Source organism: Bifidobacterium simiiventris (assembly GCF_019331715.1).
Lineage (GTDB): Bacteria > Actinomycetota > Actinomycetes > Actinomycetales > Bifidobacteriaceae > Bifidobacterium > Bifidobacterium simiiventris.
The window spans coordinates 286,952-337,506 of sequence record NZ_JAHBBG010000003.1; the positions used below are offsets into that span (position 1 = coordinate 286,952).

At 57.6% G+C, this 50,555-nt stretch carries 39 protein-coding genes and 2 tRNA genes; 33 read left to right on the forward strand and 8 right to left on the reverse strand.

What is annotated here, in order from left to right; all coding sequences use genetic code 11:
- The first annotated feature begins 319 nt into the window (after positions 1-319).
- Genes KIH76_RS05405 through ptsP form a run of 4 tightly spaced genes read left to right on the forward strand, consistent with a single transcriptional unit; the run spans position 320 to position 5,354 of the window.
- The gene (locus KIH76_RS05405; protein WP_219069692.1) at positions 320-2,419 is read left to right on the forward strand and encodes a glucose PTS transporter subunit IIA; all 2,100 of its coding nucleotides are present in this window, start codon (positions 320-322) and stop codon (positions 2,417-2,419) included.
- Between the two features lie 27 nt (positions 2,420-2,446).
- Positions 2,447-3,289 (forward strand): PRD domain-containing protein, encoded by an 843-nt coding sequence (locus tag KIH76_RS05410; protein WP_214372464.1) that lies wholly within the window; start codon positions 2,447-2,449, stop codon positions 3,287-3,289.
- Positions 3,290-3,333: 44 nt separating this feature from the next.
- The gene (locus KIH76_RS05415) at positions 3,334-3,606 is read left to right on the forward strand and encodes an HPr family phosphocarrier protein (protein WP_214372461.1); all 273 of its coding nucleotides are present in this window, start codon (positions 3,334-3,336) and stop codon (positions 3,604-3,606) included.
- Positions 3,607-3,662: 56 nt separating this feature from the next.
- Positions 3,663-5,354, forward strand: coding sequence for a phosphoenolpyruvate--protein phosphotransferase (gene ptsP / locus KIH76_RS05420; protein ID WP_214372459.1), 1,692 nt, complete (start codon positions 3,663-3,665; stop codon positions 5,352-5,354).
- Between the two features lie 673 nt (positions 5,355-6,027).
- Here the strand turns inward: ptsP and KIH76_RS05425 are convergent.
- On the reverse strand, positions 6,028-7,155 hold the full coding sequence (locus KIH76_RS05425; protein ID WP_214372456.1) for a diacylglycerol/lipid kinase family protein: 1,128 nt from the start codon (positions 7,153-7,155) through the stop codon (positions 6,028-6,030).
- A gap of 138 nt (positions 7,156-7,293) precedes the next feature.
- Here KIH76_RS05425 and serS point away from each other — a divergent pair, with 138 nt between their 5' ends.
- From serS to KIH76_RS05440, 3 genes are all read left to right on the forward strand, one after another.
- Positions 7,294-8,580 (forward strand): serine--tRNA ligase, encoded by a 1,287-nt coding sequence (gene serS / locus KIH76_RS05430; protein ID WP_219069693.1) that lies wholly within the window; start codon positions 7,294-7,296, stop codon positions 8,578-8,580.
- Between the two features lie 307 nt (positions 8,581-8,887).
- A tRNA-Ser gene (locus KIH76_RS05435) sits at positions 8,888-8,972 on the forward strand.
- A 52-nt stretch (positions 8,973-9,024) separates the two neighbouring features.
- Complete coding sequence (locus KIH76_RS05440) at positions 9,025-9,687, forward strand: HAD family hydrolase (RefSeq protein ID WP_219069695.1); 663 nt, start codon at positions 9,025-9,027, stop codon at positions 9,685-9,687.
- A 78-nt stretch (positions 9,688-9,765) separates the two neighbouring features.
- On the opposite strand, the gene KIH76_RS05445 is transcribed toward KIH76_RS05440, so the two are convergent.
- Entirely contained in the window at positions 9,766-10,470 is a 705-nt protein-coding gene (locus KIH76_RS05445; protein ID WP_219069697.1) for a LuxR C-terminal-related transcriptional regulator, read from the reverse strand.
- A gap of 105 nt (positions 10,471-10,575) precedes the next feature.
- The gene (locus KIH76_RS05450) at positions 10,576-12,003 is read right to left on the reverse strand and encodes an ATP-binding protein (protein ID WP_219069700.1); all 1,428 of its coding nucleotides are present in this window, start codon (positions 12,001-12,003) and stop codon (positions 10,576-10,578) included.
- A 302-nt stretch (positions 12,004-12,305) separates the two neighbouring features.
- On the opposite strand from KIH76_RS05450, the gene KIH76_RS05455 reads away from it, so the two are divergent.
- Both KIH76_RS05455 and KIH76_RS05460 read left to right on the forward strand, forming a co-directional pair.
- Entirely contained in the window at positions 12,306-14,381 is a 2,076-nt protein-coding gene (locus tag KIH76_RS05455; RefSeq protein WP_219069701.1) for a PspC domain-containing protein, read from the forward strand.
- Positions 14,382-14,408: 27 nt separating this feature from the next.
- On the forward strand, positions 14,409-15,194 hold the full coding sequence (locus tag KIH76_RS05460) for a hypothetical protein (RefSeq protein WP_219069704.1): 786 nt from the start codon (positions 14,409-14,411) through the stop codon (positions 15,192-15,194).
- Positions 15,195-15,263: 69 nt separating this feature from the next.
- On the opposite strand, the gene KIH76_RS05465 is transcribed toward KIH76_RS05460, so the two are convergent.
- The 4 genes from KIH76_RS05465 to KIH76_RS05480 all read right to left on the reverse strand — a co-directional run bounded on the left by KIH76_RS05465 (position 15,264) and on the right by KIH76_RS05480 (position 19,732).
- Positions 15,264-15,881, reverse strand: coding sequence for a DUF4125 family protein (locus KIH76_RS05465; protein ID WP_219069706.1), 618 nt, complete (start codon positions 15,879-15,881; stop codon positions 15,264-15,266).
- Between the two features lie 188 nt (positions 15,882-16,069).
- Positions 16,070-18,154 (reverse strand): DUF4037 domain-containing protein, encoded by a 2,085-nt coding sequence (locus KIH76_RS05470; protein ID WP_219069708.1) that lies wholly within the window; start codon positions 18,152-18,154, stop codon positions 16,070-16,072.
- A 160-nt stretch (positions 18,155-18,314) separates the two neighbouring features.
- Positions 18,315-19,502: an MFS transporter gene (locus KIH76_RS05475; protein ID WP_219069710.1), complete on the reverse strand. Its 1,188-nt coding sequence runs from the start codon at positions 19,500-19,502 to the stop codon at positions 18,315-18,317.
- Between the two features lie 156 nt (positions 19,503-19,658).
- A tRNA-Pro gene (locus KIH76_RS05480) sits at positions 19,659-19,732 on the reverse strand.
- A 114-nt stretch (positions 19,733-19,846) separates the two neighbouring features.
- Between KIH76_RS05480 and lysS the strand changes: the two genes are divergently transcribed.
- From lysS to KIH76_RS11550, 18 genes are all read left to right on the forward strand, one after another.
- Positions 19,847-21,526, forward strand: a complete 1,680-nt coding sequence (gene lysS, locus KIH76_RS05485) for a lysine--tRNA ligase (protein WP_219069712.1) — start codon at positions 19,847-19,849, stop codon at positions 21,524-21,526.
- 175 nt (positions 21,527-21,701) lie between these two features.
- A complete protein-coding gene (locus KIH76_RS05490) occupies positions 21,702-23,660 on the forward strand; it encodes a DUF4012 domain-containing protein (RefSeq protein ID WP_219069714.1) in 1,959 nt (652 codons plus the stop codon).
- A 150-nt stretch (positions 23,661-23,810) separates the two neighbouring features.
- Entirely contained in the window at positions 23,811-25,346 is a 1,536-nt protein-coding gene (locus KIH76_RS05495) for a tyrosine-protein kinase domain-containing protein (RefSeq protein WP_236036836.1), read from the forward strand.
- 142 nt (positions 25,347-25,488) lie between these two features.
- Complete coding sequence (locus tag KIH76_RS05500) at positions 25,489-27,204, forward strand: phospho-sugar mutase (protein WP_219069716.1); 1,716 nt, start codon at positions 25,489-25,491, stop codon at positions 27,202-27,204.
- Positions 27,205-27,311: 107 nt separating this feature from the next.
- Positions 27,312-28,667, forward strand: a complete 1,356-nt coding sequence (locus KIH76_RS05505; protein ID WP_219069718.1) for a sugar phosphate nucleotidyltransferase — start codon at positions 27,312-27,314, stop codon at positions 28,665-28,667.
- Between the two features lie 5 nt (positions 28,668-28,672).
- On the forward strand, positions 28,673-29,683 hold the full coding sequence (locus tag KIH76_RS05510) for a type I phosphomannose isomerase catalytic subunit (protein WP_236036852.1): 1,011 nt from the start codon (positions 28,673-28,675) through the stop codon (positions 29,681-29,683).
- A gap of 55 nt (positions 29,684-29,738) precedes the next feature.
- A complete protein-coding gene (locus KIH76_RS05515; protein WP_219069722.1) occupies positions 29,739-30,509 on the forward strand; it encodes a WecB/TagA/CpsF family glycosyltransferase in 771 nt (256 codons plus the stop codon).
- Between the two features lie 3 nt (positions 30,510-30,512).
- Entirely contained in the window at positions 30,513-31,385 is an 873-nt protein-coding gene (locus tag KIH76_RS05520) for a polysaccharide pyruvyl transferase family protein (protein ID WP_219069724.1), read from the forward strand.
- 85 nt (positions 31,386-31,470) lie between these two features.
- The gene (locus tag KIH76_RS05525) at positions 31,471-32,700 is read left to right on the forward strand and encodes a glycosyltransferase (RefSeq protein WP_219069726.1); all 1,230 of its coding nucleotides are present in this window, start codon (positions 31,471-31,473) and stop codon (positions 32,698-32,700) included.
- An 8-nt stretch (positions 32,701-32,708) separates the two neighbouring features.
- The gene (locus KIH76_RS05530) at positions 32,709-33,740 is read left to right on the forward strand and encodes a glycosyltransferase family 2 protein (RefSeq protein WP_219069728.1); all 1,032 of its coding nucleotides are present in this window, start codon (positions 32,709-32,711) and stop codon (positions 33,738-33,740) included.
- 1 nt (position 33,741) lies between these two features.
- Positions 33,742-34,731 carry a DUF6625 family protein gene (locus tag KIH76_RS05535; protein WP_338023581.1) on the forward strand — a complete coding sequence of 330 codons (990 nt, stop codon included), beginning with the start codon at positions 33,742-33,744 and terminating at the stop codon, positions 34,729-34,731.
- Between the two features lie 112 nt (positions 34,732-34,843).
- Positions 34,844-35,914, forward strand: coding sequence for an O-antigen ligase family protein (locus KIH76_RS05540; protein WP_219069732.1), 1,071 nt, complete (start codon positions 34,844-34,846; stop codon positions 35,912-35,914).
- Positions 35,911-37,350: a flippase gene (locus KIH76_RS05545; protein ID WP_219069734.1), complete on the forward strand. Its 1,440-nt coding sequence runs from the start codon at positions 35,911-35,913 to the stop codon at positions 37,348-37,350. The genes KIH76_RS05540 and KIH76_RS05545 overlap by 4 nt, the downstream gene beginning before the upstream one ends.
- A 14-nt stretch (positions 37,351-37,364) precedes the next feature.
- Positions 37,365-38,537, forward strand: coding sequence for a glycosyltransferase family 4 protein (locus KIH76_RS05550; RefSeq protein ID WP_219069736.1), 1,173 nt, complete (start codon positions 37,365-37,367; stop codon positions 38,535-38,537).
- A 51-nt stretch (positions 38,538-38,588) separates the two neighbouring features.
- Positions 38,589-39,698 (forward strand): glycosyltransferase family 4 protein, encoded by a 1,110-nt coding sequence (locus KIH76_RS05555; protein WP_219069738.1) that lies wholly within the window; start codon positions 38,589-38,591, stop codon positions 39,696-39,698.
- Between the two features lie 43 nt (positions 39,699-39,741).
- The gene (locus tag KIH76_RS05560) at positions 39,742-40,404 is read left to right on the forward strand and encodes an acyltransferase (RefSeq protein WP_219069740.1); all 663 of its coding nucleotides are present in this window, start codon (positions 39,742-39,744) and stop codon (positions 40,402-40,404) included.
- An 88-nt stretch (positions 40,405-40,492) separates the two neighbouring features.
- A complete protein-coding gene (locus tag KIH76_RS11750) occupies positions 40,493-40,687 on the forward strand; it encodes a MerR family transcriptional regulator (protein ID WP_219069742.1) in 195 nt (64 codons plus the stop codon).
- Positions 40,596-41,114 carry a DUF433 domain-containing protein gene (locus KIH76_RS11550; protein ID WP_236036837.1) on the forward strand — a complete coding sequence of 173 codons (519 nt, stop codon included), beginning with the start codon at positions 40,596-40,598 and terminating at the stop codon, positions 41,112-41,114. Before KIH76_RS11750 ends, KIH76_RS11550 begins: the two co-directional genes overlap by 92 nt.
- Positions 41,115-41,338: 224 nt before the next feature.
- On the opposite strand, the gene KIH76_RS05575 is transcribed toward KIH76_RS11550, so the two are convergent.
- Entirely contained in the window at positions 41,339-42,523 is a 1,185-nt protein-coding gene (locus KIH76_RS05575; RefSeq protein ID WP_219069746.1) for an IS256 family transposase, read from the reverse strand.
- A gap of 586 nt (positions 42,524-43,109) precedes the next feature.
- Between KIH76_RS05575 and KIH76_RS05580 the strand changes: the two genes are divergently transcribed.
- The 6 genes from KIH76_RS05580 to KIH76_RS05605 all read left to right on the forward strand — a co-directional run bounded on the left by KIH76_RS05580 (position 43,110) and on the right by KIH76_RS05605 (position 50,276).
- Positions 43,110-44,288 (forward strand): ATP-binding protein, encoded by a 1,179-nt coding sequence (locus tag KIH76_RS05580; protein ID WP_236036838.1) that lies wholly within the window; start codon positions 43,110-43,112, stop codon positions 44,286-44,288.
- Between the two features lie 292 nt (positions 44,289-44,580).
- Positions 44,581-45,843, forward strand: coding sequence for a Fic family protein (locus tag KIH76_RS05585; RefSeq protein ID WP_219069749.1), 1,263 nt, complete (start codon positions 44,581-44,583; stop codon positions 45,841-45,843).
- 158 nt (positions 45,844-46,001) lie between these two features.
- Positions 46,002-47,249 (forward strand): nucleotide sugar dehydrogenase, encoded by a 1,248-nt coding sequence (locus KIH76_RS05590; protein WP_219069751.1) that lies wholly within the window; start codon positions 46,002-46,004, stop codon positions 47,247-47,249.
- A gap of 14 nt (positions 47,250-47,263) precedes the next feature.
- Positions 47,264-48,097: an AraC family transcriptional regulator gene (locus tag KIH76_RS05595; protein ID WP_219069753.1), complete on the forward strand. Its 834-nt coding sequence runs from the start codon at positions 47,264-47,266 to the stop codon at positions 48,095-48,097.
- A 181-nt stretch (positions 48,098-48,278) separates the two neighbouring features.
- Positions 48,279-49,325 (forward strand): GDP-mannose 4,6-dehydratase, encoded by a 1,047-nt coding sequence (gene gmd / locus KIH76_RS05600; protein ID WP_219069755.1) that lies wholly within the window; start codon positions 48,279-48,281, stop codon positions 49,323-49,325.
- A gap of 6 nt (positions 49,326-49,331) precedes the next feature.
- On the forward strand, positions 49,332-50,276 hold the full coding sequence (locus tag KIH76_RS05605) for a GDP-L-fucose synthase family protein (protein WP_274608026.1): 945 nt from the start codon (positions 49,332-49,334) through the stop codon (positions 50,274-50,276).
- The last annotated feature ends 279 nt before the right edge of the window (positions 50,277-50,555 follow it).

Sequence of the window (50,555 nt, forward strand, 5' to 3'; positions counted from 1 at the left end):
CTGCAACCATGACGAGCCTATACGGGACTGCGAAACCGGATATTGCGGAGGATTATGACGGTGTGATATTGCCACCGTGCGGCGGATCGTCAACGACACTCCGAAGTTTGCTTCCGGGTTAACCTCGGATATATATTGACTCATGAACTTCTACTTTTGCAGGGTTGCAAGTCACACAAGACGCAAGACCTGAGGCATTTGCCATACGCATATCTATGCGTGCGGCACGTGTCTCGGGTCTTTTTTTGTTGCTGGCGGCTCTGCGAGGGCGGAGAGCATACCAGGAAAACTAAAAGAAGAATCCAAGGAAGGAAAGAAGATGGCCGAATCCACTGCATCGCAGATCATCGATGCCATCGGTGGCGCGGGCAACGTCAAGAGCCTGACCCACTGCGCGACTCGACTTCGCTTCGAGCTTGTCGACGCGGGCAAAGTTGACCAGAATCGACTCCAGAACATGAAGGGCGTGCTCGGCGCGGTCCCGCAGTCCGGCGATCGCTTCCAGGTCGTCATCGGCGGCGCGGTCGCCTCCATGTACGAGGAGATCATGCACCTGCCCGAGATGGCCAACGTCGGCACAGCCAAGAAGATGACCGACGCCGAGGTCAAGGCCGCCGAACGCGCGAAGGCGCGCGGCAAGGTCGCCTGGCTCGACTCGTTCTTCGAATACCTGGCCGACTCGTTCCGCCCGATCCTGGGCGTCCTGCTCGGCGCGTCCATCATCATCGCGCTCGTCAACCTGTTCATCTCGCTCGGCGTCATCGCCAACGACGAGGCGAACACCTCGCTCATGTTCATCAAGGCCATCTGGAAGGGCGTGTTCTACTTCCTTCCGATCATGGTCGCCTACAACGCCGCGAAGAAGCTCAAGGTCGACCCGTGGCTCGGCGGCTCCATCATGGCCATGCTCATGACCCCGCAGTTCACCGCGCTGTCCGACACCAAGACGTGGGGCGACGCCGTCCAGTGCGTCGAGAACGCCACGCTGGGCACCACCGACTGCACCGCCACCGTCTTCGGTCTGCCGATGCAGCTGTCTGATTACTCCGGCAACGTGTTCGTGCCGCTCATGATGGCCGCCGTGCTCGGTCTCGTCTACCACGGTTTGAAGAAGATCATTCCGGACAGCGTCCAGCTCGTCTTCGTGCCGTTCTTCTCCATGATCATCGTCGGCGTGCTCACCGCGTTCCTCATCGGCCCGCTGGGCGTGTGGGTCGGCAACGGCCTCGGCGTCATCCTCGCCTGGATGAACGGCCACGCACCGTTCATCTTCGCCATCGCGATCCCGCTGCTCTACCCGTTCCTCGTCCCGCTCGGCCTGCACTGGCCACTCAACGCCCTCATGCTCATGAACATCCAGTCGATGGGCTACGACTTCATCCAGGGCCCGATGGGTGTGTGGAACTTCGCCTGCTTCGGCGCGACCGCCGGCGTGCTGTTCCTCTCCATCCGCGACCACGACAAGGAAATGCGCCAGACCTCCATCGGCGCCCTCGCCGCTGGTCTGCTCGGTGGCGTCTCCGAGCCGTCCCTCTACGGCATCCACCTGCGCTACAAGCTGGTCTACAAGCGCATGCTCATCGGCTGCGGCGTCGGCGGTGTCGTGATCGCCGTCCTCGGCTGGCTGTTCCCGTCCGTCGTCGCCTCCGGTCAGACCGTGCGCGGCGTGACCACCACCGCGTTCGCGTTCACCTCGCTGCTGACCGTCCCGGTCTTCGACCAAATGTGGGTCTACGGCGTGTCCATCGCTGTCGCGTTCGCCGTCTCCATGTTCCTGATCGTCACCCTCGACTACCGCACCCCGGAGCAGAAGGCCGAAGTGCTGGCCCGCGTGGCCCAGGAAGAGGCCGATCGCAAGCTCGAGGCCGAGGCTGCCGCCGCTCCGGCCGTCGAGTCCGCCCCGGCTGCCCCGGTTCCGGCTGCCTCCGCGTCCGCCGCTGAGGCCCCGGCCGAACCGGCCGAGCCGACCAAGGAAGTCGTCTCCCCGTGCAACGGCCACGTCATCACCCTCGAGGAGACCGGCGACGCGGTGTTCGCGTCCAAGGCCCTCGGCGAAGGCGTCGCGGTCGTGCCGTCCGAATCCCAGATCAAGGCCCCGGTGTCGGGTACACTGAAGACCGTGGCCAAGACCGGCCATGCGTACGGCATCAAGACCGATGACGGCGTCGAGGTCCTGGTCCACATCGGTATTGACACCGTGCAGATGAACGGCGACGGATTCGACGTGGCCGTTGCCAAGGGTCAGCGCGTGAAGGCTGGCGACCTGCTGGCCACCGTCGATTTCGACAAGGTCAAGGAAGCCGGATACTCCACCGCCACCATCATCGCCGTGACCAATACCAAGAAGATGACTTCGGTCACCCCGCTCGCGGGCAAGGATGTCACGACTGGCGATCCGGTGATCGAGGTCGAGCACTGACCTGCCGGTTGCAAGTGATGGGATGCCATGGAGATACTTCGCGTATTCAACAACAACGTCGTTCTCGCCAAGGATGACGATGGGGGAGAAGTGATCCTCACCGGCCGCGGCCTGGGATTCCAGGCCCGGCCGGGGCGTCCCGTCGACGCGGCCAAAGTCGTACGCAAGTTCGTGCCGGCCGACGGCCGCGACCCCGACCACCTCGCGCAGATGCTGTCGGACATCCCGCCCGAGATCATCCGCATCGTGGTCGAATCCATGCGCGAGGCCGGCCTCGGCGAACAGGAGATCGCCTCGACCACGCTGGTCATGGCGCTGTCCGACCACGTGGCCAACGCGATCATCCGCGTCAACCAAGGCATCAAGGTCGTCTACCCGCTGCTCGGCGAGGTGCGCAACCTGTACCCGCAGGAATACGCGCAGGGCTGCACGCTGCTCGCCGCGATCAACAAGCGGATCGACAAGCCGCTGCCCGACGGCGAGGAGACGGCGCTCGCGCTGCATCTCGTCAACGCGGGCTTCCTGACCGGTGACCTGTCGTACACGTACACGATGACCGGCGTGATCCAGCAGATGCTCGACATCATCGAGCAGAGCTACGGGATCACGCTCGACCAGGGATCGGTCAGCGTGGGCCGGTTCATCACCCACCTGCGCTACCTGTTCGTCCGCATCCACCAGCACAAGCAGCTCGAGCGCGAACCCGAGCCGATCGTCAACGCGATCCGCGAATCCTATCCGGACGCGCTGCACTGCGCGATGACAATCGCATCCGTGCTCGAACTGCGACTCGGCGCCGACATCAGCGACGACGAGATCGCGTACCTCACGCTGCACGTCGCGCGCGTCGCGAACCAGCTCAAACACTGAGCATCAAACTGTCCACATAACCAAACAACTGAAAGGAAACCATCATGATCACCCGTACCGCAGTCATCGGAGCCTCCGTCGGTCTTCATGCCCGTCCTGCCGCCCTGTTCGCGCAGGCCGTCGACGACAAGGGCATCGACGTCACCCTGTCCTTCGACGGCGAAGAGGCGGATGCCGCCAGCGCCCTCGAAATTATGACCCTCGGCGTCAAGGGCGGCGACACCGTCACCCTGACCTGCGAAGAGGACGGCGCGGAAGCCGAAGCCGCGATGGACGAGCTCGCCGAGATGCTGACTCGCGATCTCGACGCCGAGTGAGCCGTCCGATTTCGATTCGATAGGCTGACGTTTCTTCTTATCTAGGAGCATCACATATGGCAAGTGAACACAAGATTCTGCACGGCATCGGCGTGTGCGCCGGCACCGCATCCGGCCCGCTGGCGCTCGTGCGCGAGGCGCCGGGCGTGGACGAGCACGAGCCCGCCTGCACCGATCCGGCCGCCGACGCCGAGCGCGTCAAGGCCGCCATGGAGGCGGTCGTTGCCAGTCTCAAGGCCCGCGCCGAGAAGGCCACGTCCGACAAGTCCCGCGCCGTGCTCGAAGCCACCGCGCAGCTCGCCGGCGACCGCGGCCTCGCCAAGGCCATCACCAAGCGCCTCAAGGCCGGCGACGGCGTGACTCACGCCGTGTACAACGCGGTCGAAGGCTACGCCGAAATGCTCAAGAAGCTCGGCGGCTACATGGCCGAGCGCGTCACCGACCTGCACGACGTGCGCAACCGCACGATCTGCGAGCTGCGTGGCCTGCCCGCGCCGGGCGTTCCGGACATCACCATCCCGGTCGTGCTCGTCGCCCGTGACCTTGCCCCGGCCGAAACCGCCACGCTCGACCCGGCCACTGTGCTCGGCGTCATCACCGAAGAGGGCGGCCCGACCAGCCACACCGCCATCCTCGCCGCACAGCTCGGCATTCCGGCGGCCGTCAAGGTCTCCGGCGTGACCGCTGCCGTGGCCGAAGGCGACACGATCGCCCTCGACGGCGGCGTCGGCGAGGTCATCGTCTCCCCGACCGAGGAGGAGGCCGACCAGCTGGCCGAACGCTCCCGCCGTCGCGCCGCCGCGCTCGCCGGCTCCAGCGGCGAAGGCAGCACCCGTGACGGTTTCAAGGTCAAGCTGCTCGCCAACATCGGCACGGTGGCTGACGCCGAAGCCGCCGCGAAGTTCGACCTCGAAGGCTCCGGCCTGTTCCGCACTGAGTTCCTGTTCCTCGGCCGCGAAACCGCTCCGACCCTCGAAGAGCAGACCGACACCTACACCAAGGTGCTCCAGGCGTTCGGCGACCGCCGTGTCGTCGTGCGTACGCTCGACGCCGGCGCCGACAAGCCGCTCGCCTTCGCCAATCTCGGCGAGGAGGAGAATCCGGCCCTCGGCGTGCGCGGCCTGCGCCTGAGCCAGCGCCGCGAAGACCTGCTCGACACGCAGCTGCAGGCCCTCGCCAACGCCTACGAGGCCACCCACGGCGATCTGTGGGTCATGGCCCCGATGGTCGCCACCGTGGAGGAAGCCGAATGGTTCGCCAACAAGGTGCGTGCGCTCGGCCTGCCGAAGGTCGGCGTGATGATCGAGGTGCCCGCCGCCGCGATCCGCTCCGCGCAGGTGCTGTCCGTCGTGGACTTCGCCTCGCTCGGCACCAACGACCTCGCGCAGTACACGATGGCCGCCGACCGACTCAAGGGCGAACTGGCCAACCTGCTCACCCCGTGGCAGCCGGCCGTGCTCAACATGATCAAGGCCGCGTGCGATGGTGGCAAGGCCACCGGCAAGTACGTGGGCGTGTGCGGCGAGGCCGGCGGCGATCCGCTGCTGGCGCTTGTGCTCGCCGGCCTCGGCGTGCAGTCGCTGTCGATGGCCCCGAAGAAGGTCAACGCCGTGCGTGCCGCCCTGCGCCTGCACGACATGTCGACCTGCCAGCAGATGGCCGCCTACGCGGTCGATGCGCGTACCGCCGCCGACGCCCGCGCCGCGGTGATCGCCCTGGCCGACCCGATGCTGCTCGATCTGCTCTGATCGATCGAGTACGTCTCGTCTGAACGGGTGAATCCCGTTCGATTTGTCCGCGCGGCTTTGCCTATCTTGTGCCGCGCGGACGAATATACGTGAGGCTCTGCTTCCGGATTCTCGGAAGCAGAGCCTCATTGTCGTTATGTGGGTAATCCTGCGGGTCTTGTCTCCGTGTGTGACTTGTCGGCGTGCCGTTCCGTACACGTCGTGGGCCTGCGCCGATGAGTTAGCGGATCACGGGCCATATCTCCCGGGCATACGGCCGGTATGGCCCGCCGAAATGGCCGTAGGCCCGGGAAGGTTGAGCAAAGGTGGACGTGTTCCCGGGCATACGGCCGGTTTTGACCTTCGAAACGGCCGTAAGCCCGGGAGAGAATGAGCGAGTAATCGGACGCAGACTTTGTTCCCGGGCATACGGCCGGTGTGGACTGTTGAAAGGGCCGTAAGCCCGGGAAGGTTGAGCAAAGGTGGACGTGTTTCCGGGCATACGGCCGGTTTTGACCTTTGAAAGGGCCGTAAGCCCGGGAATGGAGGAACGCCCGGATACCGGTCCGGTTACTCCCGGGCATACGGCGTCCAGGCGTTTGCCGGGGGTACGGCGTCCGGTCGTTTGTCAGGGATGCGGAAGGGCCGGCATCGTACAAAACACGATGCCGGCCCTGTCCCCAGTCGCCAACAGCTAGTCGCGAATCGGCGGGATGATACCGGTGGCGGAGAAGTCGGGGTCGACCTCCGGCACACGCACGCACAGCGCCTTGCGTTCCACATCGAAGCGGATGTGCTGCGTCTCGGGCAGCATGTCACCATCCACCTGCGCCGGAACCGGCTTCTCGAGCCGAATCTCCGCGCTCACGCCCTGAATGTTGTCGATCGTGGAGTTGACCGACAGCGGACTCGAACCGGACTTGCCGGTGATTGTCTGATGCACCACGTCGCCGAACAGATTCGCCCAGCCCAAGATACCGCCCGATGTGTCGATGATCTCGAAATCGAGGATGCCGTCGTCGTACAACGCCTCCGGCATCAGCGAGAACATCGGGATCTGGCCGCAGTTGCCGGCCATGAACGTGCGGAACTGCAGTCCCTGAATCGTATGCGAATTGCCGTCCGCGCTGCGGATCGTCACCGTGCCGCGGAACTTCGGGATGAACAGGTTCTTGACCCCGGACACGAAGTACGCAAGCCAGCTGATGTTCTTCTTGAGTTCGGGATCGGTGTCGTCGATCATCACCGCATCGAAACCGATGCCCGCGATGATCAGGAACGCGTGGCCGTGATCGGTGGTCGGGTCGTCGAGCAGCGTCAAACGGCCCACGTCGACGTGCCGCGACCCGTGCGAGGTCGCCACCGACAGCGCCGCATCGATATCGTCCACCGGAATGCCCATATTGCGGGCGAACAGGTTGCCTGTGCCGATCGGGATGATGCCCATCGCGTGCCCGGTGCCGGCCATCGCGCTCGCCACGGTACGCACCGTGCCGTCGCCGCCGACCGCGACGACCACGTCAGCGCCGTTCGCCAGCGCCTCCTTCGCGCACGCTCGGCCGTCTTTGTCGAGCTGTGTCTCGATGAACTCGACTTCCTTCAGACCCTTGGCCTTGCAGAACTGCTTGATGTGCTTCTTGCGTTCCTTCGCCTGCGGCTTCGACGGGTTGACGATGAACGCGTAATGTACTTGGTCGTCGTCGCGCTGGTCGATGCGTTCGGCGAGCCGGCGTTTGCGGTAGGCGCGAACCGCGAACAACGCGGCCGCGGCGATGGCGGCGATGCCGATGATGACTGCGATGACGATGACGACTGTAGGCATACCTTACATTGTGTCTGCAACCCGCGAACAATTCCGCTGCGACACGGCGAAATTCAACGATTCCTGCACGTTCGCCGCATAGTGCGGGCGGATCGGCCTCCGGCCACGCGTGTCGGCTTACGGCGGTAGGCTGAGCCTATGCTTGATATTCAATTCATTCGTGAACATGCCGACGTCGTCAAGGAATCGCAGCGCAAGCGCGGCGAGTCCGTCGAACTCGTCGATGAAGTGCTCAAGTCCGATGAGACGCGCCGCACCGCGCTCAAGGAATTCGAGGAAGCCCGCGCCCAGCAGAAGGAGATCGGCAAGAAGGTCGCCGCCGCTCCCGCCGACGAGAAGGCCGCGCTCATCGCTCAGACCAAGGACCTCGCCGCCAAGGTCGCCGAATACAAGGCCACCGCGGACGCCGCCGCCGAGGAATACACCACCGCCATGTGGAAGCTCTCCAACATCGTCGAGCCGGAGGCTCCGGAAGGCGGCGAGGACGATTACGTCGTCGTCAAGAAGGTCGGGACTATCCGCGACTTCGCGGCCGAAGGCTTCGAGCCGAAGGACCACCTGACCCTCGGCACCGGCGTGGCCGGCATCGACATGCGCCGCGGCGTCAAGGTCGGCGGCTCCCGATTCTACTTCCTGCGCGGCGCGGTCGCCCGCATGCAGATCGCCATGCTCACCATGGCCGTCGATCAGGCCGAGCAGCACGGTTTCGTGCTCGCCATCACTCCGACGCTCGTGCGTCCCGAGGTCATGGCCGGCACCGGCTTCCTCAACTCGCACGCCGACGAGATCTACCGTCTGCGCGAACCCGACGACCAGTACCTCGTCGGCACGTCCGAAGTGGCGCTCGCCGGCATGCACGAGAACGAGATCCTCGATCTGAACAACGGCCCGCTGCGCTACTGCGGCTGGTCGTCCTGCTATCGCCGTGAGGCCGGTGCCGCGGGTAAGGACACTTCCGGCATCATCCGCGTGCACCAGTTCGACAAGGTCGAGATGTTCGTCTACGCGAAGCAGGAGGACTCCTACGCCGAGCACCGGCACTTGCTCGAGATGGAGCAGGAGATGCTCGCCAAGGTCGAGGTGCCGTACCGCATCATCGACACCGCCGCCGGCGACCTCGGTTCCTCCGCCGCCCGCAAGTTCGACTGCGAGGCGTGGGTGCCGACCCAGGGCCGCTATCGCGAGCTGACCTCCACCTCGAACTGCACCGAATACCAGGCCCGCCGCCTCAACATCCGCGAGCGCACCGAGGACGGTTCGACCCGTCCGGTGTCCACGCTCAACGGCACGCTGGCCACCACCCGCTGGCTCGTCGCGATCCTCGAGAACCACCAGCAGAAGGACGGTTCCATCGAGATCCCGCAGGCCATGCGTCCGTACATGGGCGGCAAGGAAGTCATCGAGCCCACCAAGTGGGAGGCGTGATTTCATCACGCCTGCTGTGTCCTGCGTCGCGCACGGCCGCTGTCGCTGTGCGCGGCTACGAACAGTCCACTGGACTGTTCGTCAAGTGGGAAGCCTGATTCCGTGTATTCTCGGCCCCCTCGGCTGAGGGGGCTGTCAGCGAAGCTGACTGGGGGAGTGTCAAAGCTAAAGCGATCTCATCTTCCAACGGCTGAAAGAGCCAAGTGCCGATAAACCGATGATGTGTTAGCAAGCAATTCCACTGACCACCCCCGCTGTATAATTGAACATCGTGCGCATTTCGCGGCTTCGCCGTGCGGCGCACAAGGGACAGGTGTCTGAGCGGCCTAAAGAGACGGTCTTGAAAACCGTTGTGGGGCAACCCACCGCGAGTTCGAATCTCGCTCTGTCCGCTTTGCGAAGGGTTTCGGCGTTGCCGGAACCCTTTTTGCATACTCTGGTCGTATGAGTGATCTGACTGGGGCGGATGCCGAAACCGCGGGGAACCGGCCGTCGTACACCGATGTGATCTTCGACTACTGCGACGTGCTGCTGGACTGGCGTCCGCGGCTCGCGTTGGACGGGTTGTATCCGGCGGCTGAATTGGATACGTTCTTCGACCGCGCGACTGAGTACGGTTTCTGGCATTACGACGTGCTGTCCGACCTTGGCTGGAGCGAGGAACAGATCATCGACGACTATGCGGCCCATCACCATAGCGACACGATGGACGCCGGCTATCCGGTGCAGCTGTTCCGCGACTATTTCGACCGTCAGCGGCTTGCCCTGTACGACATGATCGACGGCATGCCCCTGCTGCTGCGCGATCTCGACGCGGCGGGCGTGCGGCTGTGGGGTCTGACGAATTTCACCGCGAAATTCGTGCACGCCGCGCATCTCAAGTTTCCATGGCTGGCGCTGTTGTGCGACACGGTCGTCTCGTCCGAGGAGCATATTCACAAGCCCGATCCGGAGATCTACCGCCGTGCGATTACGCGGTTCGGCGTGGATCCGGCGACGACCGCGTTCGTGGACGACAAGGCGCGCAACGCCGACGCCGCCAGCGCCGTCGGACTCGCCGGTATCCAGTTCCTCAACGCGGCTCAGGTGCGGAACCGCCTGTTGTGAATGACTGAAACCGAATTATGATCGGTCGGTTGGGGCTCGATCGCGGCCTATGAAGACCGACCGCGGAATCGGAACCGTTCACACGATGCGACGGTCGGCGGCCCAGCGGGTGAGCTCGGTGCGGTTGGACAGCTGGAGCTTGCGCAGCACCGAACTGACGTGCGTCTCGACGGTTTTGATCGAGATGAACAGCTCGGCCGCGACCTCCTTGTACGTGTAGCCGCGGGCGATGAGCCGCATCACCTCCTGCTCGCGGGCGGATAGTCGGTCGAGTTCCTCATCGTGCCCGCCGCCCGCGACACCGCCTGCCGCTCCGGAGGAACCGTCGACCGGCACGCCCTGAAACGCGGACAGCACGAATCCCGCCAGTTTCGGGGAGAACACGGCGTACCCCTCATGCACCTGACGGATCGAATTGATGAGATCCTCGCCGGTGATCGTCTTGGTCACATACCCGCGCGCCCCCGCGCGGATCACCGAACCGACATCCTGCGGCGAATCGGACACCGACAACGCCAGGAACGCCGAATGAGGCGAATAGGCGAGCGACTTGGCGAGAATCTCCGCCCCGCCGCCGCCCTCGCCGCCCGGCACATGCACGTCGAGCAGCACCACATCCGGCTTGGTCGCCGCGATCATCGCCACCGAGCCCTCCACGTCCGGCGCCTGCCCGACGATCGTGAAATACGGCTGCAGCGTCGCGATCACGCCTGCGCGGAACATCTCGTGATCGTCGACCACGGCCACGCGAATCGGCGAGGCATCCTGCTTCAGATCCTCCATCACACTCTCCTTATCTCACGTCGCTCTGCATCGTGCGGTTCACGCGCGGTCCCGCCGTCAATCCGTCGAACTTCGGTCCATCTTCGTCGTACGTATCATGCGGCATCACGCGGCGTTTCCAGCACCCGCGCCCGCAGGCGCGCCATTCCCGGAGGAACCGCCCGGTCGTGCGGCCGCGATCGGCATATGCATGCGCACTTCGGTGCCCCATCCCGGCCTCGATACGATCTCCACCGTACCACCGCGCCGGCGGATACGGCCGATGATCGATTCGCGGATCCCAAGCCGGCCTTCGGGAATCGCGTTCACGTCGAATCCGTCGCCGTGATCGCGCACGAACACTTCGACCTGACTCGCACCGGCCTCGCAGTAGACGGACACGGGCTCGCCGCCATGCGTGACCGCGTTGACCAGCGCCTGCGTGGCCGCGTCGAGTAACGCGTCGGTCTGCGCGCTCGGCTGCGCGTCGCCCACGGTCACCACCTCGATCGGTTTGCCATACTCGTCCTCGACATGCGCGGCGATGTCCTTGATGCCGGCGCTGACCGACCGGTCGGTCGTGGTGCGCTCCTGATACAGCCATTCGCGCAGTTCGCGTTCCTGCTGGCGGGCGAGCGTGAATACGGTTGCAGATTCCTCGCTATGCAGCTGGATCAGCGCCAACGTTTGCAGCACGCCGTCATGCAGATGCGCGGTCATGTCGGCGCGTTCCTCCTCTCGTTCCTTCAGCGCGCGCTCGGTGCCGAGCTCGCGAATCAGCGAACTGATCCACGGCACGATCGCGAAACACACCGCGACCAGCAGCAGAAAGCCGGCAAGGATGATCCTCCGCGGCGACGCGCCCCAGCCGGGAATCGCCGCGTTCATCACGAACACCGCATACGCCACGAACAGCAGCGCCACACTGCCCAGCATCGACCACAACTGACCGCTGGACGCGTTGTATTGCAACCACGCCACGCCGATGCCGGCCAATGCGAGCAGAATCGGCAGGATCAGGCCCGATTCGACGCCGCCGAGCGAGAGCAGTACGGCGACGGCGATGCTGGCCATGCCGACGAGCGCGACCAAGGCCGGTTTGGGGGCGCGACGCAGCGCTTCGGCGAGACTTTCGGAGGTGCCGTAGGCCGCGGCGGCGCCGGACTCGGCGGCGGTTCCAGCCGCTTGCGAGGAGCTGCGATATGGCTTGTTCGGCATGCGGCCGGCCGTGGAATCATCCGAATCAGCCGTAGTGCCGTTCGTGAAACTCCCTGTGAAACCGTCTGTGAAACTACCCGTGAAACCTGTCGGTCCGGAAACGGCGTTGCCGCGCGACAACGGCGCCTGCGCAACGGATCGCGCCCGGGCGGCCGCCGCGATTACCGGATCGCCCACCGGCACGAACAGCCACAGGAACAGATATGCCGCGGCCCCGGCCCCGAAGAAGCACGTTGAGATGAGAAACACGAGCCGCACCAGCCATACGGACACACCCAGATGCAGCGCCACGCCACGGCACACGCCGCACAGCATGCGCCCGCGTTTCGGCCGCATCAATGGCAAACGTTGGGCGCGATCCGGCTGCTGTGACGACTGCGTTTGCGGCCTCGTCGCATACGTTGGCGATGCATAGGTTCGCGCGTACCGATCACCGTCGTGCACAGTACGATCCGACGCCACGGTCGGTCGCGATGATGACTGCGGCCGCATTCGATACGGCGGAGGAGTCTCAGGCTGGGTCATGCTTCCATTGTGCCGCCTGACAGGGAACGTACGGGGTCGTACACGCAATGTTCAGGGGAGAATCAGGGTGTCCCCGGACCGCATCGGCGCGTGCGGGCTGTTGTAATGGAACCATGAGCAATTCGTATGGTCCCTATGCTCCGCAGGACAACGGAGCAAATCAGCATCAGTCCGGTACGCAGAACGCCGCGTCGGGAGCCGGAGCCGTGCCCGGCGGCAACGCGACGTACGGCACTGCCGGTGGCGGTTACGAGCCGTATGCCAATCAGCAGTCCGGCGCGCAATCCTGGCAACAGTGGCAGGCAGGTCCGTCTTCCGCCAATCCGTACGATCCCGCCTCGTATCCGTACGTCGCCCCCGGCGCCGGAACAGGCCGTTCGAACGGTACTACGGCAAGGTTCTTCGCATGGATCCGACGCAGCGGCATCACGCGGTCCGACGACCGTTGGATCGGCGGCGTATGCGGCGGACTGGCCCGGTATTTCAACATCAGCCCGGTGCTGATGCGCGCGATTATGATCGCGGCCGTGCTGTGCGGCGGATTCGGCGCGGCGTTCTACGCGTTCGCATGGTTCCTGCTGCCGGACGGGCGCACCGGCGAGATCCTTGGCGAACGGCTGATCGCCGGCGACTGGGACTGGGCCTGCCTCGGCGTGATCCTGTGCACGATGATCGGCGTGGGATTCCCCGGTTCCGGTATCTTCCTGACGGCCGCAGCCGCGTTCGTGCTGTGGCTGATCATCGAGCGGGAACTGCGGCGTCAGCGAGGATACGGTGCCGGCGGTCGCGGTAATGCCGGAGGCAATCCCGGTGACGGTCGTCCGTACGACGGCGGTTTCGGCGGCACTCAGCCATACGGATCGCCGTATGTGCGACGCGGAGTCTCGGTCAATCAGCCGGTCAATCAGCCAAGCAATCAGCCGGCCGGTCAGCCAGTCGGTCAGCTGTCCCCACAGTCTGGCCCGTTTACGGCTCCGGCATCCGGTCAATCGGCACCCGCATCTGGCAATCCGTTCATGCCGTCGTCCGATCATGACGCAGCATCCGGTCAACCGATCCCCGGCGTTCCCGGTGCGGCTTCTGCATCGTCCAACGCCGCGAGCGCACCGTCCGCATCGCCAGCCGCAGCCGCGCCCATACCGCCGTTCGGCAACCCGATCCGGCCGATGACCTCCCCGTACCGTGCGCCCCAGCCCGAACCGCGCCCGGCCGTCGCCCGCCGCAAACCGGCCGGTCCGATCATCGTCGCCGCAGTCCTCGGACTGTCCTGCATCTTCGCGGCCGTCGCGCTGTACACAACGAACAGTTACACGCTCACCTCGCTGATCCGGTCCTCGACCCTGTGGATCGGCGCGACCTGCGTACTCATCGGCCTGGTCATCCTCGCACTCGGCATCCGCGGCCGTCGCGCCGGCGGACTCGTGCCGCTCGCGTGGCTCGCCGGCATCACCGCCGTATGCATCCTCGCCGTCAATTTCACTTACACGTACATCGCATCCCGCTACAGCGACGTCTACCGGTCGTACGAGGTCGTCGACGTCCACGGATACGTCGACTACGACGGCACGATCAAGTACTCCGGCAACGACAATCTCGACCGCGACAGCGCACAGTTCACGCATCTGAGCGACGGCGTCGTCTTCGACGGCACCAACTACGACAACGATCTCGTACACGTCGACCTCACCGACTACGCGCGTCGGCCGAAGCATAACGTCACACTGCACAACGGCACCACTGTGCGTACGAACTGCCCGAGCGGCACCATCCATCTCGCTGCATCGCAGACACGAGTCGTCATCACGCTGCCCACCGGCTGCCCGTTCGCGTTCGGCAATGACGACCTATCCACGTTCGGCGGCAACACGTACGGCGGACGGTACGCGGCGCTGATCGGCACACAAGGTGACGGCATCAATTTCGGCAGTTCCACGTTCTCCCAACAGTCGTACATGGACGGGAACGCGCATGGCAACGACGGCCGGTCCGCGATCGCCGCGCTGAATGACGCGAACGGTGCGGACGCGCCGGACTGGCTGCGCGACTACGACTACTATCCGGACAACGACGAGGAACTGTTCATCGACGTGCAATACCTGCTGAGCGGGCGCGTGTTTGTGCGCTACCCGGCGCAGACCGTGGGCGACAACGCCGACCTGTTCGGCGAGCCGGCAACGAAGAACGAGTGAAGGAGGATGAGGACGGTGCGTGAGACGATGAGCAATGACAACAATGATGAGCTGACACTGACTACGCCGCTGCCGGCGGTGGAGGATACCGTGGCGGAGACGACGGTGCTGCCGGTGGAAGAGCGGACTGCGATACTGCCAACGGTGGATGCGGGCGATACGAAAACCGCTGTGCTGCCGATTGTCGGAACCGGTGACGGCGAGACCGTTCAGACATCAGTGCTGCCGGTTCCGGACGCGGCTGACGCATCCACCGTGGCGATGCCGGCCGTGCGGAACGGCGCCGGTGACGAGGACGCTGAGATGGATGCCGGATCCGCGGCGAACGCTTCGGATGCCGCGGATGTCGCAACCGATACCACGACCACTGCGGCGGGCGACAGGACGGACGATCGGCATGCCGCCGCGGACGCGGCATCGTCGATTCCACTGTATACCGCTGCCCGGCCGCAGCCCGCATCGGCGGCCGCAGCGCCGTCCGGCCCCGGTGCGGGCGATCCTCGGCGGCCATCCACGAATCCCCCATACGCACAGATGCCGGACGACTCGACGCCGCCGGCTACTGCGGTCGTACGCAGGACCGGACCAAGCGCGGCGACGATCACGCTGGGCGTATGCGTGTTGGTGCTGGGCGTGCTCAGCGTACTGCTCGGTGCGTATTTTCCGCTCGGATGGGTTATCCAGACGTGGACGCTGGACCCGCGCATCGCCGCCGCGATCATGTTCGCGGGCTTCGGCGGCGTGCTGGTACTGGTCGCGGTGATCTGGTCGCTCGCCACGATGCTGCACGGCCGCAAACGTGACAAGCGATAAAACGAGTCCTGTCCATGCGAAAAAGGGCCTACCGATAGCCCGATGGCGGCAATGGGCGATGCGACGGGACTATTGCGCGGCTTCGGCCTGAGCCAGATCGGCGAAACCGCCGAGCTGCACGGTCGCGAGAATCGTCTCCTCGGTGAGGTTACGGCCGGAAGCCTGATAGTCGGCGATCATCCGCTCGTACAAGTCAAGCGTCGTGGCTGAATACGTGCCCAGCTCGCCGCGCAGATACGTCTCGAACGAGGTGGCCTTGGACGTATCCTCCGCGGTGGTGAGCACGCGCATCGCCCGGCCAAGCTTCGGCCAGCGCTCGCGGAAATCTCTTGCCCACTCGACCTGAATGGCGATGATCCGCTCCTGTTCGGCGATGCGCGCATCGGAGAGCCTTGGAATGTACGGTTCGATGTTCGCACGGTATTCGGCCGGTGCGGTGGAGGCCATCATACGACCGTACTTCTCGGTGACGAGGTTGCGGCCGATGCGGTCTGCCTCGGTCAGATCATTGAGATAGCTGGTCAGCAACGATTCGGGCCAGGTGAGGAACTGGCTGGTGCGCATCTGATTGAACACCGGCCAGTTGCCTTGGCAGGCGGCGCGACCGCCCTCGTTGTTGGTGCGTTGGAACTGGTCCCATTCGCGGCGGACGATCCGCTCGATCAGCGGTGATCTGGCATCGGTCATGATGGTCTCCGTTCGGTTCTGGAAAGCTCTGTTGGTCAATGACGCTGTCATTTCGACCGAGCGCAGCGAGTGGAGAAATCTTCTGATGGGCCAATGGCTTTGGAAGATTTCTCGACTCGGCTACGCCTCGCTCGAAATGACAAGGGGTGACGGCTACGCCTCGCTCGAAATGACGGGAAGTAGGGGCGTTAGATGCTGTGCAGACAGGTGGCGGGGCTTTGGATATGCTCCTCGACATAGGGGCGCTGCCATTCGAGGAACGTTTCGTCGCTGCGGGTCAGGCGCTCGCGTTTGAGTTCGTCCACGACCTCGGCGCAGATACGCTCGATGGTCTGCTCAACCTGTGTCACGGCCGGGGCCGCGCCCTTGCCGCCTTCGCCGAAACCGGCACCGCCGTAGCATGCCGCGGAACTCAAGCGCAGCAACGTCTCCAATTGATCGCATACGTCAGGTAGACGAGTTGCCATACGTGCGCTCAATCGTCGCAATGCAGCGAACCGCCACTTGTAATACGGTGCGTATCCGACCGTCACCGGGTTGTTCAACAGGAACACCAGCGAACTGGCCGCATCCACGAATTCGTTGATCGCCAGCCATGCGGCCGCGCCGTCGTCGCGTTCCAGCATGCGCGGCACGTTGTACTGGCCGGCCTGCGCCATCATGCCCAACCGGCGCGAGACCAGCGACAATCGCACATCATCCGGCATGAACGTGAATCCCTGACGTGCTGCCGAAAACGCACCCAGCGGATCAGCGAACACCGCACCATTTGTCGCGGCGGCCAGCGTGGTCTCGTCCAGCATCAGCCATTCATGCGGACGGTCTTCGGCTGGGGCCTCGCGATAGCCGGTGATCGACTCGAAGAAACCGCCGATCGAGAACACGCCGTCGCGCCGGCCAGCGCCCGAGCTCGTGGCCCGCGGCGTGGTCGTCGCAGTGTCGGACCGTGTGTATCCCATGAACTCGCGCGGCAACGCGTCATAATCGGCCTGCAATTGCGCGCCGATCGCCGCATAATCCTCATCGGTCAGCCACAGACAGAAACGTGGGCCGAAATCGTGATCCTGCGAGATCGCATCGTCGAATCCGTAGCATTCCGAACCGTGGCCGACCAGGCCGGCGGCGATACGGCCCTGATACTGCGGGTACTTCGCGGCGATCATCGGCTTGCCGACCTCCTGCCAGTACGCGCGCGCCAGCTTGAGACCGGACATGCGCGGGCGGGTGGAGACGTTCAGAATGGCGGTGGCGGGGGTGACGGCGGGGGAGGCGACGGTGCTCGCGGTTTCGCTGATGTCGATGCCGGCCTGACGCGCCGCATCCTCGGCCTGGCGCAGGTTCGCTTCGGTGACGTGGTAGTAGTCGGTGTTGCGGCCGTAACATTCGTCGATCACGGCCAGCGCCTGCCGGTACAGGTCCACGGCACGTCCGAAATCGCGGGCCGCGAACCGTACCTGCGCGTATCCGGCCAACGCGGACGCGTAATGCGCGCTGTGCTCGAGATGGCCGTTGTGGTAGATCTCCAGCGCGCGGGCCGCATGCCGGTCGGCCTCGTCAAGGTTGTTCTCCGCAAGCAGCACCAGCGCGAGATTCGTGTTCGTGGATGCGACGTCAAGATCGGCATCCGTGTTCGGACTGGACCCTTCGAGGATACGCAGCGCCTCGCGCAACTCGGCTTCGGCCTTGTCGTTGCGATTCGTTTCGCTGTAGACCATCGACAGGTTGTTGTGCAACGCGGCGAGTCGGCGGTCGGTGGGGGAGAGAGTGCGGCTGGCCGCATCGAGCGCCATGCGGTACAGGTCCTCGGCCTGATCGTAGTTGCCGGCCGCGCGCTGACCGGTGGCCGCGTTGATGAGCGTGGTAGTCCACGCGTCGGTGCCTTCGATCCCCATTTTCGCGGCGAGTTCCAGCGCCCGCTGGATGATCCACTGGTTTTCCTTGTGCTTGCCTTGCGAACGGTAGAAGCCCATCATCTCGTTGAGCACGGTGAGCAGGCCGGCGTCGTCGCCGGCGTTCTCCGCGTCCACGGCGGCCTGCTCGAGATACGGTCCGGCCTTGGTGGCGGCCTCGTGCGCATCGAAGATCGTATCCAATCCGGCGAGGAACTTGTTCACATCGAAGGCGGCCGGCTGATCGCCATCCGTGGCGTCATCCGTAACATCACTCGCAGCGCCGTCATGCTCGGCGAGATCATCGTCGTTCGTGTATCCCTTCGCGCCGTCGATCGCGTCGCCGAATGCCTCCAGTCGCCGCAACAGTTCGCTGTCGTCCATAACAAAGCCTCCTTGCCGATTCCGCTGTGTTCCAGTGTACGGGCAAGGAGGCTGTGGGCGGGGAGGAGCGGTGTGTGATTCTGCTGACGGCATTGTGCGTAAGCAACGCATACATGGCTGTTCGCGTTGGCTTACGCACAAAAAGTACGAAAGCGGCAGCTCACACCTCGACCGGGCGCATGCGGACCGCGGCGTCGGTGTGCGTCTCGCAACGGACGGAGTAGAACGCGAGCAGTCCCACCGCGAGCAGCGCCAGCGGAATGCCGCCGAGACCGGTGAACCGGTAGTTCATCGCGAACGTGGTGAGCATCGCGCCGCCGACCATCGAACCGACCGCGTTGCCGAAGTTGAACGCCACCTGCACGGCCGCGCCGGCGATCAGTTCGCCGCCGCCCTGGCCGGCCTCGGTCATGAGCAGCTGCTGCGGGGCGGAGATGAAGAACAGGCCGAACGCGATCCAGAACGTGAGCAGCGCGGTCGTGAACTGGCTGCCCGGGAGCAGCAGCACCATGAACAGGCCCGCGCACGAGATCGCCTGACCGAGCGCCGCAGTGCCGGCGTGGCGCCAGCGGTCGGTGATGCGGCCACCGATTAGACCGCCGACGACCATGCCGAATCCGGCGAGCATCATGAGCAGCGGCACCAGCGAGGCCGGCCAGCCGCCGGTCTTCTGCAGCCACGGCGAGACGTAGCTCCACCAGCAGAACACACCCGCATTGCCGGTGAACACAGCCGCGAGAATCACCCACGGACCGGGCTTGGTGAGGAAGCGGAACTGGCCCTTGATGCCCGCGTCCTTGATCGGCGCGACGAACGGGATCCACGCGGCGACCAGCAGAATCGTCATCGCTGCCCACGCGGCGAGGATGCCGAATGCGAGTCGCCACGAGAGGAATTCGGCCATGAGGGTGCCGGCCGGCACGCCGAGCATGTTGGCGACGGTCTGCCCGGTCACCATCATCGAGACGGACTGCGCCTCCTTGCCCTTGTCGGCCAGGGTCTTGGCGATGAGCGTGGCCGCGCCGAAGAACGCGCCGTGCGGCAGGCCGGAGATGAACCGGGCCGCGATCAGCATCGGGGCGCTCACGGAACACGCGCTCAGCAGGTTGCCGACGAGCGCGATAACCATGAACAGGATGATGAGGTTCTTCGGCGGCACCTTGCGGCCGAACACGAGGATGAGCGTGCCGATGCACACGCCGATCGCGTAGGCGGAGATGAAATGGCCGGCGGTCGGGATGTCGACGTGCATCGCGGCGGCGGCCTGCGGCAGGATGCCCATCATGACAAACTCGGCCGCGCCGAGGATGAACGCGCCGGATGCCAGCGCAAGCAGACTCTTCTTCATGACTCCTCTTTGTTGGTTGTTATTGGTCGGATCTATGAGTCGCGTGTCTGCGGTCAAGGGGTGCGTAATGATACACCGAATGTTACAGAAGGCACACGGCCCGGACGATATGAAAAAAGCCAGATCGCTGAGATTTCAACGATCTGGCCTCAGGTGTCGGGCTGGCGGGATTTGAACCCGCGGCCTCTTCGTCCCGAACGAAGCGCGCTACCAAGCTGCGCTACAGCCCGTTTGGCAACGTCCGCTATATTACATGCTGGCGGCCGGGAGTCAAACTTCGGCGTGTCGCGCTGAAAACCGCTGATTTTCGACCGTGTATCACCCGATCGCTACACTAATGACCTATGTGTGAAACCCAAGAATCCCAAGCAAACGAGGAAGAAACCGCCGCGCCCGCGATGACCACGGTCGAGCGCGCGGAGATGCTGCTCAAGCAGGATGAGACGATCCGCGAGAAGATCAAGTCCGGCGCGACGCTGGATGAGGCCGTCGATCCGTCGAACAAGGAGTTCGGCCCGCTCGCGCACCCCGAACAGGTGCAGATGCGCGTCGCCAAGCGCGCGATGATGCTCGAGGCCGGCATCGCCCCGTACCCGGTGCATCTCGACGTGGACCACACGATCGAAGAGGTGCGCGCCCAGTATGACGGCAAGCTCGAGCCGGGCCAGGAGACCGAGGACATGGTCGGCATCGCCGGCCGTGTGCTGTTCCTGCGCAACGCGGGCGGCCTGTGCTTTGTGCAGCTGTCGGCCGGCGACGGCACGAAGATCCAGGGCATGATCTCGAAGAAGGAGATCGGCGCGGATTCGATCAAGCAGTTCAAGCAGCTGGTCGACCTCGGCGACCACCTGTACATCCGCGGCCGCGTGATCGCGTCGAAGACTGGCGAGCTGTCCGTCTTCGCGACCGAATGGGCGATCGCCGCGAAGGCCCTGCAGCCGCTGCCCGCGCTGCACAAGGAGCTCAACGACGACACCCGCACCCGCAAGCCGTACATCGGCATGATCGCGGACGAGAAGATCCGCAACATGGTGCGCAACCGTTCCAAGGCCGTCGCCTCGCTGCGCCGTACCTTCGACGACCACGACTTCATCGAGGTCGAGACGCCGATGTTGCAGACCGTGCACGGTGGCGCCGCGGCCCGCCCATTCACCACGCACATGAACGCGTTCGATCTGGACCTCTACCTGCGTATCGCGCCGGAACTGTTCTTGAAGCGCTGCCTCGTCGGCGGCATTGACCGCGTGTTCGAGATCAACCGCGACTTCCGCAACGAGGGTGTCGACGCGACGCACGCGCCGGAGTTCACGATGGTCGAGGCGTACCAGGCGTACGGTACGTACGACACGATCGGCCGTCTCGTCAAGGAGCTTGTGCAGAAGACCGCGATGGACGTGTTCGGCTCGCACAAGGTCACGCTGCTCGACGGCACCGAATACGACTTCGGTGGCGAATGGAAGCAGATCAGCATGTATGACTCCCTGTCTGAAGCGCTCGGCGAGGAGATCGTGCCGAACGGCGGCCCGGACAACCCCGGCACTTCCGTCGAGCATCTCGGCGAGATCGCCGACAAGCTCGGCGTGGAACGCGACGACGTGGAGAACCACGGCAAGCTCGTCGAACACCTGTGGGAGCACTTCTACGAGGACAAGCTGTACGAGCCGACCTTCGTGCGCGACTTCCCGGTCGAGACCAGCCCGCTCGTCAAGGGCCACCGTTCCAAGCCGGGCGTGGTCGAGAAGTGGGATCTCTACGTGCGCGGCTTCGAGCTGGCCACCGGCTACTCCGAGCTCAATGACCCGGTCGTGCAGCGCGAACGCTTCGTGGCCCAGGCCAAGGACGCGCTCGCGGGCGACGAGGAGGCCTGCGACATCGACGAGGACTTCCTCGAGGCGCTCGGCGTGGGCATGCCGCCGGCGGGCGGCATGGGCATGGGCATTGATCGATTGCTCATCGCCCTGACCGGCGCGACGATCCGCGAGACGATCACGTTCCCGCTCGTCAAGCCGCTCGCGCTCAACTAAGTGTGAACTCAGTGCGTTCGCCGCGTTGATTCGGCACGTTCGATCGACGTGTCGAATCAACGCGACATACGACGATCGGGGGTAGGCCGCGCAGAAATGATGCCTGCGCGGCCTACCCCCGATCGTCGTATGTGCAGTGTTCCGGAAGTCACCCCCCGTTATATAGTCGTGCCTTATGACTGATCCGATGGAGAAGGTGCCGAATCCGCCAGTGGTCTCACTCGCCGCCGATCATAAGGAAGATCCGCTGCCTGACAACGATGTCATCCAGCCGGACGTCGATCCGGCGATTCTTGCAGAAGACGCTGCACAGGCCGAACGACGCAAGCACCGCCGCCGCATGAGCCGAGAACATATCAAGAAGCTCAAGCGCCGTCATCGCATCCGCCGCATCGCCATCGCGTTCCTTATATTCTTCGCTGTCCTTGTCGCGCTCGGCGCGTGGTTCGCCGTTTCCGCGTGGAAGGCCAAAGACGAGGTCGAAGCGGCCGTCAAGTCCGCGTCGAACATCCAATCGCAGGTCATGGGCGGCGACACCGCAGCCGCCAAACGGTCCATCGAAACGTTCGAGCGGCACCTCGACGCAGCGTACAAGCAGACCAACAGCCTGCCATGGCATGTCGCCTCGCTGGCCCCGTATTACGGTTCCGACATCCGCACGGTGCGCGAGGCCATGCTGATCTTCGAGGACATCTCGAACAACGTGCTGCCCAAGCTGGCCGATTCGGTCGACGCACTGAATTTCAACGGCATCGGCATCAAGGACGGCACGATCCAGCTCGGCGGCCTTGCTGACGTGGCCGGCAAGCTGTCCGCTGCGAACACGGTGCTTGCCGACAAGACGGGTCAGTTCAAACAGCTCGAACCGACCCATATCGACCAGCTCAACACCGCGCTCGATTCGGCCAAAGGCAAGCTCGGTCAGCTGTCCGACCTGGTCGATCTCGGCTCGCGAGTGGCAAACGCGCTGCCGCCCATGATGAACCTCGACCCGAACGCCGCTGACGCCTCGCCGCGCACCTATCTGGTGCTCGTGCAAAACAACGCCGAAATCCGCACCACCGGCGGCATTGCGGGTGCGTGGGGCCTCATGCATGTCGATCAGGGCAAACTGAGCATCGATGAATTCCAGACCGACTACCACACGTGGGACGAGCCAGTGCTCGCCCTGACCGCCGAGGAACGCACGCTGTTCTCGGATAATCTGGGCCGATACCGGCAGGACGTGAACTTCACCCCGGAATTTCCCCGGTCTGCGCAGCTTGCGGCAGAAATGTGGCGGCAGATGTACGGCCAGCAGGACATCGACGGCGTGCTGAGCATCGACCCGGTGGTGCTGCAGAACCTGCTGAAGGTCACCGGTGGCGTCACACTCGACAACGGCATGACGCTCGACGGCAACAACGCCGCGCAGATGCTGCTTAACCAGGCGTATTTCGACATCCCCACCCAGCAGGAACAGAACGTGTTCTTCAGCATGGCCGCCGGTGCGGCGTTCCAGCATGTGATGGGCAATGCGGGCGGCAAGAGTTCGGGACTGGTCAACGCGGTCAAACAATCGGTGATCGACGGACACCTGTACCTGTGGAGTGCGCACGACGACGAGCAGAAGCAGCTGTCCGGCACGACGATCGCCGGTGAACTGAGCACCGACCAGACCAAACCGATCACCGGCGTATATCTCAACGACAGCACGATGGGCAAGATGGACTGGTACCTGGAACACAAGGTCACCAGCGAGGCCGGCAAGACGTATGCCGATGGCTCGAAGCAGTACACGATTCATATCACGTTGAAGAACACGCTCGATGCGCAGACCGCGGCGAGTCTGCCGGCTGTTATCCGCGGATTCGACGGACTTGGCAGCACGACGTCCAACGAACGGCAGGGACAGATCATCTCCATGCTGTACGTGTACGCGCCCGCAGGCGGTCGTCTCGTCGACTGGTCGATCACCGGCCCGGACGGCCAGCAGGCCGACTTCGATGGCATCACTGTTCATGATTCGTTGACGGTCGGTGTGAAAAGCGTCACATTGCAGCCGGGTGAGGAACTGAGCGCAACCATTCATGTAACGACCAGTCCGCTTGGTGGAGATACTGGAATGGTCGTCCGCCAGACACCACTGACCTAGCTCGGGGGGGGGGTTCTTAGTGTACGCTGAGCAATAGGTGAAGAAAATCGTGCCTGCGCCAGTTCGGGTATTCGACCGGATCGGGCGATGCCGTTCGAATCGTTGCGGTGACAGGCACTTGCGTTTGCGTACACGGGAGGAGTTAGGCCGTTGTCGAGCACGGAGAAGAATACAGACAGCAACGCCGAGAACGATGTGATCACGATAGACGTTCTCGGTGCGATCAAGAAGCATGTCATCACGGTGATCGTGACGTTCTTGGTCATCACCGGATGCGGTGTGGCGTATACGCTCACGCGCACGCCGCAGTACACGGCGACGTCGCAGCTGCTGGCCACGTACCGTGGTTCCTCGCAGAACAGTAGCGGCAACGCCAGCGACTACAACTCCGGCTCGTCGTACATCAGCTCGCAGATCGCGACCTATCCGCAGCTGGTCAAGACGGAATCCGTGCTGAAGCCGGTCATCGACGACCTTGGCCTCGACACCACGGTGTCGGCGCTCGCCGGCAAGGTCACGGCTTCCAATCCGACTGACACCATGCTCGTGGATGTGAGCGTGGTCGATACCGATCCCAAGACCGCGTCGAGCATCGCCAACAGCGTGGCGGAAAGCTTGCGTAAGCAGATCACGAGCACGCTGTACAGCGATGATGGTGACAAGATCGTGCCTCCGGTGAACTTGACGATCGTGCAGCAGGCATATACGCCGGCCTCGCCGAGTTCACCGAACGTAAAGATGAATGTTGCCATCAGCCTGGTCGGCGGACTGGTACTGGGCATCGTCGCCGCGGTAATCAAGGATCATCTGGATCGCCGTATCCGGGAGGCATCGGATGTGCAGGCGATCATCGATGCGCCGGTGCTCGGCACGATCACGCGCGACGAGGTGTACACGGAGAACACCCCGGTGATCATCTCTCGCCCGGCGTCCCCGGAAGCCGAGGATTTCCGCCGTCTGCGCACGAATCTGTCGTTTGCAGACACCGAGGAGAACAGTCTCGCGAACGTGATCGTCGTCACTTCGAGCAGTCCGCACGAAGGCAAGACCACGATCTGCACGAACCTAGCGGCCGCGTTCGCCGAATCCGGCGCGATGGTGCTGCTCATCGACGCCGACGTGCGCAACCCCTCCGTCAGCGACCATCTCGGTTTGGAAGGCACGGTCGGCCTGACCCATCTGGTCACCGGCCATGTCACCTCGCAGGAGGCGTTCCAGAAGTACTGGAAGCCGAACCTGCACATTCTGCCGGCCGGCAAGCAGACCATGAACCCGAGCATCCTGCTTAATTCGCGGGCCATGAAGCACCTCATCAAGCAGGTCTCCGGCATCTACGACTACGTGATCATCGACACCGCGCCGATGGTCGTCTCGAACGATGCGGCCGTATTCGCTAAGGAAGGTCCGGAACTTCTGCTGACCGCCGGCCTGAACGTCGCGGAGAAGAAGGCTCTGCGCAACACCGTCAACGAGCTGGAGACGCTCGGCATCGACGTGGTGGGCACCGTGCTGAACTTCGCGGAACGCGAGAAGCAGTCGAAGAACAACTATTACTACTACACGGACGATGCCGATCCGGCCGACGGCAAGACCGGTGCAGGCAAGATCGATTCCGGCAAGGGCAAGCATAAAAGCGACCAGCCGCCGGCACCGCAGCCGCGAACGCTGCGCGGCACGAGGAAATAAATAGTCAGAAATCATCTGATCCGTATGTATCCGTGACACATGCGGATCTCGCACATCACACCATACTTCACAGACCAGCGTTACGTGACGGCGAATGCATATCGGCTGTTTCGTACAAGACCTGGAAGACAAGAAGGAGCATATGATGACCTATCAGGAACGTTACGACCAGTGGAAGTCCGACGAGTTCTTCGATGAGACGACGCGCGCCGAACTGGCCGCGCTCGACCCGGTGAAGGACGCCAAGGAGATTGAGGATCGTTTCTACCGCGACCTCGAGTTCGGCACTGGTGGCTTGCGCGGCGTGATGGGTGCCGGCACGAACCGCATGAACCGCTATACGGTCGGCAAGGCCACGACCGGTCTTGCGAACTACCTGCTTGACACGTTCGGCGCCGAGGAATGCGCGAAGCGCGGCGTGGCGGTCTGCCACGATACCCGTAACCACAGCCGCGAACTGGCCGAGACCGTGGCCGACGTGCTCAGCGGCAAAGGCATCAAGGTCTTCCTCTTCCACGAGGCCCGCCCCACCCCGCAGCTGAGCTTCTCCGTGAAACACCTCGGCACGGTGGCCGGCGTGAACATCACCGCAAGCCACAACCCGGCCAAGTACAACGGCTACAAGGTGTACGACGAGTTTGGTTGCCAGCTCGTGCCGTGGCAGGCCGCGCAGGTGATCGCCTACGTGAACAAGGTGGATGACTACCACCGCATCGAGTTCGCCGGCAATCCCGCGCTCATCGAGCAGGTCGACGTGACCGACGACTTCGTCGCCGCCGTGCTCAAGCAGCAGCGCATCACCGATCCGGCCGTCAAGGCCAACCTCAACGTGGTCTACACGCCGTTGCACGGCACCGGTCTGGTGCCGGTGACCAAGATGCTCAAGGCGGACGGCTTCACGCACATCAGCCTCGTCGAGGCGCAGACCGTGCCGGACGGCGATTTCCCGACCGTGGAATCCCCGAACCCGGAGTATCGCGGCGCGCTCAAGATGGGTATCGAGCAGGCCAAGGCCGAAGGCGCGGACATCGTGCTCGGTAACGACCCGGACGCTGATCGCGTAGGCGTGGGCGTGCGTACGAGCGACGGTGACTATCAGCTCATGACCGGCAACCAGATCGGTGCGCTACTGGTAGACTTCCTGCTCACCCACACTGACCTGTCCAAGTTCGCCCGTCCGGCCGTGGTCAAGACCGTGGTGACCAGCGAGCTCGGCGCGATGATCGCCAAGGACCACGGCATGAACGTGTTCAGCACGCTCACCGGCTTCAAGTTCATCGGCGAGAAGATCACCCAGTTCGAGCAGGCCAAAGCCGCGGGCAACAAGGATCGCGACTACGACTTCCTGTTCGGCTACGAGGAGTCGTTCGGCTACCTTGCCGGCACGCACGCCCGTGACAAGGATGCCGTCGTCTCCAGCCTCATGATCTGCGAGATGACCGCCGCGCTCAAGGCCGAAGGCAAGAGCCTGGTGGATCGGCTGAACGAGATCTACGCGCAGTACGGCTACTTCCGTGACGCGCTCGACAGCTTCACGCTCGAAGGCAAGGACGGCCTCGAACAGATCGCCGGTATGATGACTAAACTGCGTCGTGACGGCTCTCCGTTCGACGGCACCAAGCAGATCACTGACTACAGCTCGCCGGTCCCGGCCGAACCTGGCTTTGGTGATCTGCCGACCTCGAACGTGCTCAAGTACGTGCTCGATGACGATTCGTGGATCGCGGTGCGTCCTTCCGGCACCGAGCCGAAGATCAAGGTCTACTACAGCATCAAGGGCACGGACGCGGCCGATGCCGAAGCGAAGTTCGAGCACATTCGCCAGGTGATTGTTTCCGAACTGGGCCTGAGCTTGTAATTACGTGGTCGTCCGGCGAGTTCGGCGGTTTATGCGGCACCGCCGGACGACTGTTCGTCAGGTAGTGGTCAAACCCGAGGAACATCAAGGTATAAGGGAGTTGGAGTATGCAGATAGTTCTTCTTTCCGGCGGCAGCGGCACCCGTCTGTGGCCGCTGTCGAACAGCGTGCGCAGCAAGCAGTTCATCAAGCTGTTCAAGAACGAGTCCGGCAAGTACGAGTCGATGGTGCAGCGCGTGTACCGTCAGATCAGCACGGTCGACTCGGACGCACATGTGACCATTGCGACTTCGGCCACGCAGGTGAGTGCGATTCGCAACCAGCTGGGCGATCAGGTCGACATCTGCGTGGAACCGACCCGCCGCGACACGTTCCCCGCGATTGTGCTCGCCGCGGCCTACCTGCACGACGAGCTGGGCGTGAGCGAGGATGAATGCGTGGCCGTGTGCCCGGTCGACCCATATGTGGCGAATAGCTACTACGAGGGCGTGCATGATCTTGAGACGCTGGTGAACACCGGCGACGCGAACCTGACGCTCATGGGCATCGAACCGACGTATCCGAGCGATAAATATGGCTACATCATGCCCCAGTCGAAGGAGAAGGTAAGCCAGGTCAGCGAGTTCAAGGAGAAGCCGGATGTGCCGACTGCGGAGCAGTACCTGCGGCAGGGCGCGCTGTGGAATGCGGGCGTGTTCGCGTTCAAGCTGGGCTATCTGTTGCACCGCGCGCACGAGCTGATCGACTTTGACGACTACCGCGACCTGTACCAGAACTATGGCAAGTGCGAGAAGATCAGTTTCGACTATGCCGTGGTCGAGAAGGAACCGAGCATCCAGGTGATGCGTTACGCCGGCGACTGGCGCGACGTGGGTACGTGGAACATGATGGCCGAGGTGATGGCCGATACCACCAAGGGTGATGTGACGCTCGACGACACGTGCGAGAACGTGAACGTTGTGAACGAGCTGGACATGCCGGTGCTGTGCATGGGACTGAAGAACGTGGTGGTGGCCGCTTCAAGCGACGGTATCCTGGTGGCCGACAAGGACGCCAGCAGCCATATGAAGCCGTATGTGGAGCGCATCGGTGGCGACGCTCGCGTGGCCGAGAAGTCGTGGGGCATGTACCAGGTGATCGACGTGGAGCCGGATTCGCTCACCATCAAGGTGACGCTTAACGCCGGTCACGGCATGCACTATCACAGTCACGAGCGCCGCGACGAGGTATGGAGCGTGCTGTCCGGCACAGGTCGCACGATCATCGACGGTATGGAACAGATCGTGCGACCGGGTGATGTGATCAGCATTGCGGCCGGATGCAAGCACACGTTGCAGGCGATCACCGATCTCAAGGTGATCGAAGTGCAGGTGGGCGACGACATCGACGTGAAGGACAAGCAGTTGTGGCCGCTTGAGACCGATGGTGTGACGGCTGGTTCGGTCGATACCGAGGCTCGGTGAGCACCATGTTGTCTGAGACGGTTGCCGCGGGTGTGGCCGATGTGCCACCGGCTCCGATGCTGCTGTCTCCTGCGGGAAAGGATTACCTGTGGGGCGGCACGCGGCTGAAGAGCGAATACAACAAGCGGATCGACCTTGACCCACTGGCCGAGACGTGGGAGTGCAGCGTGCACCCGGACGGCCCGTCCACAGTGGTGTCGGGTGAGTTCAAGGGACAGGGACTTGACGAGGTGCTCGCCGAGCATCCGGAATTCCTCGGCACCAAGACGCGGCACATGGAAGGTTCGCTGCCGATTCTGCTGAAGCTGATCGATGCGAAGCGAGACCTGTCGGTGCAGGTGCACCCGGATGACGAGTTCGCCCGCCGCGTGGAACACCAGAACGGCAAGACCGAGATGTGGTATGTGCTTGACGCCGCGCCTGGCGCAAAGCTGGTGTGCGGGTTCGCTCACCAGGTGACGCCGCAGATATTGGCCGATGCGATCCGCGACGGAAAGCTGTCTCGCCATTTGCAGTGGGTGCCGGTGCACAAAGGCGATTCGTTCTACGTGCCGGCCGGTACTGTGCACGCGCTGGGTGCTGGCGTGGTAGTAGCCGAGATCCAGGAAAGCAGCAACGTGACCTACCGTGTCTACGACTATGACCGCGTGGACAAGAACGGCAAGAAACGCGAGCTGCATTTCGACAAGGCCATGCAGGTACTCAACATGCAGGCCGGCGCCGACGTACGCCAAAAGCCGCGCCGCATCACATATTATCCGGGCTGCTCGCGTGAAACGATCTGCCGCTGCCAGTATTTCGAGGCCGAACGCCTGGACGTGACCATGAGCTGCGCGTTCACCGTAATGGACACGAGCTTCCAGGTGCTGCTGTGCCTCGAAGGCGAAGGCGGTTTGGAGACCGACACTGAGCATCGCCCCATCCGTTTCAAAAAAGGCGACTGCCTCTTCCTTCCCGCAGGAACCGGCCGTTGCCACATCACCGGCAAGACAAGTCTACTAAAGATTAGGTGCTGAACGAGATTGTGCAAAAATTCATTCAGAGCAGGAGAAGTAAAGTTAGAGGTAACCGATGCAGAACTATATTCATGCAGTGGATAAATCGCAGATTCCCACATGCAATATTATGGGCGTGAACATAGCAGCCATTGACATGGAGTGGCTGCTTGCTTTTACTAATGCTCACATAAAAGAATTGTCCGGCGACTATATGTGTGTATCGAACGTGCATACAACGGTGACTGCCAGTGAGGATACCGATTATTGCGCTGTACAGAATGGCGGAATTATGGCGATTCCTGATGGGGGGCCGTTATCTTCAGTTGGTCGTCGTCGCGGATTTGAAAAAATGCGGAGGACAACCGGCCCTTCTTATATGGGAGAAATTCTTGCCATTTCTGCTCAACATAATTATCGTCACTATTTCTATGGATCAACTGAAGAGACGTTGTCTGCACTTCGGAAAGCGTTGTTGAAACAGTATCCTGGTTTACAGATTGCTGGGATGTACAGTCCACCGTTCCGCCCATTGACTGGTGAGGAAGATACCGACATTGTCGAGAAGATCAATGAAACGGCTCCCGATTTTGTGTGGGTAGGCTTAGGTGCTCCGAAACAGGAAAAGTGGATGGCAGCTCATCAGGGCAAAGTCCATGGATTTATGATCGGGGTTGGTGCGGGATTTGACTATTATGCCGGCAATATAGAGCGTGCTCCCGAATGGATGCAAAAGCACAATCTTGAGTGGGTATATCGGCTTATACAAGATCCGAAGAGACTGTTCAAACGGTATCTGGTCACTAACACAAAATTTATCTGGAATGCTTTTTTGAGAGGACGATGATTAATGAAGCAGCTGAAAGTTTATTATGCCAAGCTCAATAATATGGGTGACCTGCTGAACGAGTACATCATTCCGATGGTGACGGGATGTGAAGTGGTACATTGCGAGAAGGTCAATCAGTTCTCGGTCATGGGTATTGGCAGTTGCGGTGGAGCCGTGTGGGGTGGCAAGGAAGACGGCTTGGCCGGCAAGATGAAGGATGCGGCGAAGAGGACCATGTGTCTGACGAGCTCTGCGCCGTGCGCCGTGTGGGGCACTGGTTTCCTGAAGGATTTTGGCGATCGGAAGCTGTCATTGTTGCGCCCGAGTGTGCGGTTCATCGCGGTTCGCGGTGCCAAGAGCAAGGCGATTGTCGAGCGGTCGTTGGGACGAAGCACTGATCTGGTGATGTGTGACGGCGGTATCTTGTCTGCAGAACTGATGGACCGTACCCCAGTCAGGAAACACGCAGTGGGTTTGGTGCCGCATTATCATGAGATCGAATTGTTCGAGAAGAACGGTATCACTGCTCGTTTCAAGGAACTATATCCGGATGGTGTCGTCATCGATTTGCGTAAGCCACCGCTGGATGTGATTCGTGAGATCGGCGAATGCGACGCTATCATTTCCAGCTCGTTGCATGGATGCATCGTGGCCGACAGCTTCGGCATCCCGAATGTTCGGATGCGTACATCTTCGATTCCTGGTTCTGGTTTCAAGTTCGATGACTATTATTCTGGTTTCGGATTGGATGTTCCGGCGTTGGATGTGACGTCTCCACAGAAGCTGCCCACTATCGAGATGGTCAACGAGCGTTATGTCATCACTCCGCAGATGGTGTCCCGGAAGAAGGAGGAGATGGCTTCCTGCCTAAAGGATTTCGTGTCCAACTTGTGAGGGTGGTTGGGGCGTGGCAGTACGTCTCGCCCCCCCCTGTTCGAGAAACCGTTGAGTTTAGATCATCGTCCGGGAAGGAAGCACAGTGAATTATCTTATTCTGGTTGATACCAAGTTTCCATATCGCAAGGGTGAGGCGTTCCTTGAGAGTGAGATTCATGAGGTAAGCGGATATTTCGATGAGGTGCTGATCTTTCCTGTCGATGCTCTTGCGAGAGATCTGCGTACACGCGACATTCAGGAAAGGAATGTGCGTGTGTTTCCTTTTGAAACCGTGAGACCGGTGCCGCGCAAGGCGGTGAACGTACTGAAAAGCCTGTTTTCCATGTGGTGCTACCACGGCCCGGTGAAAGAGCGTTTCTATGATGCCGTATTCGCCAACACGGCGAAAGCGCAGGCTAGGAAGATCGAGCGTGTGTTGGATGGCGTAGTAGTCAACGGTGATCGTGTAGTGATCTACAGTTACTGGTTGTACATTACTGCGCGCATCGGTGTGGAGCTTAAGAAGTATTGTGCTAAACGAGGGATTGCTGCTTCGTTTGTGTCAAGGGCGCATCGTTTCGATATTTACGAGGCCGTGTCTGGCCGCGGTTATCTGCCCCAGCGCCAACTGCTACTTGAGGCAGCGGATACCGTGTATGCGTGCTCGGAGGATGGGGCCGACTATCTGAGGACAAGATACCCGGAATACGCAGGGAAGGTGAAGACCGGTTATCTCGGGACCTACGATCACGGTCTGGGACGGCTGCCGGATGGGAACAAGTTCACGCTGGTGTCATGCTCTCGCGTTACCCCGATCAAAAGGGTCGCTCTCATCGTTGATGCGTTGCAGGTGTTGGAGACCAGAGGTCACCATATTAGGTGGGTTCACATTGGTGATGGGCCGGAGCTTGAAGCTGTTAAGAGCAAGGCGAGCGTATTGACTGGAACGGATACAGCGTTCGTGGGCTCGTTGCCGAATTCCGAGGTCTACTCGTTTTATGAAAAGAACCCAGTAAGTGTTTTTGTCAATGTCAGTAGTTCCGAGGGACTGCCTGTGTCGATCATGGAAGCCATTTCGTTCGGCATTCCTGTGATCGCCACTGACGTCGGTGGATCTTCTGAGATCGTGAAGACCAGTATAAGCGGCACTTTGGTACGTGAGGACATCTCTCCGGAGGAATTGGCTGGCATCATTAATAGATACATCTCGATGGACACAGATGAATACGAGAAACTACGTAAGACCACCAGAGAATATTGGCTTGATCATTATCAAGCGGGAAAGAACTACCGGCAGTTCGCCGAAGATATTAGCATGAAGAGCCTAGACTAAGGTGATAAATGAATCCGAAAATAAGCATAATAGTTCCGGTTTATAATGTGGAAAACTATATTGATGATTGTGTTAATTCCATCCTTTCTCAAGGAAATCATGACATTGAAATAATACTTGTAGATGATGGATCTACGGATAGCTCAGGAGATATTTGTGACAGGATTAAGAACACGAATTCCTTAGTTTCAGTTGTACATAAGACTAATGGCGGTTTGTCGAGTGCTCGTAATCTGGGATTAAAATACGCTAAAGGTGAGTATGTTTTCTTTGTTGATTCAGACGATTATATAGTAGAAGGCTCTCTCAAAGCTCTCTGCGAATGTATTGATAATAATAATCATCCTGATGTAATAAAATTTAATTACATTAGATATGACAAAAAAAATAACAAAAAATATACTGTAAATTCGTCTATAGAAAAAACTTTTTATCCAAATCAAAAAAGTATATATAGCTCTGTGATACCGCAGTTGTTGGCGCCTGGCAGTCTATTGTCTACGGGGGCAACGTATGGAGTATCTGTATGGAGTCATATATACAAAAAAGATTTGTTAGATAAAAATAAAATAGTTTTTGTTTCGGAACGAGAAATAAGTAGTGAGGATATATTATTTAATTTTCAAGTTTTGCGCTTAGCTGAGACATATATTGCAATTAATAATTCAGTATATGTATATATACTAAGAAATGGGAGCTTAACACAAAAGTATATTCCGGATAAATTCCAAAAAAAGAAGCTGTTATATAGGAAATTAAGAGAAGAAATAATTGCAAATGGATACAATGAGTTGCTCAAGTATGTCGATCTCTATTTTCTGAGAGCATCGTACTATGATTGTATTGCAAATGAATGTAATAAGAATCCCAAGCTTATAGCAAGTTTGTTAAATGTGCGAGATATCATTGGGGATTCCGATTTTCAACGATGTTTGAGATGCTATGCTGCACGCACGGAAAAAGGGGAAAAGGAGCGTATTATATGTACGCTTCTAAAGCGTAATTATTTTTTTCTAATCTTTCTACTGAAGAGGATCTAAAATGGAACATAAGTGTTGTTTTATAATCCCGTATTTTGGAAAGTTACCCAAAACATTTTCTGTCTTTTTAAAGACGTGCGCATGGAATCCAGAATTCACTTGGCTGTTATTTACGGACGATGAGACATGCCAGAACGTTCCATGTAATGTGAACATACATTATATGACGTTTGATCAATTTAAATGTCTCGCCTCTGCGAAGTTCGATTTTCCTTTAGCTTTAGATAATCCCTATAAGCTATGTGATTTCAAACCCGCTTATGGGTATATTTTTGAATCGTATATTAGTGATTATGATTTTTGGGGTCATTGCGATATTGATATGATATTAGGCAATCTTTCAAAATATCTCACTGATAAGATTCTTAATGAATACGATAAGTTGTTTTGCTTAGGGCATATGGTGTTGTATCGTAATACATTTGAGAATAATCGTGTTTTTATGACAGAGTATAAAGGTTCGGATTTATACAGAAAAGTGTTTTCGGATACGAAAATTCAATGGTTTGATGAAGAATGGAAGAATGATTCTAATATAAATAGAATCTTCTTATCTCAAGGGAAAAGAGTATATCAAAAAGATTTCTCAGCAAATTTTAGTATATTACCGACGAATTTTGTGAGAGTTTTTTATCGTGTTGACACTGACGGGCGCGGTGGGTACGAAAAAGATTTATGCGAAGACCCTCTCTATTACTGGGATAGAGGTCATGTGTATAGAATTTCAAAAAAAAATGGTGAACTAAGGAAAGATGAATTCATTTACATGCATTTGCAAAAAAGAAAAATGTCATTGAACAAAAGGGTTTTGGATCTAGATGGATTTAAAGTTGTTCCCAATGCTTTTCTGCCGTTGCAAACCTATCCTGTGTCGTTTGAATCTTATTTGAAAGAGTCAAAGAAGACTCTATGTTTTCATAGATTGCAGCTAGAGTATAAATGGAAGATGCGACGTCTAAAAGAAGTATTTGCACATCGTACTGTAGAATAAGGTGAATGGGATGATAAAGATAAGACCTGATTACATATTAAGTATTCTTGTATATCATCTTGTCTTCTTTAGTATCAATTACCTGTATTTTTCTTCTATCCGATATATGAGAATGGCTCTTGTAGTTATCTCTATTTTGTTGATGATTGCAAGTAAGGCTTATGTTTATTTGGGTGGGTTAGCAAAGAATTTAGTTTTTATAGTTTCTTTATTTTTCGCTAGTTATGTTATTCTTATTGGCTTATTGAATAATGAGTATTATGGAAGACTAAATAATGCTATCGATTTTGCTTATTCCTTCGGTTTTTTTGCATTGTTCTGCTTTTACACTCGTCGAAAAGGAAAGCAATTACTAGTAATAAATATATTCTATTACTGCACGTTGTTTTGGGTTGTTTTATCCGATGCACTTATGTTTTCGGTTCCTCAGTATAACGATGCCAATAATTATCTTTTGGGGAATAAATTTACGGTCTCTTATATTCATATTTTTCTTTTCTGTTTATACTTGGAAAAAACAATACTTTGTAAAAAACCACTAAATAACATATTCTTAATTATATATTCAATATTTGTTTTTTCAATTATACTATATTGCAGTTGTACTACTGCGCTTGTGGGTTTTGTTATTCTGCTTGTGATGCTTGTTTTGCATCATTATTTATGTGTACTTAGTAGACCATTTTTACCTGTATTGTTTATTATATTGGCTGATTCGATACTAATTATTATTCCCAATATACTCAAACTTTCTTTTGTCAAAGGGTTTATTGAAGGATTTTTAGGGAAAGATCTGACCTTAACCGGACGAACATACATTTATAAGAATGTTATTCAGATTATTCGGAAGAACATTTTTTTTGGCAATGGATGGGGAAGCGCCTATTCTGTTATGACTACGTCATTAGGCGCTAATACGCCTAATGCTCAAAATGGTTTACTTAACCTAATGGTTGAATTGGGTATAGTAGGTGTTTTGCTTTTTTGTCTATTCGTTTATATATGTTTTTATTCGGTTTCTAAATCTTCATTGAATGATTTATACCCAATCAACTCATATTGTTACATACTAATAATTTTATCGATGGTTGAAATTACATTTCAATCTTTTTTCTTCGGATGTGTTCTTTTAATCACAATATTCGGCGAAAATGGAAAAATTGTTAATGGGGATCTGCAATGACGAATATTAAAAAAAATTATGTATATAATTTGATGTACGAGCTTCTAGCAATAATTGTGCCGCTCGTTACGACGCCTTACGTTTCGCGTGTTCTCGGAGCTACTGCTATAGGCGATTTCAATTATGTGACTAGTATCGTATCCTATTTTGGTCTTTTTGCGGTTACTGGTACTGTTTCATATGGTAATCGTGAAATCGCAATACGGCAAAAAAATGAATATGACAGAAGTAAGCTGTTTTGGGAAATATTTATTTTCCGATTTCTTTTTTGTGTTTTTGCTACTATCTTATATGTTTTTTTCTTTTTAAATTTTCTTTTACAATATAAATTCCTATTCCTTGTCCAATTATTTACTGCCGCTTCGTGGTTTATAGATGTAAGCTGGTTCTGTCAGGGAATGGGCAATTTTAAAGTTACTGCAATTCGTAATTCTCTCGTTAAAATATTGTGTACCGTTGGAATATTTGTCTTCGTAAAAAGTTCTCACGATCTTTGGATATATAATTTATTAAACTGTGCGAGTATTTTTCTTGGAAATGTTACCATGTGGGGGTATGTTCTCAAGAATGTTATATATATTCCGTTACGGAAAATGAATGTATTTATTCATTCAAAACAAATATTTTCTTTATTTATTCCTGTTTTAGCAGTTCAATTATACACCATGCTTAATAAAACTATACTGGGTGCTTTAAGTAATACAACAGAGGTTGGTTATTATTCTCAAGCTGAACGAGTGATTAAGATTGCTTTAACTATTCCCTCTTCACTGATTTCTGTTATGTTTCCTGTGATGGCTTTATTATATAGTGAGAAGAAAATCCAGCAATTACATGAATATATATCTAAAGTTATGGATTTCATTTTTATGTTGTCGCTTCCAATGATGGTTGGATGTATTGTGGTAGCATATGAATTTGTTCCTTTCTTCTTTGGTCCAGGATACGATTCTGTGGTGCCTGTTATGCAGGTATTAAGTTTCTTATTCATAATATTAAATATTGGCCGTCTTTCAGGAACCATTCTAGTTTCAATCGGCAAGCAGAATCTATATACGAGAGCCGTTGTAGTTGCCTCTATAGTTAATATAATATTAAATATTATTTTTATTAGCCTCTTTCAAATGGGGTCGCTAGGAGTTTCAATTTCCACTGTTATTGCTGAAGTATTGGCAACCGTGATACAGGCAAAATATGTTGGAGATATTATTTCACCAAAAGCTATATTGGAATCTTTCATAAAGTATTGCTATCCCATGGGGTTCATGCTTGTAGTTTTACTTATTCTAAATGTGATCCTTCCTATAGGAATTATTTCTTTGATAGTTAAGATCCTTGTCGCTTCATTGAGCTATTTCCTTATACTAGCTCTCAGAAAAGATAGAATGCTATCTTCGCTTTTAGCTCAGATAAAACGTAAATTTATCCGTTTATAAATTAAGGCGTATTTATGAGGAACTATCATATATTACAGGTTCATAACTACTATCAGATTCCCGGCGGGGAAGATACTGTTGTGAAGAATGAAAGAGACATGCTTGAAAAACATGGGCATGTCGTTATTCAATATACTCGTAATAATGGTGAGTTGAAGTCCGCTGGAGTTTTAGGGAAAGCCTTCGCAGCATTTACCACTATATTTAATCCTAGAACATATCATGATGTTCGACATATTATCAGGGCCGAAAAGATTGATATCGTTCATGTGCATAATACATTGAACCTAATTAGTCCGGCTGTGTATTATGCTGCCATATCTTGTAATGTACCTGTTGTTCAGACAATCCATAATTTTCGGATGTTATGTCCTAGCGGCACTTTCTTTAGGGATGATCATATTTGCGAGGATTGTGTAACGTATGGTCTTCGATCTGCGGTGCAGCATAACTGTTATCGAGATAGCAAGCTGCAGACATTCATTTGTGCGTTGAGTATGATGTTACATCGTGCAACCGGTATTTACGATAAGTTGCATTTTATTTGTCTTACTGATTTCAACAAACAAAAATTACTGCAACTTCCTCAAATCGATCCTACCAAAGTCTATATCAAGCCGAATTTTATTACAACAATAGGATCATTTTCGAATGCATCATATATCCAGCGGAAGAATCGGTTCGTTTTCGCCGGTCGTTTGGATAAGCTTAAAGGTATCCGGCTTCTTCTCTCTGCTTGGGCGAAAATGGGAGCATTGGCTCCTGAACTCATCATATGCGGAACAGGTCCTGAAGAGCAGTGGGCTCAAGACTTTATCAGCGAGCATGAATTAACAATGGTCACGATGAGAGGATTTGTTCCTAATAGTGATGTACGTAAGATTCTTGCTGATTCAAAAGCATTGATCCTGCCTTCTCAATGGTATGAAGGTTTTCCTATGAGTATTGTTGAAGCGTATGGTGCGGGTACACCGGTCATCGGGTCCAAACTAGGCAATGTTGGTGATCTTATTGCAGATGATGTGACTGGTTGGAAATTTAAGTATGACGACGTGGACGATCTGATCAACGCAGTGAGACGCGCTGAATCGGCTAAGAGTGTCGATCTGAAATCGGTAAGAGAGAAATATTCTGAGATGTCAAATTATCAGGATCTCATGCGCATCTATGATCGCATAACAACTTGATATCATGTCGTCTATATCGATGAAGTATATTTCGAACATCGGAGAACAGCAATGAAGATAGGCATTCTTACGGCAAGCGTAGGCAATTTCGGTTCCAAGCAGTTCTATAATGCGCAAGACATAGGATTAGGCAAAGCACTCAGTCAGTATGTGGATGTCGTCGAGATCTATAAGCTGATTCCTATAGGACAACAGAGTCGTCACGAAAGACTTGATGGTTTCGGTAATGTTACAGTACATATGCTGCCATCCAAGAAGATAGGCGTGAATGGATTCCCTGATCTTAAAGCGTTCGATACGTCGATTGATGTTCTTATTTTCTTTTCCGATACACAATTATGTGTCGGGAAGGTATGCCGTTGGGCAAAACGTAATAACATTGCTGTGTTCCCATATGTCGGAGTATTAGAAAGTCACAGCTCAAATCCGATTGCCAAAAAAATTATGGATTTACTGTCGATGAATAATATGCGTATTTATAGGAAGTACCGGTGCTTCGCTAAGACGACATATATTGGTCGGAAGTTGCATAATCATGGCGTCAGCAATGTAACGGTGGCTCCGGTAGGTCTTGATCTTAATGCTCTTAATGCTGGACATGAGTATAACGATATCGTTGATCCCGCTAAATATGGTTTCTCTTCCGCAGACAATGTCGTATTGTTTATCGGACGAATGATCGAGGAAAAACAGCCCCTTCAGATGATTGACCTATTCCGAAAGCTCCATAAAGCCCGCTCCTCTTATAAATTGCTCATGGTAGGAACCGGTCCTTTGCAAGAGGAGGTACGAAACCGTATCCGAGCGTATGATTTAACGTATTCCGTAGCGATGATCGATCGCATTCCTAATGCCGACATGTGGGAACTGTATCGTATTGCCAAGTGTTTCGTCAATCTCAATCGACGGGAAATATTCGGCATGGCAATCCTCGAAGCCATGTATTACGGCTGTAAAGTAGTTGCATGGCATGCACCGGGTCCTGACATGATCATCGAAAATGGTATATCAGGATATCTGGTTAGCAATGAAGCTGATATGATTTCAGCCATATTGAGTAGTGATAATGATTCACTGTTAAAGGCGGCGTATTCTCGTGTCCTTGACCGATTTACCTGGAACAAGACTGCGGATATGATGATGCGGTACATCGTACAGTGATTTTAGTCATTAATTAGATTCTCATTAAAGAATAGAGTTGAAAATGGATTTACATAAGATCTACCTTGCGATACGGTGCATCCCGAAGACGTTGATCTTCAACTTCAGGTATTTGCCGTTTAAAAAAGCTATCAAACTCCCAATTATCGTTTCTCATCGTGTGTCGCTGCAAAGAATGGGGGGGGGTATTGAGATAACAGCGCCGATTCGCCCCAATATGATTCGTATTGGTTTTCATGAGAATCCTGCGTTTAATCGACGGTCATATGCATCGTGGTACAACGAGGGTCAGGTGGTTTTTCAAGGTACTGCATTTTTCGGTAATGGCAGTGGTATTGCGAATACTGGTGTATTGACTTTTGGTGATAATTTTCAGATGAGTGGTAATTCGCGTATCGTTTGCAAGTATGACACCACGTTTGGTGATGATGTGCTGGTGGGATGGGACTGTCTGTTTTTGGATGGTGATGCGCATAAGTTGTATGTGGAGGGTACAGCCGAGCCGTCGAATGCGAGTCGTCCCATCGTCGTGGGCAATCATGTGTGGTTTGGCGCGCGTTGCTGTGTGTTGAAGGGAGTGGCGGTTGCCGATGGGTGTGTGGTGGCGGCAAACAGTTGTCTGACCAAGGTGTTTGCCGAGACGGGTTGCGTGATCGGAGGCTATCCGGCCCGTGTCATCAAAACGAACATCCGCTGGACTCGCTGACACGGCTGGCCTGTTCCTATTCAACACGTTGATGTACCGCTTGTCATCAGTGTGCCTTACTCTGAATAAACCAGCTCAGGGAGGAAGTATGCCATATCCGACGAAGATGGTGTCGGCCTTGACGGGTGTCTCGGCTCATCAGTTACGACGGTTGCGGCGCAAAGGTGTCATCGCGCCTTCTCGAGGCCGGGATGGCGAGTATCTGTACTCGTTCGATGATCTTTTGGTATTGCGTATTTTTGCGAAATTACGCCCATATATTTCAGCTCAAAAAAATAGATAAGGCGTTCGCTAGTTTTCAAAAGTTAGTCAGTTCCGAAGGTCAAGATAAATTGGGCGCACACCGGTTCGGCACAGACGGTGAGTCAATTTTCGTTGATGCGACCGATTCGGCTGTGGACCTAGTCAAGCGTCCCGGTCAGGGTACTGCGTTTACCTTCGATGAGATGATCGAGGAATTCGTTAATTGGCGTGGAGAACGAGTGCCGAATCTGCTGCATCCGAGGCAACAACTGGAAATCGATCCGGATCGTCTTGGCGGCTGGCCTACGGTGCGGGGTACGCGGATTCCTTTTGACACCATTGCAGCCCTGCGGTTGGATGATGACATGAGTATGGACGACATCCGTTATTACTATCCGTCCATAACGGTTCAAGCCGTGGAAGATTCCGTCGATTTCAGCCAAACGATGCAAAGGCTTGCCGCGTGAGTCAGTATACCAATCGGCAAAAGTTCTACATTGACGAAAATCTCCCTGCTCCGCTCTCGACATGTCTGCAGGCTCTGTTTAGGTGAGCTGTTTTCTGTTCATCACATACCGCTGAGGCTATGGATGGCACAAAAGACGTTCCTCTATTGCGCTACCTTGCCGAAGAAGGAGGTAGTGCCCGAGATCTTGCGCATTTTGGTCTTCGCCCGTCCCTGTGGCGATGATCAGCTCGCTGCTGGTACGGTCTCACCGAGTCGGGACATGTCCAGATAGCGGCGAGTCGACCACTCACTGGAGGTGACGTAGCGCACGCGCGCGCAGATAAGCATCAACGCGCTCCTGCCGTCCGGGAACGAGCCGACCACGCGCGTGCGCCGGCGGATCTCCCTGTTGAGCCGTTCGATCATGTTGTTCGTGCGGATGCGCCGGCGATGCTCCCTGGGATAGTCGTCGAGCAGGTAGGTCGTCGTCTCGCCGACGCCCTCCCTGAGGCATTTGGCGGCCTCCCTGAGCTTCCTCGCGTCCATCTCCTTGGCGACGGATTCGGCCTTCTCCAACGCCTTGTCGCGGTTTTCCATGGAGAACACGGCCTTCAGCGCGTCGGCCGCCCAGTCCCGGTTCCCGGGGTTGACCTTGGCGAGCACGTTGCGCTCGAAATGCACCATGCACCGCTGGTAGCGCGCCCCGGGCAGCAGCTCGCCCACCGCGGCCACCAGGCCCGCGCACCGGTCGCCGGTCACCAATCTGACGCCTTTGAGGCCGCGTGCGACCATGCCGGTGATGAACTCGCGCCAGCTTTCCGCGTCCTCCTTCATGCCTTCGGCGACGGCGAGCACCTCGCGCCGGCCGTCCGCGCCGACGCCGATCGCGACCAGCACGCTCACGTTCTCCACCGCGCCTCCCCAGCAGCGCTTGTGCCACACGCCGTCCATGAACACGTACGGGTACTCCTGCGTCAGCGGCCGCTCCCGCCACGCGTCGATATCCGCGTAGACGCGCTTGAGCTTGTCGCTCAACGTCTGCGAGGGCATGCGGTCGCCCCACAGCAACTGGCACACGTCGTCGACCTGACGCGTGGACACGCCGGCCAGGTACATGTCGATCAGCGCCTCCTCGACGCTCTCCTCGCGCCGACGGTAGCGTTCGATCACCGCCGACGAGAATATCGCGCCCTTCAATTTCGGCACCTTCAGGCTCACCTTGCCGGCCTTGACGGTCAGATCGCGCTCGTAATGACCGGCCCGGTACGCCTTGCGCCCGCCGCTGCGCTCGTAGCGCGCGGCGCCGGTGATCTCGTCGGCCTCGGCGTCGAGCATCGCGTTCAACGTCTCCTCGACCGTCTTCCTGACCATCCGGTCCAGGGTGGTCTCGAGCATGGCCTGGTCGACCTGTAGAATCTGCTGTGACATGGCTTGTGTCCTGCTTTCCAATCGCGGTTTATCTTGTTTGGCGACAGAAAATCGTACACAGGACACGGGCCATGCCTCTATCTCAAGCCCAAACCAAAGTGCGCAAAACTTCGGGCGTTATCAAGAAGGATATGGGTATTTCATTACTCAGGATCTCAAGCAGATGACTATTCCTCAGGAACGCGATACGGTAAAGTCTTCCGGGCTGTCTTGGATCGGTATCCCGCACATGGAACGGCAGATCAAGGGGGAAACAGCTCATCGCTGCGCAGATTGCAGTGCTCGCTCCGGTCGTGGGTTGGCTACTTAAAGAACCGCCGGATAAACCGACGGCTTACTCTCTGCGCGAGGCTCGATCTGCCTAGGATTTTCCGGTACAGTGAAGTCATATAAAACGGCAACTCGTGAAGAACGAAGATTTGCCTGGAATAATGTGCTCCTTTCTTGACCGCCTTGAACATCGTCCGAGCGTTATCGAGGTATTTCTGATGCAATGTTGTGGCAATTGCTATATCAATATTATGGTATTCTCTATATCAGAATCACGGGATTCAGTATGTCAATGCCGCGAAGAACGGAGGCTGCGATGATTCCAAGAACGTTGACTGACCAGCTGCTCAGAGCGGTCTCGTGGTTTCCGGTGGTGTCTGTCACGGGCCCGCGGCAGAGCGGCAAATCCACTTTGGTCCGCAATGCTTTTCCTGATTACGATTATCTGAATCTCGAGGATCCGGAGCTACGCAACAAGGCGACGGTCGATCCCATCAGCTTCATTCGCGATCGGCGCCCGCCGTTCATCATCGACGAGGCGCAATACGCCCCGGACCTGTTCTCCATGATCCAGGTTGTTTCGGATGAGATTGGCAAGCCTGGTCAGTTCATACTTTCGGGATCTCAGAACTTCCTGCTATCCAAGCAGATCAAGCAGTCGCTCGCTGGACGGGTGGGAGTACTCAAGCTGCTGCCACTCTCCTACGCGGAGGCGATCGCGGCGAATCCGAATCTGACCGTCGAGGAATATATGCTCTCTGGCGGCTATCCGCGACTGTACGACACGCATGCGCCTAGAAGCATCTTTTTTGAAAGCTATCTCAGCAGCTATATCGAACGTGACGTCGCCGATTACCTCGACGTGCGCAACCTCACCGCGTTCCGCACGTTCCTGCGACTGTGCGCACAGCATGTCGGCGGGCTCATCAAGGAAACCGGCATGGCGAATGAGGTCGGCGTCGCATACCGCACGATCAAATCATGGTCCTCGATCTTGGAATCCAGCTACGTTACGTTCCGTCTGCCTCCGTATTTCGGCAATCTCAACAAACGGCTGACCAAAACGCCGAAACTCTACTTCTACGACACCGGTCTACTCTGCCACCTGCTGCGCATCGAAACGCTGCAGGACCTGCAGGAGCATCCGCTGTTCGGCGAAATCGTCGAGAACCTCGTCATCAGCGAAACCGTTAAACGCTATTACAATGCATTGAAGACGCCTGAACTGTACTTCTACCGCGACGACAGCAAAATAGAAGTGGACCTCGTTGACTGCACGCACTCCCAGACCAAGCCGGAACTCATCGAGATCAAATCCGGACGCATGTACCACGACCGGTTCGCCAAGCACCTACGCTCCGTGGGCGCGATGCTGAACGTCCCCGACGAGAATCGCATCGTCGCTATGCGCACCGACGGCACATACCACGACCACGGCATCACAGTATGTGGACTGCGTGAGCTGTCGCTGCGCAAGGAAAATCCGGCGGCCTGATATTGTGATTACCATGACGGTGAAAACGACCGTCGACAAAGATGTCGGGAGTGAGGCCGGGGTGGTATCGACCGGAGAAGCCTGCCCCATTCCGATGGCCTGTCCCTGCTGAGCGTGCGCGCCATGAACCTGCGCGAGTTCTACGACGCCCGCAGAGAACTCGTGTCATTGCCTTACCTTATCCGACCAACACTCCGGGTGTCATATGTAAGGAATCTCTGTTTGACTTGTTTCGACTTCTATCTTATAGTCTCTATAACTAAAATGAGTGTTATAGAGGCGAGTCTTGCTTATGGATATGAAATATAGAAGTTTGGCGAGGCTGTTTCATGTTGACAGATCGAATGATGCCTTCAACAATCACGAACAGCTGGCGTTGTGGCGTCTTGAAGCGGACTCCACATTCCGGACCAGGATCCTGACGCCGTTGGGGGAACTGTTCACGGCCACTCCCAGGGAAACGGCAATATTGACGGAACGTGTGCTGCTCGCCGAACGGCGGGTGTCCCGGCTCTGGAACCGGATTCCCGGCGTTATGCGTTGGGACTACATACGGCATTCCATCAGTGAGGAACTGTTCGCCACCAATGAGATGGAAGGTGTGCGCAGTACTCGCAGGGAAACGCAGCATGCAGTGGCGGTGGCTGAACAAGCGCGGAAGGAGGGGGATGCTTCGAGAGCGAGGTTCAGTGAATTCGCCAAACTCTATCTGAATCTTGCCGATGAGGATTCCTCATTGCCGATGAGCATCGCGGATATTCGCGGCATCTACGACAAGGTCGCACTTGATGAAATCGACGAGAACGACAAGCCTGACGGTGATCTGTTCAGGCGGCATGACGTGGAGATACAAGGCCCTCACGGTGTTGCGATCCACAATGGCGTCAGTGGCGAAAGCGCTATCAGCGCACTGCTTGCCGACATGATCCGCCTTGTCTCATCCAGTGAGATCCCCCGTTTGCAGGCAGCCATCATGTCGCATTTCCTGTTCGAATACGTCCACCCGTTTTACGACGGCAATGGCAGAACAGGCCGGTATTTGCTGGCTTTGTATCTGAATCGCGATCTGACCATGCCTACCGTACTGTCGCTGTCTCGCACCATCGCGGAGCATAAGAACGACTACTATAAGGCGTTTGTCGAGGCGGAGAACAAACTGAATTGCGGTGAGCTCACGTTCTTCGTGAATACCATCTTGGGATTCATACAGCAAGCTCAAGATGAGCTGATCGACGAGCTTGGCATCAAAGTCGATCAACTTGACAAGGGCGGTGCGGTCTGTGAGCGGCTTGCGGAACAGCATGACTTGTCCAGGAACGCACTTTCGCTGCTGTATGCCGTGGTTCAGGAGGAGCTGTTCGACTCGTTCAAATCCATGTCGCTGGATGATGCCGCATATCATCTCAGACTATCCAAACAAAGCGCGAGAAAATACGTGGGTGAGCTGCTGGACGCAGACCTTGCTGAGCAAAGCGGAAAACGTCCCCTGAAGATACGGGCAGCGGCATCGTTGCGTAATATCCTCGCTTCAGGCACGATGGAAAACGTCGAATAATGGGCCATCCTGTCTCCTGCAAAGATCGCGAGGGGCTGAGTCTGTGTGGTTGTTTCGCGTTCATGTAGCGGCGGAGAGTGGCGGGAGTTCGTCGGGGGCATTAGAGTGGTGACCGGAACTGTTGATGCAGTTTGTTGTGTACAGAGAAAGAGAGCAGTATGAAGATTGCTGTTGCTGGTACTGGTTATGTTGGTTTGTCGGTGGCGTTGTTGCTGTCGCAGCATAACGAGGTTCATGCGTTGGACATCGTGCCCGCGAAGGTCGAGCTGCTGAACAGTGGCAAGAGCCCGATCGTGGATCGCGAGATCACTGATTTCCTCGACGAGAACGCATCCGGTCAGCGTCCGCTGGACTTCCACGCGACCGTCGACCCGGCCGAGGCGTACACGGGGGCGGATTATGCGGTGGTGGCCACCCCGACCAACTACGACCCGGTGAAGAACTACTTCGACACCTCCAGCGTGGAGGCCGCGATCGTGGCGATCCGCGAGCACGCCCCGCACGCGTGGATCGTGGTCAAGTCCACGATCCCGGTCGGCTACACCGCGCAGCTGCGCGAACGCCTGGACGACGACCATATCCTGTTCTCCCCGGAGTTCCTGCGCGAGGGCCACGCCCTGTACGACAACCTGCATCCGAGCCGTATCGTGGCGGGCGCCCCTCAGGACGACCCGGCCGCGGTCGAGGCCGCGCGCACGTTCGTCGAACTGCTGGCCGCGGGCGCGGATCCGGCCGAGAAGGACCGCGTGAACCCGGACGGTTCGAAGGGCATCCCGGAGCTGGTCGTGGGCACGACCGAGGCCGAGGCGATCAAGCTGTTCGCCAACACGTATCTGGCGCTGCGCGTCGCGTACTTCAACGAGCTGGACACGTACGCGGAGTCGCGCGGCCTGGACACGAAGCAGATCATCGAGGGCGTGTGCCTGGATCCGCGCATCCGCAACAACTACAACAACCCGAGCTTCGGCTACGGCGGCTACTGCCTGCCGAAGGACACCAAGCAGCTGCTCGCGAACTACGACCAGGTGCCGCAGAACCTGATCGGCGCGATCGTGGAATCGAACCGCACGCGCAAGGACTTCGTCGCCTCGGAGATCGAGGCGCGCGTGGCCGGCGTGAAGGACCCGGTGGTGGGAGTGTACCGACTGACCATGAAGAGCGGTTCCGACAACTTCCGCCAGTCCGCGATCCAGGGCGTGATGAAGCGGCTCAAGGCGCGCGGCATCTCGGTGGTCGTGTACGAGCCCACGCTGGACGCGCCGGACTTCTTCAACAGCCCGGTCACGCACGACCTCGCCGCGTTCAAGCAGCAGGCCGATGTGATCGTCGCCAACCGCTGGAACGCCGCCGACCTCGCCGACGTGGCCGACAAGGTCTACACCCGCGACCTCTTCCGCCGCGACTGACCAGATCATCCGTCATGAACGGCATCCCCGACCGTCTGCTATATACGCCGACGAGGTTCGCGCGAACTTCGTTGCTGCATGTGCAGGAGGTCGGGGAACTGACGGCCGTTTCCTCGCATGTGAGCAGCCGAGACCATCTGGGATCGTTCCTGTGCTTCGTGGTGTTGCGAGGTAGCGGCATCCTTCGCTACGAAGGCGTGGCGTACGATCTGCATGCCGGTGACGTGGCGTTCGTAGACTGCCGCAAGCCGTATGCGCACGAGACCGGCACCGACCTATGGACTCTCAAATGGTGCCATTTCCAGGGGCCGTCCATGAGCGCAATCTACGCGAAATACCGTGAACGCGGCGGCCGCCCGGTCTTCCGCCCCCAATCCGCGAATCGCATCGAAGCGGTACTCGACGATCTGCGCGCGCTCGTCTCGTCCGACGACTACATCCGCGACATGCGTATCAACGAAAAACTCGGCACGCTGCTCACGTTCATCATGGAGGAATCATGGAATCCTCCGGACAGCAGGCTGATCAAGAAACAGGTCGAACTGTGCGACGTGCGCGACTGGCTCAACGACCACTTCACCGAACGCATCACGTTGGACTCGCTCGCCGCGCGGTTCTTTGTCAACAAATACTATCTGTCGAGAATCTTCAAAGAGTCGTTCGGCATGACGATCACCGACTATGTACGGTACAAACGAGCGACCGAAGCCAAGCGGTTGCTGCGATTCACTGATTTGGGCATCGATGAGATCGCCGCCGAGGTAGGAGTGCATGATGCCAATTATTTTTCGCGCATGTTCCGCAAGATCGAAGGCATGTCTCCTCGGGATTACCGCGCCAAGTGGTGATCATATATGGTCGCGGTGAGGTGGCGTCGGCATATGCTGTCGTGACCTATGCGACAAAAGTCAATATCGTGCTAGTTTTTGTCGGCGTCGAGCTGGTGGTGTGCGGCGCGGTTCCCTATGATGGTATCTGTCAGTTATATAATGCCCGTCCGGGCAAGCATCCGAACGAAAGAGAACACGCATGAAAAAAGCGCTGATCACCGGCATCACCGGCCAGGATGGCTCCTATCTGGCTGAATTCCTGCTGGAGAAGGGATACGAAGTCCACGGCATCCACCGTCGCGCCTCCATCTCCAACACCGCCCGCATTGACCACCTTCTCGAGAACGGTTCCATCACCCTGCACGACGGTGATCTGTCCGACTCGTCCTCGCTGATCCGCATCATCGGCATGGTCCAGCCCGACGAGATCTACAATCTCGCCGCGCAGTCCCACGTTCAGGTTTCCTTCGACGTGCCCGAGTATTCCGGCGACATCGACGCCATCGGCGTGCTGCGCATCCTCGAAGCCGTGCGTATCCTCGGTCTGACCAAGAAGACGCGCGTCTACCAGGCGTCCACCTCCGAACTGTACGGTAAGGTCGAAGAGGTGCCGCAGCGTGAAACCACGCCGTTCCACCCGTACAGCCCGTACGCGGTCGCCAAGCAGTACGGCTTCTGGATCACCAAGGAATATCGCGAGGCGTACGGCATGTTCGCCGTCAACGGCATCCTGTTCAACCACGAATCCGAGCGTCGCGGCGAAAACTTCGTGACCCGCAAGATCACGCTCGCCGCCGGACGCATAGCCGAAGGCCTGCAGGACCACCTCGAACTCGGCAACCTCGACTCACTGCGCGACTGGGGCTACGCCAAGGACTACGTCGAATGCATGTGGCTCATCATGCAGCAGGAGAAGCCCGACGACTTCGTCATCGCCACCGGCGTGCAGCACTCCGTGCGTGACTTCACCGAAAAGGCGTTCGCCGCCAACGGCATCACCCTGCGCTGGGAAGGCAAGGGTCTCGACGAGAAGGGTTACGACACGGCGACCGGCAAGATGCTGGTGTGCGTGAATCCTGCATGGTTCCGCCCGACCGACGTCGACAACCTGTGGGGAGACCCGACCAAGGCCAAGACCGTGCTCGGCTGGAACCCGCAGACCACCAGCTACGAGCAGCTCGTCGAGATCATGGCCAAGCACGATCGTCAGCTCGCCAAGCGCGAGAAGGCATTGAAGGAGATCTGATCAATCATGATGGATAAGAACGCGAAAATTTATGTGGCCGGCCACCGCGGCATGGTGGGATCAGCCATCGTACGTGAACTGAAGCGCCAAGGCTACACCAACATCGTCACGCGCACCCACAAGGAACTCGACCTGACCCGCCAGGACAAGGTCGAGGAGTTCTTCGCCGCCGAGAAGCCGGAATACGTGTTCCTCGCCGCGGCGAAGGTCGGAGGCATCGTCGCCAACCAGGAGGCGCTCGCCGACTTCATGTACGACAACATGATCCTCGAGATGAACGTGATCCACTCCGCATGGCAGAACGGCTGCAAGAAGCTCGAATTCCTCGGCTCCTCCTGCATCTACCCGCGTCTGGCCCCGCAGCCGATGAAGGAAGACTGCCTGCTCACCAGCGCCCTCGAGAAGACCAATGAGGCGTACGCGCTCGCCAAGATCAGCGGTCTGAAGTACTGCGAGTTTCTCAACCGCCAGTACGGCACCGACTACATCTCGGTCATGCCGACCAACCTGTACGGTCCGAACGACAACTACCATCCAACCCACAGCCATGTGCTGCCGGCGCTCATCCGTCGCTTCCACGAGGCCAAGGTCTCCGGCGCGCCGTCCGTGACCTGCTGGGGCGACGGTTCGCCGCTTCGCGAGTTCCTGTATGTGGACGATCTGGCCAACCTGTGCGTGTTCCTTATGAACAACTATTCCGGCAACGAGACCGTGAACGCCGGCACCGGCAAGGAACTCACCATCAAGGAGCTCACTCAGCTTGTGGCCAAGGTCGTGGGCTACACTGGCGAGATCAAGTGGGACACCACCAAGCCGAACGGCACACCGCGCAAGTTGCTCGATGGGTCCAAGGCCACCAAGCTCGGCTGGACGTACAAGACCGAGCTGGAGGACGGCATCCGCCTGGCATACGAGGACTTCCTCAACAACCCGATGCGCGCGGAACGCTGAACCGGCGATGCGTCGGTCCGCTGGCCGGCGGATTCATGGATTCGTGGATCTCTGTTGATGGATTCGCTGACCTACTGATCCTGCGCGCATCCGCAATCCATGCGGTCCCGCAGGACGACGTTTGCCTGTTTTTCTCTGCATACGCGGCCCCTCCGAGGTGCCTCATTTGAAAATGAGCGCGTAATCCGGAGTGGTGCCTCACCTGTGGTGAGCGTGAAATCCTAGTCCGCGTCGGCTTGTGGGGTTTCGTCGTCTTCCGGTTCGACGCCCGCGATCCGG

Coding starts and splice junctions, on each gene's coding strand:
- KIH76_RS05405 (WP_219069692.1), top strand. CDS start 320: ATGGCCGAATCCACTGCATCGCAGATCATCGATGCCATCGGTGGCGCG.
- KIH76_RS05410 (WP_214372464.1), top strand. CDS start 2,447: ATGGAGATACTTCGCGTATTCAACAACAACGTCGTTCTCGCCAAGGAT.
- KIH76_RS05415 (WP_214372461.1), top strand. CDS start 3,334: ATGATCACCCGTACCGCAGTCATCGGAGCCTCCGTCGGTCTTCATGCC.
- ptsP (WP_214372459.1), top strand. CDS start 3,663: ATGGCAAGTGAACACAAGATTCTGCACGGCATCGGCGTGTGCGCCGGC.
- KIH76_RS05425 (WP_214372456.1), bottom strand. CDS start 7,155: ATGCCTACAGTCGTCATCGTCATCGCAGTCATCATCGGCATCGCCGCC.
- serS (WP_219069693.1), top strand. CDS start 7,294: ATGCTTGATATTCAATTCATTCGTGAACATGCCGACGTCGTCAAGGAA.
- KIH76_RS05440 (WP_219069695.1), top strand. CDS start 9,025: ATGAGTGATCTGACTGGGGCGGATGCCGAAACCGCGGGGAACCGGCCG.
- KIH76_RS05445 (WP_219069697.1), bottom strand. CDS start 10,470: ATGGAGGATCTGAAGCAGGATGCCTCGCCGATTCGCGTGGCCGTGGTC.
- KIH76_RS05450 (WP_219069700.1), bottom strand. CDS start 12,003: ATGCGGCCGAAACGCGGGCGCATGCTGTGCGGCGTGTGCCGTGGCGTG.
- KIH76_RS05455 (WP_219069701.1), top strand. CDS start 12,306: ATGAGCAATTCGTATGGTCCCTATGCTCCGCAGGACAACGGAGCAAAT.
- KIH76_RS05460 (WP_219069704.1), top strand. CDS start 14,409: ATGAGCAATGACAACAATGATGAGCTGACACTGACTACGCCGCTGCCG.
- KIH76_RS05465 (WP_219069706.1), bottom strand. CDS start 15,881: ATGACCGATGCCAGATCACCGCTGATCGAGCGGATCGTCCGCCGCGAA.
- KIH76_RS05470 (WP_219069708.1), bottom strand. CDS start 18,154: ATGGACGACAGCGAACTGTTGCGGCGACTGGAGGCATTCGGCGACGCG.
- KIH76_RS05475 (WP_219069710.1), bottom strand. CDS start 19,502: ATGAAGAAGAGTCTGCTTGCGCTGGCATCCGGCGCGTTCATCCTCGGC.
- lysS (WP_219069712.1), top strand. CDS start 19,847: ATGTGTGAAACCCAAGAATCCCAAGCAAACGAGGAAGAAACCGCCGCG.
- KIH76_RS05490 (WP_219069714.1), top strand. CDS start 21,702: ATGACTGATCCGATGGAGAAGGTGCCGAATCCGCCAGTGGTCTCACTC.
- KIH76_RS05500 (WP_219069716.1), top strand. CDS start 25,489: ATGATGACCTATCAGGAACGTTACGACCAGTGGAAGTCCGACGAGTTC.
- KIH76_RS05505 (WP_219069718.1), top strand. CDS start 27,312: ATGCAGATAGTTCTTCTTTCCGGCGGCAGCGGCACCCGTCTGTGGCCG.
- KIH76_RS05510 (WP_236036852.1), top strand. CDS start 28,673: ATGTTGTCTGAGACGGTTGCCGCGGGTGTGGCCGATGTGCCACCGGCT.
- KIH76_RS05515 (WP_219069722.1), top strand. CDS start 29,739: ATGCAGAACTATATTCATGCAGTGGATAAATCGCAGATTCCCACATGC.
- KIH76_RS05520 (WP_219069724.1), top strand. CDS start 30,513: ATGAAGCAGCTGAAAGTTTATTATGCCAAGCTCAATAATATGGGTGAC.
- KIH76_RS05530 (WP_219069728.1), top strand. CDS start 32,709: ATGAATCCGAAAATAAGCATAATAGTTCCGGTTTATAATGTGGAAAAC.
- KIH76_RS05535 (WP_338023581.1), top strand. CDS start 33,742: ATGGAACATAAGTGTTGTTTTATAATCCCGTATTTTGGAAAGTTACCC.
- KIH76_RS05540 (WP_219069732.1), top strand. CDS start 34,844: ATGGCTCTTGTAGTTATCTCTATTTTGTTGATGATTGCAAGTAAGGCT.
- KIH76_RS05545 (WP_219069734.1), top strand. CDS start 35,911: ATGACGAATATTAAAAAAAATTATGTATATAATTTGATGTACGAGCTT.
- KIH76_RS05550 (WP_219069736.1), top strand. CDS start 37,365: ATGAGGAACTATCATATATTACAGGTTCATAACTACTATCAGATTCCC.
- KIH76_RS05555 (WP_219069738.1), top strand. CDS start 38,589: ATGAAGATAGGCATTCTTACGGCAAGCGTAGGCAATTTCGGTTCCAAG.
- KIH76_RS05560 (WP_219069740.1), top strand. CDS start 39,742: ATGGATTTACATAAGATCTACCTTGCGATACGGTGCATCCCGAAGACG.
- KIH76_RS11750 (WP_219069742.1), top strand. CDS start 40,493: ATGCCATATCCGACGAAGATGGTGTCGGCCTTGACGGGTGTCTCGGCT.
- KIH76_RS11550 (WP_236036837.1), top strand. CDS start 40,596: ATGGCGAGTATCTGTACTCGTTCGATGATCTTTTGGTATTGCGTATTT.
- KIH76_RS05575 (WP_219069746.1), bottom strand. CDS start 42,523: ATGTCACAGCAGATTCTACAGGTCGACCAGGCCATGCTCGAGACCACC.
- KIH76_RS05580 (WP_236036838.1), top strand. CDS start 43,110: ATGATTCCAAGAACGTTGACTGACCAGCTGCTCAGAGCGGTCTCGTGG.
- KIH76_RS05585 (WP_219069749.1), top strand. CDS start 44,581: ATGGATATGAAATATAGAAGTTTGGCGAGGCTGTTTCATGTTGACAGA.
- KIH76_RS05590 (WP_219069751.1), top strand. CDS start 46,002: ATGAAGATTGCTGTTGCTGGTACTGGTTATGTTGGTTTGTCGGTGGCG.
- KIH76_RS05595 (WP_219069753.1), top strand. CDS start 47,264: ATGAACGGCATCCCCGACCGTCTGCTATATACGCCGACGAGGTTCGCG.
- gmd (WP_219069755.1), top strand. CDS start 48,279: ATGAAAAAAGCGCTGATCACCGGCATCACCGGCCAGGATGGCTCCTAT.
- KIH76_RS05605 (WP_274608026.1), top strand. CDS start 49,332: ATGATGGATAAGAACGCGAAAATTTATGTGGCCGGCCACCGCGGCATG.